This window comes from Bacillus sp. AY2-1 (assembly GCF_008368965.1).
Classification (GTDB): domain Bacteria; phylum Bacillota; class Bacilli; order Bacillales; family Bacillaceae_G; genus Bacillus_A; species Bacillus_A thuringiensis_S.
Window position 1 is genome coordinate 1 of the sequence record NZ_QPEL01000030.1, and the last position, 49,827, is coordinate 49,827.

A 49,827-nucleotide genomic window follows, 5' to 3' on the forward strand; every position below is an offset into this window, starting at 1 on the left:
TCCTAAATCAAAATTAAACAATTATATTTTCATTTTACACGTTGAGAAGAATACCTATTTCATTTTAATATTTGTCACTTACAAATATTCTTAGAATTTTAATTAACATCTATAACTTCCCATCCAGCTTCAATAGCCATTCCCCTTTTTTCATCTACTGAATCTCCTAAATTCATCTTATTTATAGCCACCACAGCTAAATGTGTCGGCCTACTTAACGCTACATAAGCTGTTTTTAGTGCATCCCTAATTACCTCAGGTAAATATCCAGATTCAGTTTCATAATTACGATAATTTCCAATTAAAAAGTCAAAAATCTCCGTAAAATCATAGAATATGTCTGGATTATTAAAATCCCCTTTCCTTATCTTTGATTCTAAAAGAAGTGTTGCTTTATGAGTCTCACCTTTAACGGAATGAACTGTTCCAAAGCAAATATCTTGTTCTACCAATTCTATATCTAACATCTGGTCATTTTGGATGAGCTGTTGTCCTCGCTTATAACTAATATAATTCCTCTCAATTCTATTACATACACGTTCTGTACAATGATTTAATAAATCTTCATTATTAAGTATCATCTCTTCTAATTCAATAATTCTTTTATATATTTTAACGATTTCTTCCTTAATATCCTCGTTTACAACTCCCTCAGCACCATAAATTTCTTTTATACACACCGCTATCTTAGACTTTATATCTATAAACTTTTCTTGTCTCAATAAATTATTAAAGTAATTAAGAGAATATGCTGATTTTCCCTTCGGTAACCGATCATTTGTATGCTTCACATACATTAGTAACCCTTTCATTACTATCTCATAAAAATTTTTAATTATCGTTTCTGTTTTTGGCTTTACATCACTGTTTCTTTTATACCTAGTATAATAATTTTTCACTTCATCATGCATTAAACCTACTGCTCCTATTTTTTTGGTACTCCACTTAAACTCTGTATTAGTATCTGATAAACTCTTTACTAAATTTAAGTACTCATTTATAACATTATTTTTAGAGTTATATAATAATAGGTACGGTTTAAATGATTTTTTATTAGGATTTCCTCTTAGTACTTCATATTTTTCAATACAAGTAGTCCTTAAAACTTTTGCGATGCTCTCACCAAAACGTGTACTATATGATAATTCAAGTTGCGGTATCGTTTCTCTAGATGGTACCCAAGCATCTTCCCCTTTTCCAAACATTGTATACAGCGCTTGATATGGATCTCCAAATTTTTGTAGTATTGTTAATCCATTATTAAATATTCTCATTAATAAATCATATTGTATCTCACTTGTATCTTGTGTTTCATCAATAAATGCCCACAAAAACCGTTTTCCAAATGCGTTCTTAATACGATGTTCGTACTTTTTTATATACCAATTTGAAAATGATATAGTATCATTATGCCTAAATATCCCCATTTCTAACAAATCCCTAAAGGTATTAACCACCTCTTCTCGACACCACTCATTGCACTCGCCTATTAACTCTAGGCTACCATCATTTAAAAATTCTAAATATGTTTCTTTTATTCGAGTCGTAGGGGCAAAAGAGGAACTATATTCACTGAAAATTTCAGCGAATTTTTCTTTATACATCTCCTCTTCATCTAATAACGCTTTTTTATTTGGATATAATTCTTGATACGCCTTAGAAGTAAAAAAGTGATTTAAAAAATCATGTATAGTTCCTATAAAGTTGGGATATCCAAAATTAACTATTTTCACATTTACTTATGAGAATTCAGCTTTTTTCGTTTCGAGGTATTTCCTTTTCTTTCCTTGACGACAATACCTACTTACATTAGAACCTAAAAAATTAATAAAAACGAAGCGACTTATTTCAATCGCTTCGTTTTCTCAGCTCATAACTTTTCCAAAATAATAACAAAAATAAATTATTTCTTTTTGATTTTTCTCTAGTCTAATTAATTTTTCCCTAGTCTAATTAATTTTTCCTTTTTGACATTCACTCTACATAACCCTCTTAAACATCTTCTCCAACTCATAAGTAGAATGATGCACAAGAATCGGTCTTCCGTGCGGGCATGTATACGGGTTTGTTGTTGTACGTAGTTCTTCCAGCAAAGCAAATATTTGATCGTTCGTTAAATATTGATTTGCTTTAATAGATGCTTTACAGCTCATCATGATGGCTGCTTCTTCACGTAATTTCTTAATATCAACTTTTTTTAGTTTAACAACTTGCTCCATCATTTCATCGATAATTTCTGTTTCTTGTCCTTTCGGGAACCACGTTGGGTGCGAGCGGACGATAAAGGATTGATGGCCAAATTGCTCCAAGAATAGACCGACTTTTTTCAGTTCTTCTAGTTGCTCTTCAACACGTAAAAATTCAGTAAGAGATAAATCGATACGGTACGGTACAAGCAGTTCTTGTACTTCTTGCGCTACCCTTCCTACTTTATCACGGAAATATTCATAGTTGATACGTTCCTGCGCAGCATGTTGATCAATCATATATAAGCCTTTATCATTTTGAGCGAAAATATATGTTCCATGCATTTGTCCAATTGGATAAAGTGGCGGTAAGTCATTACCGTTCATTTCAATCTCTTTGATTTCCTGAACTTCTTCTTCCAATTCCTCTAATTCAAAGTCCTCTTCATTACTGTCCCACGATTTTTCTTCTCGAATTGGTTCTTCCATTATCGGTCTAGTAGATGGCTGCCAACTTTGTTCTTCTCTTACGAGCGACTGTGGTGGTTGCCATTCTTGTTTCGGCGGTTGCCACAGTTGTGCTGGCTGTTTCACAGGCAGCGGTTCTTCTTGTTTTTCATCCATGCCAGTTGGTAAAACAATGTCCGGCATGGATGGTTCTTTCGGCTTCGCATGCTCAAACTGGAACTGTTCTTGCACACTCTCGTCTTTTTCTTTTTTCTTCGTTGTTACGCCTGCATCTGGAATGAGCTGTATTTTTTTAAATGCAGCTTGCAATGTTTCTTCGATAAGCTTTAGCAATTCTTGTTCTTTACTAAAACGAACTTCTAATTTTGCAGGATGTACGTTAACGTCAACAAGCACTGGATCCATTTCAATCGATAAAAATCCGATTGGATATCGTCCGACTGGCAGTAATGTATGATATCCTTGCTGAATTGCTTTCATTAATACAAAGTTTCGAACGTAACGGCCATTTACGATTGTTGACATATAATTTCGAGATGCTCTCGTTACTTCTGGTAATGTTACATAGCCTGTAATTGTGAAATCTAAAGATTCAGCTTCAATCGGAACAAGTTTCTTCGCAACTTGAATGCTGTAAATCGATGCAAGTACTTGTCTTACATCACCATTACCTGACGTATGAAGCAATTTCTTTTCATTATGAAACAGCTTTAACGATACTTCTGGATGTGACATTGCAATACGATACACAATATCTGTAATATTACCAAGCTCTGTATGAATGGTTTTCATATATTTAAGACGCGCTGGTGTATTAAAGAATAAGTTTTGTACTGTAATATCTGTTCCTTTTCGGCTCGCGGTTTTCTCTTGCTTTATAATGTCTCCACCTTTAATAATAAGGTGTGTACCAGGTGCATCACCTGTGCTAGTGATTAATTCTAATTCACTAACTGAGGCGATACTCGGCAATGCCTCACCACGGAAACCGAGTGTTCTGATGCGAAACAGATCGTTTTCATCTTTAATTTTACTTGTCGCATGTCGTTCAAAAGCTACGATGCAATCTTCTTCTGCAATGCCATCTCCATTATCAATGATGCGAATTTTCGATAAACCAGCTTCTTCTAAGTGGATTTCAATAGATGTACTATTCGCATCGATAGAATTTTCCACAAGTTCTTTTACGACTGAAGCAGGACGCTCTACTACTTCTCCTGCCGCAATTAAGTTAGAGAGTTGGTCATCGAGTTTGCGAATTTTCCCCATCTACTTACTCATCCTTTCTTTAACTTTTTCTGTAAGCGATACAGTTCGTTCATCGCTTCTAAAGGCGTCATATCAAGTAAATCAATTTTTTTAATTTGCGCCAGTACTGCTGTTTCTTTTTGATCTAACGCAAGCTTGTCTTGTTTCTTCGAAGACTGTTCTCCTCCAAAGAAAGATAGTTGTGATTCTTCCTCAGTCTCTACTTTCGCCTCTAGTACTTCTACTGGCTCTTCTTTTACAACTACAGGTTCTGGAATAACTTCTTGCTCCTGCACTTTCACTTCTACACGCTTTGGAATAATAATTTCTTCTTGTCCTTCTAGTTGTGCTAACACTTCTTTCGCGCGGGCAATTAAGCTATCTGGAAGCTCTGCAAGTTGCGCAACGTGGATTCCGTAACTTTTATCTGCTGCTCCATCTTGAATTTTATGAAGGAATACTACTTTACCATTCTCTTCAATTGCTGAAACGTGTACATTTTTCAGTTGATCTAAACTCTCTTCTAACACAGTCAATTCATGATAATGTGTAGAAAATAACGTTTTTGCCCCAATTTGGTCATGAATATGTTCAATGATTGCCTGTGCAAGTGCCATGCCATCATACGTAGATGTACCTCGTCCAATTTCATCAAATAAAATTAAACTTCTTTCTGATGCGTTTGCAATTGCATTTTTCGCTTCTAACATTTCGACCATAAATGTACTTTGACCTGAAATCAAATCATCTGCTGCACCAATTCTCGTAAAGATTTGGTCAAATACAGGTAATACTGCTTCTGTCGCTGGTACGAAACAACCAATTTGTGACATAACCGTTACAAGTGCTAACTGTCTCATATACGTACTTTTACCAGACATGTTCGGTCCTGTAATTAAAAAGACATCCATCTTCTCTGGCATAATACAATCATTCGGTACATACAATTTTCCGTTCAATACTTTTTCAACGACAGGATGACGACCATCTTTAATAAAGATTTCACGCTTCGTTGTTAGTACAGGTTTTACAAACTGTTCTTCTTCACTAACTGTCGCGAAACTTTGCAGTACGTCTAATTCACTAATTACTTTTGCTAAATGTTGTAATTTCGGAATAAATACTTTTACTTCTTCACGAAGTGCTGTAAATAAATCGTATTCTAGCTGTACAATTTTTTCTTCTGCTTCTAAAATTAACGTTTCTTTTTCTTTCAGTTCATCTGTAATGAAACGTTCAGCATTAGCAAGCGTTTGTTTTCGTTCGTAGCGGCCTTCTGGAAGTGCTGCAAGATTCGCCTTCGTCACTTCAATGTAGTAGCCGAAAATACGGTTGTACCCGATTTTTAACGATTTAACTCCTGTAATATCACGCTCTCGTTTTTCAAGCTCAGCGATCCACGTTTTTCCGTTTTTACTAACGTAACGATATTGATCAAGCTTGTCATTATAACCGTCTTTAATAATATCTCCATCTTTAATAGAAAGCGGTGGGTTTTCTTGAATACTTCTTCCTAGTAATTCAGTTAAGCTCTCACATGGATCCGCTCCTTGAATTAACCTTGCTGCATAAGCATTATCTAACAAACTAATCGCTTCTAAAATAGCTGGTACTTGAAGTAAAGATCGTCTTAACTGTAATAAGTCCCTTGCATTGACATTACCAAATGCAACTTTTCCTGCTAAACGTTCTAAATCATATACTTCTTTTAGTTTTTCTTTTAAATCTTCACGTAAGAAGTAATCATTTACAAATGTTTCAACCATTTCTAAACGCTCTTCAACTTTTTCTTTCTGAATAAGTGGACGTTCCATCCACTGTTTTAACATACGACCACCCATAGCTGTTTTTGTTTTATCCAATAGCCATAATAATGATCCTGTTTTTTCTTTCGTTCGAAGTGTTTCTGTCAGCTCTAAATTTCGCTTTGAATGCACATCAATTTTCATAAATTGATTCGTATAATAAATTTCTACAGGCTGTAAATGATCTAATGAACGTTTTTGCGTTCTTATCAAATAGTTAAATAAGCGTCCAATTGCTTTAATTAACTTTGCTTGCGAAACATTTTTCACAAGATGTTCTAATCCTTCAGGAATTGCCGTTGCATCTTCATATGAAATTGTCATTTTTAACGTTTCAGTTAATTTATTTAATTCATCTTTAGAAAATGAAGAATCTACAACAATTTCTTTTGAACCAGTTGCATACACTTCCAATAAAATATCTTCTACTGAACCAGTTAACAACGTTACTGTATTTTGTCCAGTCGTTAAATCATTACAAGCTAAAGCATATGATCCATCTTCAAAATGTGTTAATGCGGCTAAGAAGTTGTTTTCTTTCTCATCAATTGTACGCCCTTCCATCATCGTTCCTGGCGTAATTAGTTGTACTACTTCACGGCGCACTACACCTTTAGCTGTTTTTGGATCTTCCACTTGCTCACAAACAGCAACTTTATATCCTTTTTCAACAAGTTGTTCAATATAGTTTTTAGCTGCATGATGCGGTACACCGCACATCGGTATACGATCACTACTGCCACCATCTCGGCTCGTTAATGTAATCTCAAGTTCATGAGCTGCTTTAACGGCATCTTCAAAGAACATTTCATAAAAATCGCCTAATCGGAAAAATAAAAAGGCATCTTGATAGTCTGCCTTAACCTTTAAATATTGCTGTATCATAGGGGTATATTGCGTCATACTTTTCCTCCATAATTCTTACATAGTAATCAATTTTCATATATGTCACATTTCACGGACATCCATATCTCCTATTTCAGGAGTCTATCTTCATTATAACATATTTCATAAAGAATCATGTTCATTCAGCGCCACTTATGTAAAGTAAAAAGCTAGGAAGAACTTCTCCCTAGCTTTCTATTACTCTTCTTCTGCATCAACGATAAAGTTCGGATCTAATTCTTCAAATTCATCATCAGCAATTTGGAAATCATCATCTGATTCTACGCAGCCTTCAGGATTTACACTTACACAAATTTTCGTTTCTCCAACTACTTCTGTTACAAATTCACGTTCTACAGTTACAACAATTTTATTACCGTTTGGTGATACAAGCGCTTCTAAACAATTTGGTGGCTGAATAACACGAGCAATAATTTCTAAATCGTCACCAGAAAAGTTTTTATCACGATAACCAATGCTTACTTCGTCCGTGTAGTTCACGCGTTCTGTTACAACTTCAGTCTTTGTATTTCCATCAAATGAATACCAAGTGTTCACATCATAGAAACCTTCAATTTCCACATGCTTCCCATTCTTTCTTGCTTCGTACGAGTGGTTAATTACCCAGCACCCTAAAATACTTGTTGGTTCATTATTCGATTCACATGTATGCGTTGACTTTGTATACTTACGTCCTTTTCCAACCACTGCTTTTGTAATAATCTCTCTAAATTCGGACATTCGTAACCCTCCTCAATCACTATTCACTTAATCATATGCGTGACAATAGCGGAATGTGTCATTCTTTTTTTGAGAAGAACTTACGTTTAATCAACTAAAAAAAAGAGATGTCAATATGACATCTCTTTAACAACCACAATTTCCTTTTTTACTTTCTACCGCTGCGCCAGTTTCACCCTTAAGTACATCGCCACCAGTTGAAATTAATATTTCATCTGTTACGTTGTTAGAAATTGTACTAGCAACTAACTGTAATAAGTCATTTACATATGTTTGTGAAGATTTAAATTCTTGTACGACTGGAATACTGTCTAACTTATCTTGCAATGCATCAATTTCAGCTTCTACCTTTTTTAAAGCTTCCCACTTCCCGTAATGCTGCAAGTTTACTGCTTGTTTTTGCAGTGCTTTAATTTCATCGATTGCGCGCTTTACATTTTCATTTTTATGAATTTGCGCCTCTGCTTTCTTAAAAAAATCAACTTCTTCTGTTTCAGAAATCATTTTTGCTAATTCTTTTGCTTGTTCAACAATGTCATCTTTCGAATATACTTTCATCTATTATTTCACCTCAATCGGCTCTTCAACTAATTCCCCGTTAAGAGACCAAGTTTTTGCTTCCGTTACTTTTACTTTCACAAGCTGACCAATTAAAGATTTTGAAGCGACGAAGTTTACAAGTTTATTCGTGCGAGTATAACCTGCAAGTACTTCCGGATTATTTTTACTTTCCCCATCAACTAACACTTCTACAATTTGACCTTTGTAACGACTATTCTTTTCAATTGCCAACGTATTTACTAGTGTATTTAAGCGTTGAAGACGTTCTTTCTTCACTTCCATAGGTACATTATCTTTCATTTTTGCAGCTGGTGTACCTTCGCGAGGAGAATAAATAAATGTAAAGGCAGTATCAAATCCTACTTCACGATATAACGACATCGTTTCTTCAAATTGCTCATCTGTTTCATTTGGGAAACCAACGATAATATCTGTTGTTAATACTCCATCTGGAATTGCTTCTTTAATTTTTCTTACAAGTTCTAAATAATGCTCACGTGAATATTTACGCGCCATAATTTTCAGCATATCTGTACTTCCAGATTGAACTGGTAAATGGATATGTTCTACTAAGTTGCCACCTTTGCCAAGCACTTCAATTAAGTGATCATCGAAATCACGTGGATGGCTCGTTGTAAAACGAATACGGGCAATATCAACTTTACGAAGTTCGTCCATTAAATCACCAAGACCGTATTCTACATCTTCAAAGTCTTTACCATATGCATTTACGTTCTGTCCAAGTAATGTAATTTCTTTATAACCATTCGCAGCTAAATGACGAATCTCTTGGATAATATCTTCTGGACGTCTGCTCCGCTCTTTTCCGCGCGTATACGGTACAATACAATACGTACAGAACTTATCACAGCCATACATAATATTTACCCAAGCTTTAATATCACCACGACGTACTTTCGGAAGGTTTTCAATTACGTCGCCTTCCTTTGACCATACTTCAACTACCGTCTCTTTCGAGAACATCGCATCTTTTAGAATGTACGGTAATCTATGAATATTATGCGTTCCAAATACCATATCTACATGCTGATTTTTTTGCATAATTTTATTTACAACAGATTCTTCTTGAGACATACAACCACATACACCAATTAAAAGGTCCGGATTTCTTCGCTTTAGTGACTTTAAATGGCCTAGTTCACCAAACACTTTATTTTCAGCATTTTCACGAATTGCACAAGTATTTAATAAAACTACATCTGCATCCTCAGTCGAAAAAGTTGGTTCATATCCAAGCGTTGTGAAAATACCTGCCATTACTTCCGTATCATGCTCATTCATTTGACAACCATATGTACGAATATAGAACTTTCTTCCTGTACCAAAATTGCGAAACTCTTCAGGTAAGCCAAAATCCCGTTCAATTTTAACTTCTTCTTTCCCTCGCTTTTTCGCATCCTTTAAGGAAGGTGGTTGATATACACTTTCAAAGTATTTACTATAATCTTTCTCTTCTTTTTTCGTAGAGGAATTTGCTTGTTGACTTGCTAATCGTTGTTGCTCGTTCATCGGTAATCTCCTTTCACCCTTAACTATACACACTCTATAGTCCATTTTAATGCGCCTAGACTCACCTCAAAAATGGTTAGATAGCTTGAGAGATAACTTGTCCTTTGAAACTTGAGTAATCAATCTAATCATTCATAAGAATGAAGTCTTCCCCACGCAAATAGACATTCCCTTTTTATTATTTCTTGTTGTCCTACCCAAAAGCATATTGCTTTATCCCTATAAACATTACCATAGTATGACCTGTTTCGCCAATTTTAACAATACAGAGGCCCTTTATTATCTTACATTTCATAAGCAATGAACTTGCCATTTTCATACAACGATTTATATATTATTTTACCATTCTGAATTTTCTAAGTAAATAAGACTACCCTATATTTTTCTAATAAAAAAAGGTTGCCACATGGCAACCTCCTCTTCTTATATTACATAAATTCAGCAACAAGCTCATCAAACATTTTCTGATCCATATTTAAATCAGATTTCACTAAAGGCTCTTCACTATAGCCTTTAACAAGTTCTTGATATGATGGTTGCTTAGTATTTTGATAAATTAAACCTGTTACTAAACCGTTATTTTCCATTAAAGTTTGCATAGCCATCATGCGATTAGATGGATCATATCCCTCTACTGTGCTTAGTTTCGTTAAATTCTCTTTAAACCAATCGTAGGTATTTACTTTATTGTAAGTAACACATGGGCTAAATACGTTAATTAATGAAAATCCTTTATGGTTAATACCAGCTTCAATAATTTGTGTTAATTCTTTTAAATCACTCGAAAAGCTTTGCGCCACAAATGTCGCACCAGCTGTTAAAGCCATTTCCATTACATTTAGTGATGGTTCAATTGAACCTTGCGGTGTGCTTTTCGTTTTAAATCCAGCTTCACTACGTGGTGAAGTTTGCCCTTTTGTTAATCCGTAAATTTGGTTATCCATTACGATGTACGTAATATCGATATTACGACGAATAGAATGGATTGTATGTCCCATACCAATCGCAAATCCATCACCATCACCACCTGAAGCGATGACTGTTAAATCACGATTTGCCATTTTTACACCTTGTGCAATCGGAAGGGCACGACCATGAATACTATGCACACCATATGAATTAATATAACCTGAAATACGGCCTGAACAGCCAATACCAGAAATAACAGCAAGTTCATCTGGATTTAAACCAACGTTAGCTGCCGCACGTTGAATTGCAGCTTGCACTGAGAAGTCTCCGCAACCTGGGCACCAGTTTGGCTTTACACTGTTACGAAAGTCCTTAAATGTTGCCATTTAATACAACCCCTTTTTTGCATTCGTTGTAAATCTCTTTCGGCAAGAATGGGTTTCCATCATATTTTAAAAGACTAGAAATTTTCTCACCATTACCAAGATTCATTTTCATAATGTTAGCAAGCTGACCTGTTGCATTGTTTTCTACTACTACAACACGCTTCGCCTTTTTCACAAGTGGATCGATTTCAGCTGTTGGGAACGGGTGAATTAAACGTACATGAGCATGGTTTACTTTCATACCCTCTTGTTCTAAACGCGTCATTGCCTCTTCGATCGCACCACGAGTTGAGTTAAATCCAACAAGCAATACGTCTGCTTCTTCATGCTTAACATTTTTATAAACAGGGGTATTAAACTTCAAGTTCTCCATTTTACGGAAACGTTTGTCCATTTGATCTTTACGGTTTATTGCTGATTCCGATGGTTTTCCAGTTTCATCATGTTCTACACCTGTAACATGGTGAACACCATTTTTCATACCAGGTAAAACACGCGGTGAAACGCCGTCTTCAGTTACTTCATAACGCTTGAAGTATGCTTTATTTTCACGTTCTGGTAATTCCGCTTCTAAATCAAGCTTACCACGACGAATTTCCACTTTATCTAATTTAAGTGGTTCTACTGTTTGTTTTCCTAACGAAAGCTGTAAATCTGTTAAGAAAATAACAGGAACTTGATATTCTTCAGATAAGTTAAATGCTTCTACAATGTCATAGAAAGCTTCTTCAACTGTACTTGGCGCCATTACGATTTTTGGAATTTCACCATGCGTACCGTAAATCATCGCCATTAAGTCAGACTGTTCTTGTTTCGTTGGTAATCCCGTACTTGGACCACCACGTTGTGTATCAACAATTACTAATGGAGTTTCTGTAATACCTGCTAAACCGATTGCTTCCATCATTAATGAAAGACCAGGACCAGCAGATGCAGTTAATGTACGAACACCAGCATAGTTTGCACCGATTGCCATTGTACAAGCTGCGATTTCATCCTCAGTTTGGATTACTGTTCCGCCGACTTTCGGTAATTTTTTAATTAAGTATTCCATAATTTCTGATGCAGGTGTGATTGGGTATGCTGACATAAAACGAGCACCACCAGCTACCGCACCAAATGCGATTGCGTCGTTTCCAATCATAAACATGCGTTTTTTACCATCAGCTTTTTCAAGCTGCATCATGTTTACTTTCTCACCTAGTAATTCTTTCATATATTGAGAGCCGCGTTTAATTGCGTTCATATTCTTTTGAACGACTTGCTCTCCTTTACGACCAAAGATTTCTTCAACAACATCTAAATAAGCTGTTTCGTCTAATCCTAATACTGCACTTGATGCTCCAACAGCAACCATGTTTTTCATTAATGATGTGCCTAATTCTGAAGCAATATCTGTAAACGGTATCACATATAGATTTACATCTGTATTATCAGGTATTGTTGGATTAAATTTCGCATCCGCAACTACAATTCCACCTGGACGTAGTTCGTGGAAGTTAAAATCAATTGTTTCTTGGTCAAAAGCAATTAAAATATCTAAATCATCTGAGATCGCTCGTACTTCTGTTGTACTTACACGAATTTTATTATTTGTATGGCCGCCTTTTATACGTGATGAGAAGTGGCGGTAACCGTATAGGTAATATCCTAATCGGTTTAATGCAATACAGAAGATTTCTCCTGTACTTTCAATTCCTTCACCTTGTTGGCCTCCAACTTTCCATGAAAGTTGACTAATCATCTCCTACACCCCTTTTGGCTGCATTCATTGTAGTGTATTTTTTTACAGTAATAGTTTAGCATTTTTTATGCAAATAAACTACAACGGACGCAAATTATGCCTCTTCTGATTTCCCTGAATCTTTAGTATAAAGCTATTTTGTTTTTCATTCTAGTATTAGGTCTTAAAAAAAGCAATAAAATCAAATGAGTTAATTTTAATTATTCTGAATTTTAAACCAAAAACTTAAAAACTCATATGTTCAACAAAATTATCATATAAAAATCTTTCTACAGTAGATGCAGCATAGTATTTATAAAGCTCATTCATGACATTTTCATAATCTCCGTAGGCAGATACATTGACAACCGTATCTACAATCCCATCAAAATCTGAACCAAACCCTATATTGTTTTCTCCACCTAGCGAGCAAATATATTCGATATGTTTTACTATATCTGTTATATTTGCTTGTCTTTCACTTGTTAGAAACTGCGGTACAAAAGTAACACCGATTATGCTATTTCTCTGTATAAGCGCTTTAATTTGTTCGTCATTTAAATTGCGTGGATGCTCACACAGTTTATAACAATTTGAGTGGGATGCAATTGGGTTATTTGCAATTTCTATCACATCCCAAAAACTTCTCTCATTTAAATGTGATAGATCCGTCCATAATTGCAAAGTATTCAACTCTTGTACAACTTGTCTACCAACAGTAGTTAAACCTGCTCCACGCGTCTCTAGCGCCCCATCAGCTAACAAATTCGCATAGTTCCATGTTAATCCGAAAGAACGTACACCTAACCGATAAAACAAACGTAATTTCATCGCTTCTTTGCCAATTGCTTCGCACCCTTCTAACGTTAATAGCGCGCCAACCTCGTCTTGTTTTAATCTATTTATATCCTCTTTCGTTCGGATAAATCTCACACCTGGTAGCGATAGAATTTCATTATAAAAAATATCTATCATTTGTAATGCCGCTTCAAATCGTTTTTCATACGTCACTGTTTCTGGCACATATATTGCAAAACATTGTATACTTCCTTGTCTTTCCTTTAACTGTTGAAATGTAATATGTAATTGCGGATCGTTTTTAAAATTCTTTTTTCCCTTTGCACTCCATAACTGAAAGAGCACATCACAATGAGCATCAAAAATTTTCATTTTCATTCCTCCATTATAAAAACAACCTGTTTGCATACTGCAAACAGGTTGTTTAAACTTAACGAGGTTCTACAATTAATTTTATTGCTGTACGCTCTTCGCCATCAATCATAATATCTGTAAACGCTGGGATACAAATTAGGTCCAAACCACTAGGCGCTACAAACCCTCTTGCAATTGCTACTGCCTTTACCGCTTGGTTTAATGCACCTGCACCAATAGCTTGAATTTCTGCTGTTCCGCGTTCGCGAATAACACCTGCAAGTGCACCAGCTACAGAATTAGGGACCGACGTTGCTTTAACTTTTAATATTTCCATTCCGCGTTTCCTCCTCGTTTCTTTAAAAAGTATTAGCAATTATTTCACTTTAACTTATATTCACGAGGAATGGCGCGTATTCCTGCTAAATTTTCGTAATTTTTCTAAAAAATTAAAATATAATAACTTATCTAAAATTTAACGGAAATTTACTCAAAAAATGGTTGATCGTCATTAATTAAAATGCGCTCAATTTTCTTTGCTTTTCCTGTATTTGGATCCACATCAATTAACACTGCACTTAATTGCGTTCTACCACTTGTTACTTCAAATCGTACCGGTAAGTTCGTTAAAAACTTCTTCAATACTGCTTCTCGGTCCATACCTAAAATTCCATCATATGGCCCTGTCATCCCAACATCTGTAATATATGCCGTTCCGCTTGGTAAAATACGGTTATCCGCTGTAGGGACATGCGTATGCGTACCTACTACTGCTGTAGCACGTCCATCTACATACCAACCTAGCGCTTGTTTTTCACTTGTAGTCTCCGCATGGAAATCAATAAAGATAATATTCGTACGTTTTTTCGCAATATTAATTAATTCATCCACTTTACGGAATGGACAATCAATCGGAGGAAGGAAAGTACGCCCCTGTAAGTTAATAACTGCAACTTCTGTTCCATTACAGTTCACAAAGATAAGTCCTTTTCCTGGAGTTCCTTCTGGGAAGTTAGCTGGTCTTGCAAGATATTTTGCATCATCGATGAATTCAAATACTTCACGATTATCCCAAGCATGGTTTCCAAGTGTAACTGCTTGTGCCCCACACTCTAAAAAGTTTCGATATATTTTTTCTGTAATCCCACGGCCACCTGCTGCGTTTTCTCCATTAATGATTGTTACTGTAGGTGTATATTTTTTCTTTAATGCCGGTACGTACTGTTGAATCATACCTCTACCAGGAGATCCTACTACATCCCCAACAAATAATATTCTCATATGTCTTACCCTTTCTATGTACTGCATTTTTTATTGCTATAGCATCAAGTAAATTCCTTATAATATGTTTATTATAAGTTTGTTTCACTTTTATGCTAAATAACTGTCTTTATTTTATCCAATTCCAACACAAAAAAATAAAGTGGTGTTTCACCACTTTATTTTGCGTATTCCACTGCACGTGTTTCACGAATAACAGTTACTTTAATATGTCCTGGGTAATCCAGTTCATTTTCAATACGTTTTCGGATATCACGAGCTAAACGATGAGCTTCTAAGTCATCGATTGTATCTGGTTTTACCAAAATACGAACTTCACGTCCTGCTTGAATTGCAAATGATTTTTCAACGCCTTCATAAGACTCTGAAATCTCTTCTAACTTTTCAAGACGACGAATGTAGTTTTCAAGCGTTTCACTACGAGCTCCCGGTCTTGCAGCTGATAAAGCATCTGCTGCTGCAACTAAAACTGCAATGATAGAAGTTGGTTCTGTGTCACCATGGTGAGATGCGATACTGTTTATAACTACAGGATGCTCTTTATATTTCGTTGCGAGTTCAACACCAATTTCAACGTGGCTACCTTCTACTTCATGGTCAATCGCTTTTCCGATATCATGTAATAGACCAGCACGTCTTGCTAGTTTTTCATCCTCACCAAGCTCTGCTGCCATAAGTCCAGTTAAATATGCAACTTCCATAGAGTGTTTTAAGACGTTTTGTCCATAACTTGTACGGTATTTTAAACGACCTAAAATTTTAATTAAATCTGGGTGTAATCCGTGAACACCCACTTCAAACGTTGTTTGCTCTCCGACTTCGCGAATATACTCGTCCACTTCACGTCTTGATTTTTCGACCATCTCTTCAATACGCGCTGGGTGAATACGTCCGTCCTGTACTAGTTTATCAAGAGCGATACGAGCTGTTTCACGACGAATTGGATCGAATCCAGAAAGAATTACCGCCTCTGGTGTATCATCGATAATTAAGTCAATACCCGTTAACGTTTCTAACGTACGAATATTACGACCTTCACGCCCGATAATACGTCCCTTCATTTCGTCATTTGGAAGATTTACAACCGAAACGGTTGTTTCAGCAACATGATCAGCTGCACATCTTTGCATTGCAAGAGATAAAATCTCTTTTGCTTTCTTATCCGCTTCTTCTTTCGCGCGAACTTCACTTTCTTTTACCATAACAGCGATTTCATGAGAAACTTCATTTTCTACTTTACCAAGAATAATTGCTTTCGCTTGTTCGCGTGTCAGATTGGAAATGCGCTCTAATTCTGTTTGTTGCTTTTGAACTAACTCTCCCACTTTGCTTTCCAACTCTTCAATCTGTTGTTGTCTCGCTACAAGAGATTCCTCTTTCTTCTCTAACTGCTGCTCGCGTTTATCGAGCGTTTCGTCTTTACGATCAAGGTTCTCTTCTTTTTGCATTAAACGATTTTCTTGTTTTTGTAATTCGCTTCTACGGTCACGAATTTCTAATTCAGCTTCTGTACGAAGTGTATGAATTTCATCCTTTGCTTCTAAAAGCGCTTCTTTCTTAAGTGCTTCAGCCTCACGATTCGCTTCGTCTAAAATACGTTTCGCTTCATTAGCCGCACCATTAATCTTCGCTTCAGCAATAGACTTTCGAACAAAAAAGCCAACAACTGCACCGACTGTTGTTGCAAGCAAAATGGAGATGAGTATCCAAACTGTACTACTCATGATTTCACCTCCCCTTGCTATGAATGAAAAAAGACTGTCGGCATGTACATTAAATTACAATATACAGCAAAGACCGTCGTCCCGCTTTTTTAAGGGACTTTCTTCATTTCACAATTAAAATGTCATATTATTATTTCGGTAAGATTTAAACCTTACTCCGAATATTACTTCTCTTCTTGAGAAGAGTATATCGTATATAAGAAAAAATATACATTCTCATTGTATCTATCGTAATTTTCATTGTCAAGCGTTGTCTACTTTTACTTTCTTTACCTTCAGTCCTTAATGTTATCTGAATTTGAAAAATTGATAGCATACTATCCTGGAAAACCTTAGTAAATACCATTTTATTCCCTTAAAACGTATGAATATTCCTCTTTACACATCCCATTTGAGTCAAAAAAATATTTTAACCACTACGATAGATACCCCTTTAATAGAAGGTAAAAAAATAAAAGACACGGGACCCGTGTCTTTTATTTTTTAATCTTGAAGAGTTGCATCTTCCGTGTCTTCCACACCAGAATCTTCACCAATTCCGTGATGATCACGAACAAAGAAGGCAATTTCCTCTCTTAAGTCCGTATTCTCTTTTAAGAATTGCTTCGAATTTTCACGACCTTGTCCTAAACGTTCTTCATTATAAGAATACCAAGCACCGCTCTTTTGAACGATATCAAGCTCAGAAGCCATATCCAAGATTTCACCCTCTCTTGAAATACCTTCTCCGTACATAATATCAACTTCAGCAACACGGAATGGTGGCGCTACTTTATTTTTCACTACTTTTACTTTTGTTTTATTACCAACGATGTCGTTACCTTGCTTTAATTGCTCCGCACGACGCACTTCAAGACGGACAGTTGAATAGAATTTCAACGCACGACCACCTGGAGTTGTTTCTGGGTTTCCGAACATAACCCCAACTTTTTCACGAATTTGGTTAATAAAGATTGCAATTGTTTTTGATTTGTTGATTGCTCCTGAAAGCTTACGAAGTGCTTGTGACATTAAACGTGCTTGTAAACCTACGTGTGAGTCACCCATGTCGCCTTCAATCTCTGCTTTCGGTACAAGAGCTGCTACAGAGTCAATTACGATAATGTCAACCGCACCACTTCGTACAAGAGCTTCCGCGATTTCTAATCCTTGCTCCCCTGTATCAGGCTGTGATAATAGTAATTCATCTATGTTAACGCCTAATTTTTGTGCATATACAGGATCCATTGCGTGCTCCGCATCGATGAATGCTGCTTGTCCACCTTGACGTTGTACTTCTGCAATTGCATGTAATGAAACTGTCGTTTTACCTGAACTTTCAGGTCCGTAAATTTCGATAATACGGCCACGTGGGTATCCGCCTACCCCTAATGCCACATCAAGTGCTAAAGAACCACTTGAAATTGTAGAAATTCTACGTTCCGCTTGTTCTCCTAATTTCATAATTGAACCTTTACCAAATTGCTTCTCTATTTGTTTTAACGCCATATCTAATGCCGCTTGACGATCACTCATTCAAAATTCCTCCTTAACTGAATTGCTAATCTTATTATACCTATTTTCAATTCAATTTGCCAACAAAAATCGAACATTTATTCGTTTTTTTTATTTTCCATTACATAAATACGTAATTTAACTATAAAAAAAGCTAGAAGAAACTTATATCTCTTCTAGCTTTTTATATAAATGATAAAATCCATATTTTGTCGAGCGTTCTCTAATTTGTTGACGACTTCCACTTAAATTAAGAGGAAAAACTGCAGTTTGTTCACCTTTAATCGCCAATCCAACAAATACTGTTCCTGGCTCTTTCTGTTCTGAAGCATCTGGCCCTGCTACCCCAGTGAAACTAATTCCGATATCCGCTTTTAATAAATCCTTAACATTTTCAGCAAGATAACGAGCACATTCTTTACTAACTGCACCATCAGTATGCAACACTTCTTCAGGCACACGCAATACATGTTGCTTCACATCATTATGATAACAAATGACACCACCTTTAAATACAGAAGAAACACCAGCATTTTCAGTTACTTGATTTCCAAAAAGACCACCTGTTAAACTTTCTGCACATGCTAAAGTTAACCCTTTTCTCTTCAATAACTCGATTGCCTTATAATGCAAAAATTCTTGGTCATATCCGTAGAAAAATTCTCCTACCCTTTCTAAAATCAAATCTTCCACATGTTGAATTAGTTTCTCCGCTTCGCTAACATTTTGATGCTTAGCGGTTAAACGTAATGTCACTTCTCCATCATTTGCTAGCGGGGCGATTGTTGGGTTTGTTTGTCCATCAATTAAATCTTGAACTTTCACCTCTAATTGGGACTCCCCGATACCGAAGAAACGAAGCACACGGGAATAAATGTTTTCTCCTGTTGTAAAATTACGTAAAAAAGGCTCCACGTAACTTACATACATTGGTTTCATTTCTTTTGGCGGCCCTGGTAATAAAATATAAACTTTTCCGTTCTTATTTACCCCCATACCAGGCGCCATACCGTGGTCATTTGCAAATACTGTTGCTCCATTTAAGACTAGCGCTTGCTTTTTATTATTCTCCGTAAATTCACGGCCTGTACGCTTAAAGTAATTACTTATTAAGGCTAATGCCTTTTCATCATACACAAGCGCTTCATCTAAACTAGCCGCTATCGTTTCTTTCGTTAAATCATCTTTTGTCGGTCCTAATCCACCTGTAAAAATAAGTATATCAGCACGTTCTTCCGCAGCTTCAATCGCCTTTTGCAGTCGCTTATTATTATCACCAACAACAGTATGATAGTACACGTTAATTCCAATTGAAGCTAACTTTTCAGATAAAAACTGGGCATTTGTATTTGCAATTTGTCCAAGTAATAATTCAGTTCCAACCGCAATAATCTCAGCATTCATCCTAATTCCCCCATAAACTTCTATTTTGAGTTTACAAAAGCAGCTCTATTTTTCCAGAAATAATCCCATCCTGAAATAACAGTAAAGATTAATGCAATCCATATGAAGATATCAGCAACTGGAATATGGATTAAATTTAAAGGTACATCGTGTAATAAATATGCTGCAATCGCAATAATTTGTGTCCATGTCTTAATTTTCCCTAGCTGATTTGCCGCAACTACTTCCCCTGTTCCAGCAAGTACAAGACGTAAACCTGTTACAGCAAACTCACGACTGATAATTACAATAACAATCCAAGCCGGTACATATTGCATCTCTACCAATGTAATAAGTGCTGCTGAAACAAGTAATTTATCAGCTAATGGGTCAAGAAACTTTCCTAAATTCGTTACAAGATTATACTTTCTTGCGTAATGTCCATCAATCCAATCTGTAGCTGAAGCAATGATAAAGATAAGTGCCCCTACTAAATGTTGAATTGGCAAATCAACATCACCAATTTTGTATGAACCCCAATCAAAGGGCGCTAACATAATTACCATAAAAATTGGAATTAAGAAGATTCTAGATATTGTAATTTTATTTGGTAAATTCACAGCTATTCCTCCATCATATCAAAAACATTTGTTCATCGAAAAAAAAGTCATCGAAGCGATGACTGTTATTGTGCAGGTTGCTCTATCCCTTGGTTTTTAATCACCAATCTTTGGTGATATTCTTTTTGTGGATCTAACGGGAAAGCAAGCACTTGGCCATTCAGTTTAATTTCAACATTCGGTGCACTTCCAATATTAAGTCGTACTTCTTTTAATGTTGATACATCGCGTTTCTCTGTTTGACCGCTTTGTACTGTAGTGTTTAGAATTTCGTTACCCGCATCATCCTTAACATCTACATAACTTGCACCCTTCGCTGAAATTTCCAATTCTAACGTTTTATTATTATGAATTTCCAAAGTAGATACCTTACCAGTTGTTCCAACTACTTTCACTTCTTGCTGTCCAGTTGGTGGTGCTGGCTGCTCCTCTTTCTTTGGTTCTTCTTTCTTTGGCTCTTCTTTCTTTGGCTCTTCTTTCTTTGGCTCTTCTTTCTTTGGCTCTTCCGCTTTCTTCGTATCTAACGGAGAATCTTTCGCTTTTTGAACTTCAATTTTCTCACTTTGAGCACTCGGAACTTTTTCATCATCTTTTCCAGTTAACGCTTGAAACACAAACCAGATTACGACTCCAACCGCGATTACTAACAGCGCAACTAAGATTTTCGGCATGTGATCTGCAACTGGCCATGATGAAGATTTTTGCATTGTTTCTTGTGTTTTTTGTCCCGTTGATACTTGTGGAACTTCACGCCTTTCAGATTGTGGTATCGTACTCTGATGTTCTACAAGCAGTTCCTCTCCATTTAATCCAACAGCATCTGCGTATTGTTTAATGAATGCACGCGCATAAAAAGCTCCTGGCAATACATCATAATTGCCTTCTTCAATTGCCACTAGATGGCGTTTTTGAATTTTTGTAATTTCATGCAGCTGATCAATAGACAAGCCTTTCGCTTCTCTTGCTTCTTTCAGCTTTTGTCCCAATTCCGTCACTACTAACACCTCAATATTTCTTTAAAAGTCAAACATAGAGAAATTATTTTGCGTACCTTGCTCAATTTCATCTACTAAATTATATTGAATTTCTTCATCATAATCGTTACGCAACTCGATAATATAATCAAAATCATCCAATGTGTATTCTGACTGACTCACAAATACATCAGGATGTTCCACAACTTTCGTTGCAGGCAATCTCATAATTTCACGAACGAGCTGCCAATGTCTTTCGTTGGCACGCTTCGTTGACACAATTCCATCTAGGATGAAAATATTGTCATCGCTATACTCATCTTCAATTAATTGACTACGAACAGTTTGCTTAATAAGAGTAGATGATACAAATAACCACCTTTTATTTGCACAAACACTTGCAGCAACAATGGATTCTGTTTTTCCGACACGAGGCATTCCGCGTATCCCAATTAGTTTATGGCCTTCTTTTTTCATAATTTCTGCCATAAAGTCTACAAGTAAGCCTAATTCATCACGCACAAATCGAAATGTTTTCTTATCATCTGCATCTCGTTGTATGTACCTACCATGCCTAACCGCTAGCTTATCTCTTAGCTTGGGCGGACGATATTTCGTTACCGTTATGTTATCCATCGTATTTAAAATTGATTCAAGTCTAGAGATTTGCTCTTGATTATCACACATAAGAAGTAACCCACGTCGTGCATTATCTACACCATTAATTGTGACAATATTAATGCCGAGCATACCGATTAACGAAGAAACGTCACCAAGCAAGCCAGGTCGGTTTTTATGTATTTCATATTCAAAATACCATTCAATCATCCAAGATCACTCCCCTTGCTTACTTTACACCTACGTACTATATTATATGATTTCACCTTAATAGGGAAGCTAAATGTATAATCTATCCTGTGTAATTATTATACAAAAAAAGTAGAGAGGAGAATCTCCTCTCTACTTTTACTTATGTTGTACAAACTTAACCATTAAGTTTGCAATTGTATGTTGCTCCTGTTCATCAGCAACTTTCCAAAGCTCAGCTAATAATTTCTCTTGGTCATTGCGCCCTTCTACTTCATTAGCAAGGTAGTCGCCAACACGAAATGCCATATCTGATACCGCACCGCCGTCTAAACCTTTTCCTTGCGCTTGCTCTAAACGATCTCCTAAAAAGCTCTTCCACTGATCAAAATTATCTAATACTGACATAATTAAGCACCTCACTATTGAGTAATAAAATCATCCTTAATTTGTGCAACTGTTCATTTTTTATGTAAGAAATTTTTAGCAGTGCCAACCGCCATTCACTCCGATGATTTGTCCAGTTATGTATGATGCTCCTGGTGATACGAGGAATGAAACTGTTTTTGCTACTTCTTCTGGTAATCCTATTCTACCTAATGGTATATCTTCAGCAATTCCCATTTTATCTTCTTCAGAAAAAACACTTAACATTTCCGTTTCAATTGCTCCTGGTGCTACTGCATTCACACGTAATCCACTTAAAGAAACTTCTTTCGCTAAAGCTTTCACATATGAATTTTGCGCCCCTTTTACCATTGAATACAGCACTTCACAAGAAGCCCCTATTTGTCCCCATATAGATGAAATAATTACAATATTACCACTTCTCCTCCCGATCATAGGCGGAAGTGCCATTGAAAGTAATTTATATACGTTCTTCACTTGAAGTTCTACCATATAACCCAATTCTTCGTTTGTTACATCTGTTACTAGTCCAAAAATACTCTTCCCAGCTGCGTATACAATAACATCAATAGGGTGTTCAATTTGTCCCCACAATTGCTCTGCTCCATCACTAGAAGCCAAATTCGCTTGAACAGGGATAACTTCTCCCCATGCTTTCTGCAATTCCAATACCTTTCCTTCACTGTTATTGTAATGAACATAAACTGTATATCCATCTTGAATTAATTGTTTCGAAATAGCAGAGCCAATCCCTCCGCTCCCTCCAGTTACTAACGCATACTTTTTCATAAATTCCCTCTCTTATCTCTACAAGTTCAATTTTCACACAACTAAATAATACCCTCATCTTACAATTTTTCAATGATAAGATGAGGGTATCTTTAAAATGTTATTTTTTCGGTAACACCTGACAAACACTCATTTTTTCTTCTGATAACAATAATTTTGCTACTTCTTGTAAGTCTTGAACGGTTAGCCCTTCTAATACAGTCAATGCATCAAATAGACTAGATTCATTAAACGCATATCGTGTAAATTGATTTGCAATATATTCTGGTGAATTCAACGAGCGTAAAAAACCACCAATTTTCTTTTTCTTCACTCGTTCTAATGCCGCCGCATCTAATTGATCATAATCTGTTTTTAATAAAATATCTTTTAAACGATCTGCCAATTCATCAGGTTGTTTCGTATCACCACCAACCATTGCAAAACCGAAGTTATTTTCTTCTGTATAGTCATACGAGAATGAATCATCAATAAGTCCTTCATTATATAAAGCTTCGTAATGAACAGAACTTTTTCCAAATAAATAATCTAAGAGTAACGTAAGCGCAATTTCTTGTTTTAAAAGCGCTTGCCCCTTTTCTTTTAAATTAGTCGCTTTAATACCAACTAAACATTTCGGTGTTTGCACAGGCATTGAAATAATTTTTTTCTTTTCATTTACCTCATTTGGTTCCTCTTCAAATGAACGCACAATTTCTGGCTGGTTTTTATAATCTTTTTCCGCTTGATTTTCACGTACTAAATCCATTGTTTTCTCTGGATCAATTGCACCCACAACAAATAATAACATATTGCTCGGATGATAAAATGTTTCATAACATTCATATAATAAATCTTTCGTAATTTTACTAATAGATTCGATTGTCCCTGCAATATCAATTTTAATTGGGTGTTTTACAAACAAGCTATCAATTAACCCAAAGTACAAACGCCAATCTGGGTTATCTTGATACATTTGAATTTCTTGCCCAATAATCCCCTTCTCTTTTTCAACTGTTTTTTCAGAGAAATAAGGCTCTTGCACGAAGTTTAGCAATGTATTTAAATTTTGTTCTACGTTTGAAGTACATGAAAAAAGGTAAGCTGTTCGTGTGAAGGATGTAAAAGCATTTGCCGATGCTCCTTGTTTACTAAACAATTGGAAAGCATCGTGATCTTCTTTTTCAAATAATTTATGCTCAAGAAAATGTGCAATCCCATCAGGCACACGAATCATTTCTTCTTTCCCCAATGGTACAAATGTATTATCTACTGAACCATATTTCGTCGTAAACGTCGCAAATGTTTTATTAAATCCTTGTTTCGGTAAAACATATACATCTAATCCATTAGGAAGTTTTTCATAATAGAGTGTTTCTTTTAATTGCTCATAAACAATTTTTTCCATTTACTCTCCCTCCGTTCCTTGTAAAAAGTAAATTGTATCTAGTTCAATATTTTTAGCTACTTTTACAATTTCTTCTTTTGTTACACTTTCTATACCTGTAAGCCATTCTTCAACTGGACGTGTACGATCTGAAATAATACCATGATATAGCATTTCTACAAATCCACGCGGTGTATCAATCGCCTCTAATATTTGATTTTGGATGACACTTTTTGTTTGATGTATTTCTTCTTCAGAAAACTCTCCGTTTTGCATCGCAAGCATTTGTTCTTTAATAATCTCAACTGCTTTTTCATAATTTTCCGCTTCGATTCCTGACATAACAAATAATAAACCTTTATGACTTTCAAAGCGCGATGCTGCATAGTACGCTAAACTATTTTTTTCACGCACATTTACGAATAACTTCGAATGAGAAAAACCACCAAACAATCCATTGAACAATTGCAATGCAAAATAATCTTCATCTTTATATGTGACAAATGTACGATAACCGATGTGTAATTTACTTTGTTTTAATTCTTGTTTTTCAACAACTTCTTTTTCTTCATTATTTCGTCTATGAAGGAGTACATTTCTTTCTCTCACTGGACGAGCTGAAATAGAAAAATACTTACTTACAAGATCAACGGCGTTTGTTGAAATATCACCAATAATATATAGATCCATTTCATCTTCTGCTAACACCTTTTGATAATATTGATACAGACTTTCATTTGTAATAGACGTAACACTCTCTTTTTTTCCATTTGCACTTAAACGATACGGTTCTACTTTGCACATTTCTTCAATTAAACGCTCGTTTGCATAACGCATTTTATCATCATAAGTAGCTTCAATTCTCTGTAACAGTGCTCTTTTTTCACTTTCTACGATAGAAGATAGGAAACCGTTCCCCTCGGTTGCTGGATGTAACACAATATCAGACAACATAGAAAGCGCTTTTTCAAATAACGGTGGTGCATCATGTAAATAAACTTCATTTGCAATGTCTACATAAATGGAGATAATATGGTCTTCCCCTTTTTTACTTACATCTACCGCTAAAGAAGACCCGTATAATTCTTCTAAATATTGACGAAGACGAATTACAGAAGGTAATTTTTCTGTGGCACTTTGCAATACGTATGGCAATAGGGCACGCTCTGTCACCGTCTCCTCATTTAAAGGCGCTTTAAAACGAAATACAAAGGTATTCGTTTTATATTTATCAGTCGGAATAATATGTACGCGCAAACCACCTAACTCATGTAGTTGTTGTTCCATTAGTTTCATTTATAGCCCTCCTTTACGTATATAGGAATATTCCTCTTCAATATACAGTTTTTAGAAATAAAAAATCAACTTTTCTCCCTTATTATGCTTACATATGATTCTTTCTAAAAACTTTAATATGTAAGGAACATAGTAAAATTCCGTATTAAATATATTCTATGTAAAAAAGCCCACACTAATGTGCGAGCTTTTTTATACTTATAAAATACTTATCGTTTTCCTTTTTCATAAGGAGTTCCTAATGCTTTCGGAGCTTCAGAACGACCTACAAAACCAACAAGCGCTAATATTGTGAATACATATGGTAATATCGTTAATAAAACACTTGGAATTTGATCTAATACAGGAATTGTTCCGCCCGTTACACTAAGAGATTGCGCAAAACCAAAGAATAGAGCTGCACCTAGTGCGCCTAGTGGATTCCACTTTCCAAAAATCATAGCAGCTAAAGCTAAGAAACCTTGTCCTGTAATAGTTGCCCCTGAGAAGTTATTAGAAATTGACATTGCAAAAATCGCTCCACCAATTCCAGCAAACACTCCTGAAATACAGACTCCAATATAGCGCATTTTATATACGTTAATCCCCATCGTATCCGCTGCCATTGGGTGTTCACCAACAGCACGTAGACGAAGACCGAACGGTGTTTTATAAATAACATACCAAACAACGAATGCTAAAATAATGGCAATATACGACGTTATTGGTACATTCGAGAAAAATATTTTCCCTAAAACCGGAATATCCGAAAGGCCTGGAATATCAATCTTTTCAATACGATACTGAATAAAGTCAGTCTGCCCTTTATCAAAAATCTTCTTAATTGCAAATACCGTTAAACCAAGGGATAAGAAGTTAATTGCTACACCACTTACAACTTGATCTGCTCGGAATGTAATAGAAGCTACCGCATGAAGTAATGCAAATAATCCACTACCAATTGCCGCAAATAATAACGCAATCCACGGGGTCATCGTTCCCCAAGTATCACCCATTAATAAGTTTGTAACAACTCCAATAAATGCACCAAATAGCATTAGTCCTTCTAATCCGATATTTACAACACCCGATCGTTCACTAAATACTCCACCTAGTGCTGTGAAAATGATAGGTGCCGATGTATATAACGTACCCGTCACAAGAATGGCTAATATATCTAAAAAGCTCATTTATTTCCCCTCCTTGCTCATGCGTGTAAGCGCCCATCTTAACACATAACTACATGCAACAAAGAAGATGATACATGCAATAATTACATTAATAAGCTCTGATGGTACATCTGCCTCAAAGTTCATTTGAGGGGAAGCACTTTTCAAACCACCAAATAATAAAGCTGAAAGGATTATACCAAACGGATTATTCCCTCCAAGTAATGCTACGGCAATCCCATCAAATCCTACTCCTGTAAACGAAGACATCGCGGTCATACTCTGGAATGTTCCTAATCCTTCCATCGCTCCACCAATCCCCGCAAATGCACCAGCAATTGTCATGGAGAATACTACATTACGAGAAACTTTCATACCTGCATATTGAGAAGCATGCTGATTAAATCCTACCGACTTTAATTCGTAGCCTACAGTTGTTCGATCTAATAAGAACCACATTAAAATAGCGATTAATATTGCTACAATAATTCCCCAGTGAAGACGCGAACCATCAGTAATGCTAGCAAGCCAGTCTGAAGATAGTGATGCACTCTCTTTAATGTCATACGTTTTATCATTACCTTCATGTAAAAAGCGCTTAATGATGTCATATGTTACATATAATGCGATATAGTTCATCATAATTGTTACAATAACCTCATTAACTTGAAACTTTCCTTTTAAATATCCAGGAATGAAGCCCCAAATTCCTCCTACCAATGCTGCGAATAAAATAGATAATGGAATATGAAGGAAAGCTGGTAGTGAAACTGCATAACCGAACCAAACCGCTGCAAGCCAACCAACTAGCAATTGACCCTCTACCCCGATATTAAATAAACCTGTACGAAATGCAAACGCCACTGATAAACCAGCAAGAATAAGCGGTATCATTGTACGAAGCGTTTCACCAATCGCACTTGCGCTACCGAACATCCCTGTCCAAAGTGCACTATAACCTACAATTGGATCATAACCACTAACTAACATTACAATCGCTCCGACAAGTAAGCCAAAAATAACGGATAGTACTGGGACTAAAATATTTATCGTTCGTTCTGTTAAAAGTTTTTTAGCCATTTGTACCCACCTGCTCCTTCTTTGTTCCTCCAGCCATTAACAATCCAAGCTGTTGTTCATTCGTTTCTTTCGCATCAACTATTGCTACAATTTTCCCTTCATAAATAACAGCAATTCGATCGCTAACATTTAAGATTTCATCTAACTCTAGTGATAAAAGTAATACACCTTTCCCTTTATCCCTTTGCTCTATTAATCTCTTATGAATAAATTCAATTGCTCCTACATCTAAACCACGTGTTGGCTGTGCTGCGATTAATAAATCTGGATCACGGTCTACTTCACGTGCAATAATTGCTTTTTGTTGATTTCCCCCAGATAGAGCGCGTGCTAAAGTTTGCTCACTGGGTGTACGTACATCAAACTGTTCAATAAGAGCCTTTGCTTTTTCTGTAATTTTGCTGAAATTTAAAATCCCTTTCTTTGAAAACGGATTCTTATAGTACGTTTGCAGAACTATATTATCTCTAACAGAAAAATCAAGGACGAGTCCGTGTTTATGACGATCTTCTGGAATATGACCAATTCCTTCTTCTGTTATTCTTCTAACAGGCCAATTTGTTATTTCTTTCCCTTTAATTGCAATAGAACCTGACTCAACTTTTCGTAAACCAGTAATTGCTTCTATTAATTCACTTTGTCCATTTCCATCAATCCCTGCAATCCCAACAATTTCCCCCGCACGAACAGTTAAGTCAAGGCCTTTTACAGCAGGTAGTTGACGTGCATCGTGAACAACAAGATTTGCAATTGAAAGTACCTCTTCTTTTGGTTTCGCGTCTTTTTTTTCTGTTTTAAAATTCACTTGACGTCCGACCATTAATTCTGCAAGTTTATTTTCATCCGTATTTGCAACGTCAACCGTTCCAATTCCTTTTCCTTTACGAATAATCGTACAACGATCGCAAACTTCCATAATTTCTTTCAACTTATGTGTAATAAGAACAATAGATTTTCCTTCTTGCACAAGCTTTTTCATAATTTGAATTAGCTCATGAATTTCTTGTGGTGTTAACACAGCTGTCGGTTCATCAAATATTAAAATTTCTGCACCGCGGTAAAGAGTTTTCAAAATCTCAACACGCTGTTGCATACCCACTGAAATATCCTGTATTTTCGCATATGGATCTACAGCTAAACCGTATTGTTCAGACAGTTTTTGAATTTCTTTAGCAGCTTCCTCAACAGCAATTTTCCCTTTTTTCCTCGGTTCATTTCCGAGAATAATATTCTCTGTAACTGTAAAATTATGAACAAGCATAAAGTGCTGATGAACCATTCCAATACCAAGGTCATTTGCCACATTCGGATTGGTAATATTTACAGACTTTCCTTTAATTTTAATTTCACCTTGTTCTGGTTGGTACAAACCAAATAGTACATTCATCAATGTGGATTTCCCTGCACCATTTTCTCCAAGTAAAGCATGTATCTCACCCTGCTTTACTTGCAGCGTAATATCATCATTCGCTACAATGCCTGGGAATACTTTCGTAATGTTATTCATCTCAATTACGTATTCCATTGTGTTCCTCCTTTTAACAGGGAACATTCCCTATTACACTATTAACTTATTAAGCAATTCGGAAGTTTTATACATACAAAGGTTAGTTCTATGAACTAACCTTTGCTATTTCTCTATTTATTTTTTTAGAGAAGCTTCATATTCTTTATACTCTTTATCTGTAGCCGGTACTTTAATTTCACCGTCTGTAATTTTCTTTTCAAATTCTTCTACTTTTGTTAAAATTTCAGGGTTAACTTTTTTCACGTTATCAGTTGTTTTTGAAATACCAATACCGTCATCTTTTAAACCAAACGCTTCTACTTTACCGCCTTTTAACTTACCGTCTTTCGCTTCTTGCGCTACTTTTTCAACAGCGATATCTACACGTTTTACCATTGAAGTTAATGTTACGTTTTCAGGCATACCTTCTTGGTTTTGATCACGGTCAACACCGATTACCCAAACATTTTCACCTTTTTTCTTACGGTTTTTCGCTTCAGTGAATACACCGTTACCTGTACCACCAGCAGCATGATAAATTACGTCTACGCCTTGACCATACATTGCTGATGCAAGAACTGTACCTTTTTCAGGTTTATCGAATGCTTCTGCATATTCAGATACGATTTCAATGTTTGGATTTACTGCTTTTGCACCCGCTTTAAATCCATTTTCGAATTTACTAATTAAATCACTCTTCATCCCACCAACAAATCCTACTTTATTCGATTTTGTTGACATAGCTGCTACCGCACCTACAAGGAATGATCCTTCATGATCTTTAAATGTAATGCTCGTTACGTTTGGTGCATCTACTACAGTATCAACGATTGCAAATTGTTGTTTTGGAGATTCTTTTGCTACTTCTTTAATTGCACCTTCTAATTTATAACCAATTCCGAAAGATAAATCATACTTATCTTTTGAAAATTTCTTTAAGTTTGGAATATAATCCGCTTCTTTTTCAGACTGTAGGTAACGATAATTTGTCTTTTCCTTTAATCCGTTATCTTTACCAAACTTTTTTAGTCCTTCCCAAGACGATTGGTTGAACGATTTGTCATCAACGCCCCCAACATCCGTTACCATACCGACCTTGAAGTCTTTCGTGTCTTTCTTGTCACTGCTTGCCTTATCCGAGTTACCACATGCACCTAAAACTGTACTTGCTGCTAATGTTAATGATAATAAAAGACCTGCTTTTTTCTTCATACTAGAAACCCCTCCAAAAATGATATATATTTTTTTATTCTTTCGCTGCTGTTCCTTACTTCTTGCTGTCACCTCCCTAAAAAGGAACTTATCTACATACGCTTTCTTAATACGTGGAAGCTAAACTTATCAGCTCTAAAGTAATTGATAGAATATAAGATTGGCTCATCATTTTGATCATAGTGCATTTGTTTTAATACAAGCAGTGCTGTTTCAGGCTCACATTCTAAAATCGGTGAGATTTTAGGGTGATAGCCAATTGGCTCAATATGAGCAACCGCATATGTTATGCGCTTATGCGTGTTATTATGTATCACCGTTAATAATGACTCCTCATTGTAACCCGATAAATCTGGCAATATTTCTTTTGCAAGTTTATCGATACAATATACAACAGGTTCCCCATCTGCTGTACGCACGCGTTCAATCATCACTGCATTGAAACCATCTTCACTATTAAACTTCTCTTTTTCCTCTTCTGTTAAAGTTGTAGTAGATGATGATAAAAAGATCGTTCCTGGTGTTTTCCCCACACTAGAAATCATATCTGTAATACTAGAAAGTTGTTCTATTCCAGAAGAAAATAATGGCTTTGCATTTACAAATGTCCCTACACCATGTCTACGAATGACAACATTTTCTTCTTCTAAAATACGTAACGCTTCCCTTAAAGTCGCTCTACTTACGCCAAGTTCTTTCGCTAAATCAAACTCTGATGGTAACTTTTGTCGTTCTTTATAAGCCCCATCTTTAATTTTTTCTTTGATGTGATCAATCACCCGTAAATATAGGTGACGACTATCGGATTTTACTGACATAAGACTCCCCCGCATTTCAATTATTCGACCTCTGATGTAAGACTTCTTTTCTCTTTTTTCAACTTACAACATAGTACAAATGACTAACCACTAAAAATAAGCGCAATTGTCGAATAAATAATAATAATTTTTTAAAATGAAATTTTCACTCTTTACTGTATAAAAAAAACTTTGCACCATAAACATTCCTCATTTCGAGAAAAAGTTCGGCACAAAGATCCTTTACATCCTTTGTTACACACTTTTCCCCTCATAGTCTAGCAATTCATGGTTGCCAGGTAGAAACTTATGGACCTTATCTCCAAGATTATATGAGGCAGTGATTCTTTTCGAAGTAATCTTACCACTTGCTCTCATACGTGTCAACAAAATCCAACATTTTTCTACATTAAATATCGAACATTTACATAAAACATACTCAAAGTATTCGTATTCTAAAGATACCCTCTAAATGTAAGCCCTTTCTTTATTGCTGAGTATAGTATATAACAAAAACACTATATAAAAAAGCCTAATTGTAAAAACAATTAGGCTTTTTTTAAGAACTTTTTTCTTGTACATCATTAATGAGTACTTCTCTCGGTTTACTACCTTCATATGGACCTACTACACCATTCATTTCCATTGCATCAATTAGACGAGCAGCTCGCGTATAACCTACTCTAAACCTACGTTGTAGCATAGAAACAGATGCTGTTTGCATTTCCACTACAAGTTGAACCGCTTCATCATATAATTCATCTTCTACTTCCTGCTTCGTATCAGGAACATCTTGCGGAATCATATCTTCTTGATATTGTGCTTTTTGCTGTCCAATAACATATTCTACAACTCTCTCAACTTCATCATCTGATAAAAATGCACCTTGTACACGTACAGGTTTCGATGCACCAATTGGTATAAACAGCATGTCGCCACGACCTAGTAGCTTCTCTGCACCACCACCGTCAAGAATTGTACGAGAATCTGTTTGAGAAGATACAGCGAATGCAATACGTGATGGAATATTCGCTTTAATAACACCCGTAATAACGTCAACTGACGGACGTTGCGTTGCAATAATTAAATGAATACCAGCAGCACGAGCCATTTGCGCTAGACGCATAATCGCATCCTCTACATCAGACGAAGCAACCATCATTAAATCTGCTAACTCGTCCACAATTACTACAATATACGGTAATTCGGGTTGTTTCGCTTCTGATTGACTATTATGCTCTTTTATATAATCGTTGTATCCTTCAATGTTACGTGTACCACTATGAGCAAACAATTCATAACGACGTTCCATCTCACTCACAACTTTTTTCAATGCTTGCGATGCTTTTTTCGGATCAGTTACAACTGGTGTTAACAAATGAGGCACACCGTTATATACATTTAACTCTACCATTTTCGGGTCAATCATCATTAATTTTACTTCATGTGGTTTTGCACGCATTAAAATACTAACAATAATACCGTTAATACATACACTTTTCCCGCTCCCTGTCGCACCAGCTACGAGTAAATGGGGCATTTTATTTAAACGGGCTAATACAGCTTCACCTGTAATATCTCGGCCAAGACCAATTAACAACTTCTCTTCCGGATGATTGTTAGCCTTAGAATCAAGAACTTCCCTCAGCGTTACCATCGAAACTTCTGAGTTCGGAACTTCGATCCCTACAGCTGATTTCCCGGGAATTGGCGCCTCAATACGAATGTCCTTTGCAGCTAATGCAAGGGCTAAATCATCACTTAAACTGACAATTTTGCTTACCTTTACCCCCATATCAGGATACACTTCATATTTTGTAACTGCAGGACCTCTATGCACTTTTGTTACTTTCGCTTTCACTCCGAAACTTTGGAATGTACGTTCTAATTTACGAGCATTCTCATAAATTTCCGCATTTTCATTTGTAACTTGCTTATTCTTTGGAAATTTTAATATATCAAGTGAAGGAAGCTTGTAATCTTTATTTTCTACATTTGAAAATTGCATAGGAGGTGCTTGCGCTTCACTCTCTAACGATTCAACGATTTTTTCTCCACGCTTTTTCTTTGATTCTTCAATTGGTGGAGTCTCTTCAATAAACGGTGAAGTGATCAAATCTTCTTGCTCTACTTCGATTCGTTTATCCTCTTCTTCGTTTGCAGGATAATTCTCAGTGAAATTTGAAATAATTGGCGGATCAATTTGGATTTCTTCCATCGGCTCAATCACTTCTTCTTGTTCTGCAGCACGTTTGCTTCTTGTACTTCTTGTTGTTTTTTTCTTTTCTGTTTGTTCAGCCGTTCTTTTGGATCTCCAATCTTTATAATCCCCTTGCATCACTTGAAATTGACTTCTAAGAATTCTACCAACTGGAGCTAACACTTCTCCAATATGTTTATTTGTTATACAGAGTACCCCGAGAATAACTAAAATAATCCCAATGATATAGGCTCCTACTTCGTCGAATAGGAAGTAACATGTCGCGAACATAAGCGCACCAAACATACCACCGCCTAAATGAACGCTATCTGGCCCTTTTTTCATTTCAAGAAAGAAGTTATCTTTCGTACTCACAATAACAGAAGTATTTTGCACTGCTCCATCTTTTGTAAGAAGGTTAAATAATGTAATATGACTAAACATTAATATTGCCAATACAATTAAATAAAATCCAATTAACCGTTTATTTAAAAGGTTCGGCCATCCGCGTTTTATAACAAAGGAAACCGATAAAGCTATTACACCTAACACACCAATTATGTACCACTCACCAAAGAAGAAGCGAAAAAATAACACAAACGATTTCCCTACAACGCCTAGCTGTAAAATCGTAATGATTGAAAGTGCAAAAAGAGTTAAACCGACGATTTCATAATACAAAGTTGGCTTTATCGTACGTCTTGCCTTTGCCTTCGTCCCTCTTTGCTTTTGTTTTGCCATTTCTTCACCTCGTGTTCTACATATAAGTAAAGCTCCCCTAAAAATGCTCTATTTATATGTCTGTTTTCTCTATTTTTCAGGTCTTTATATCTTCTATTTTTACACTTCTTGTAAAATGCTAAATAAACAGAAGAAAGCAGCCTACTCATGGCTGCTCAACCGTCTTGTTTTTTATATTATACCATAGCTTCTAAACAAAATCCTTCTTTTTGCTAAAAGGTTATTTTCTGACCGGGCTCAAACTCTAAATAGTGAAGTGGGTCCGTACTTAGCACACGTACAATAGAATAACACCCATGTTCCTCTTCAGAAACCATTAATTCCACACCATTTATATTTACAACTTTTTGACTTTCACATTGTGAATAATCGGCCGGATACACAAGTTGCTCTGGCATAATTGTATATAAAATCATTGTAACATTGTCCCTTCTGCACTACCTTCCGCGCGAACATCTATTAATTCGTTTAATTTTCGAATCGCATTTCCAATACCACCAACATCATCTATAAGACCGTACTTTACTGCATCTCCACCAATTACATTCGTCCCAATATCTCGCGTTAAATTTCCTTTCGCAAACATAAGCTCTTTAAAACGATCCTCTGTTACTTTCGAGTGCTTCGTCACAAAACGAATAACTCTTTCTTGCATCTTATCCAAATACTCAAATGTTTGCGGCACACCTATGACAAGACCTGTTAAACGAATTGGATGAATTGTCATCGTCGCAGTTTCCGCAATAAACGAATAGTCAGTAGAAACAGCAATCGGTACACCGATGGAATGTCCCCCACCTAAAACTAGAGATACTGTTGGTTTTGAAAGTGAAGCTACCATTTCTGAAATTGCTAGTCCAGCTTCAACGTCACCTCCAACCGTATTTAATATTAAAAGCAAACCTTCAATTTTCGGATTTTGTTCAATCGCAACAATTTGCGGAATGATATGCTCGTATTTTGTTGTTTTATTTTGCGGCGGTAATTGAACATGACCTTCCACTTGTCCGATAATCGTTAAACAATGAATACGTGATTCATTCATCTGTGGTACATTTGTCTGTCCAAGCTGTTGAATTTTTTCTACTATTGAAGCCTCTTTTCCAGCTTCTTTTGGCTCAGTTTCTTTTTCTTCATTTGTATATCGATCACGTTCTGTCATTTCGCATCCCCTTTCACTCGTATATAACTATTATTTCTTAAGTTATAAATTTCATTCGATAGGGTTAAAAAGAAAAAAAAGATCACCCATAAGGGTGATCTTTTTTATACTTCCATAATAATCGGTAAAATCATAGGTTTTCTCTTTGTCTCTTCGTACAAGAACTGTCCTAATAATTCACGAATATTTTGTTTTAACATTGACCATTCAATCGAATATTCTTTAATTGACTGCTCAACAATCATACGTACAATCTCTGTAGATCGTTCAATTAACGCTTCTGACTCACGAACATATACGAAACCACGTGAAATGATTTCTGGACCAGAGATAATTTTCTTTTCATCTTTACCAAGCGTTACAACTACTACTAATATTCCATCTTGAGATAACATCTTTCTATCTCGAAGAACGATATTACCAACGTCACCTACACCTAATCCATCAATTAAAACATTACCAGCTTGTACTTTACCGACTAAGTTCGCTTCATCGTCACCAAAAGCAATTACGTCGCCTTTTTCTACGATAAAGATATTTTCTCTTGTAATACCTACATCTTCAGCTAAATACGCATGTGCTTTTTGCATACGGAACTCACCATGTACGGGTACAAAGTACTTCGGTTTCATTAAATTTAACATTAATTTTAATTCTTCTTGGCTACCGTGACCTGAAACATGAACTTTTCTTTCGCCGTAATAAACAACTTCAGCTCCAGCTCTAAATAACAAATCAATAATTTTTGATACAGATATTTCATTACCCGGAATTGGCGAAGCAGCAATGATAACAGTATCACCTTTACGAATTGAAATTTGTTTATGTGCTTGTTTTGCCATTCTAGATAGAGCAGCCATCGGTTCACCTTGACTACCTGTCGTTAAAATAGCTACCTTTTTCTCTGGGAAGTTGTCTACTTCTTGTAATGAAATAACCATACCTTCTGGAACATCTAAATAACCAAGACGTCTTGCAATGTCTACTACTTTCACCATACTACGTCCTACTACCGCTACTTTTCGCCCTGTTTCGGCAGCTGCATCAAATACTTGTTGAATACGATGTACATTCGATGCAAATGAAGCAACGATAATACGACCTTCTGCGCCGTAGAACACTTTAGAAATTTCTACACCAACTTCTTTTTCAGAACCTGTATAACCTGGGCGCTCTGCGTTTGTACTATCAGATAATAAGCAAAGTACGCCTTCATTTCCGATTTGAGCCATTTTCCCAAGGTCTGCTCCACTATTTCCAATTGGAGTTTGATCGAATTTAAAGTCTCCTGTATATACAATTGCACCTTTTGATGTATGGAAACAAACACCAACAGAATCTGGAATACTATGTGTCGTTCCAAAGAATGACACCGTTGTAGTATTAAACTCTACTGTTGAATTTGAATCGATTGTTTTTAAGTCTACACGACCTAACATACCCGCTTCGCCAAGTTTTTCTTGTATAAGTCCTACTGTTAATTTCGTTGCATACACTGGAATAGATAATTTACGAAGTACGTAAACAATACCACCAATATGATCTTCATGACCGTGAGTAATAAATAAACCCTTTACTCGCTCTTGGTTTTCCACTAAATATGTAATATCAGGAATAACGATATCAATTCCAAACATTTCATCTCCCGGGAACATTAACCCTGCATCCACAATAAAGATTTCAGAATCAATTTCAACACAGTACATGTTTTTCCCGATTTCACCTACTCCACCAAGAGCAAATACTTTAACAGACTCATTCTCTTTTCTCTTCATGTTGTTGCCTGGTTTAAAAATCTTGCAAACACTGATTTCACTAAAATTGCAGAGACACCAGGGGAAACTCTACAACCACCATATATTCACCGTCCAAGACGAATGTCCTTACCGTTATGCGATATCATGTCCTTGTTTATTTTTTAAACCAGGTTTCACCTCTCTTTCATTATATAAATCAAATATCTTATTCGATATGATATGAAAATTTAATTAAATTATAATTTTTCCCAATTTTGCTAAGCATACCCGTACTAAGCTACTTAGCCATATTATACCTGATAGAAGAAATAGAACACAAGTTAAATCGTGCGAAAGAAAAAGTAAAAGAAAGGAACAGTACTAAAAGTATATGGCTTATTTCCGCTGCTTTTATACTCCATGTTATTTGAAAAAAAACCCTAAACACTTTAAATTACTTTCATTTGATGGATTTCCTAGATTTTTTTCTTGAATTGCAAAAAAACACTTATAAAATGAAACTTTTTTATAGATTACGTCATATTTGAGGCAATTCCTCTAAAAACATAACCGAAAGTATTTCCTGTACTAGCAACTACTTTTCAACAAAATTAAAAGTGTAAGATCCTTTTCTTATAAACATTGTATTACATGACAAAAAGCTATGAATTACAAAATCTAATAGAAATTTAATAAGATTAAATTTTTAGGGGGATTTGACAGTCACTATCGAGGACAAGAGGTTGGAACCAAATTAATGAAAGAACAATATCATACTTTATCAAGTAGAGCACGCGTAGCGTAATGTACTCGTTTTCAATATTATAGGTTCGTATACAGATGAGAAAGGCAAGCTTAAAATCATTTTATAAAAGATTTACTTTAAAACAGATTCAAACATTTTCATATCAATAAAAAAATGACCTAGTGTGAAACTAGGTCATTTTTATTAACGAGGAATAGATTGCATTACAGATTGTAACGTTACTCTTTCTTCTTCTGTTAATGGAAGAAGTGGTAAACGTACAGAACCTACATCTAATCCAACCATTTGTAACGCTGTTTTTACTGGAGTTGGACTTGGCGCCATAAATAATGAATCAGTTACTCTTACAAGTAATTGATGTAATTTTTGTGCCTTCTTAAACTCTCCTGCAAGAAATGCTGTAATCATTTCTTGCATTTCGTTTCCGATAACATGAGATGCTACCGAAACGATACCTTTCGCTCCAACTGCCATAGCCGGTAACGTTAAACCGTCATCACCGCTGTATACCGCAAAGTCGTCCGCTGTTTTTTCAATGATTTCTGTCATTGTTAACACATCGCCGCCTGCATCTTTAATAGCAACAATGTTTTCTATTTCTGATAAACGAACAACTGTATCAACGGAGATTTGTACAATAGATCGTCCTGGAACGTTATATAGCATAACCGGAAGTGGCGTACTTTCAGCAATTGCTTTAAAATGCTGATACATTCCTTCTTGACTCGGTTTGTTATAATACGGTGCTACTAGCATTACTGCATCCACACCAAATTCTGTTGCCTTTTTAGTTAAATCAATAGAAGCATGCGTATTATTGCTACCTGTTCCAGCGATTACGGGCACTCTTTTATCGACAACAGATACGACATGGCGATATAACGCTACCTTCTCTTCTGAAGTTAATGTAGGAGATTCTCCTGTCGTTCCTCCTACCACGATTGCTGTTGTACCGTTATCAATTAAATAATTTACCAATTTCGTTGTCTTTGCAAAATCGATATTCCCGTTTATATCAAACGGTGTTACCATCGCGGTTGCAATTGTCCCAAAATCTATCATGGTCTCACTCCTTATTGTTCCAGTTGCTTTTCTTTTGAAAGCTCAAACGCACTATGTAATGCATTTACAGCCTCCACTAAATCAGTTTCTTTTACAAGAACCCAAATTGTTGTATGACTATCTGCCGATTGCAGAATTTGAATACCTTTTTCCGCTAAAGCTGTAACGATTTTCGCAGTAACCCCTGGGTATCCTGCCATTCCAGCTCCAACGATAGATACTTTCGCACAATGTTCTGTCACAATTGGCTCATATCCAAGGTTCTTTAATAATTTAACTGCATGACTTGATACATTATCACTCACCGTATATGCTACGCCAGTAGGTGAAATATTAATTAAATCAACACTTATTCCTTCGTTCGCCATCTCTTTAAACACATGTTGTTGCAAATCATATGCCGTTTCTTTTGCAAGCACTTTAATTTGCGTTACGTTTGATACGTGGGCGATACCTGTAACAGGACGTTCTTCTACATCACGACCTCTTGTAGCACCGTCATATGCTGAAATAAGCGTACCTTCACTATCAGAATACGTAGAACGTACACGAAGTGGCACTTTTGCATGCATCGCAATTTCAACTGCACGTGGATGAACGACTTTCGCACCTTGATAAGCCATGTTACAAATTTCGTTATACGTTACAGTTTGAAGATGACGTGCATCTTTTACAATACGAGGATCCGCAGTCATAACACCTTCTACATCAGTGAATATATCGATGTATTCAGCATGAAGTGCAACACCTAATGCTGAAGCTGAAGTATCACTACCTCCGCGTCCAAGTGTTGTCGTATCACCTTTTTTCGTTTGCCCTTGGAATCCTGTAACGACGATTACATCTACATTTTCTAACTCTTCATGTATACGATCGCAATTCATTTCAATAATCTTTGCATTCGTAAAGTCATCATTCGTTACAAAACCAGCTTGTGCACCATTTAATGCTGCTGCTTTTATACTATTCTCATTCAACATATTAGAGAAAACAATTGCAGAGATTAACTCTCCGCACGATAATAATAAATCTTGCTCACGTTTAGAAATAGTAGATTCCTCTTGATTTACAAGACTTAATAACGTATCCGTTGCATATGGTTCACCTTTACGGCCCATAGCAGATACGACAGTAACTACTTTATAACCAGCAGCTAATGATTTTTTTATATGATGAAGCGCATGCTTACGTCCATTGTCATCACGTACTGATGTGCCACCAAATTTTTGAACAATTATTTTCATATTTTGCACCTTCTCTTAGCCGTTTACACTAATTGTAATTTTACTAAGCGCTCTGCAATTTGAACAGAATTCCATGCAGCGCCTTTTAATAAGTTATCAGATACGACCCAAAGATGGAATCCTTTATCGTTATTTAAATCTTTACGGATTCTTCCAACGAATACTTCGTTTTTACCTACTGCAGTAGCTGGCATTGGATATAACTGCTCTTCTGGATTATCTTGCAGAACAATACCTTCCGCATTTGCAAGTAAGCTCTTTAATTCTTCTACTGTTACGCCTTCTTTTTCTACTTCGATGTAAACAGACTCAGAGTGTCCTGATACAACTGGTAAACGTACACACGTTGCCGCTACTTCTAATTCAGGCATATGCATAATTTTTTTCGTTTCGTTAATCATTTTCATTTCTTCAAATGTAAATCCATTATCTTGGAACTTATCAATCTGTGGAATCGCATTAAAAGCAATTGGGAAATGCTTCTTATCACCTGATACAGGAAGAACATTTGCCTTAACTTCTTCGCCATTTAAGATTGCTTGTGATTGTTCATGAAGTTCTTCAATAGCTGCCGCACCAGCACCTGATACAGCTTGATATGTGGAAACGATTACTCGTTTTAAACCATATTGCTGACGAACTGGCTCAAGAGCTACTACCATTTGAATTGTAGAACAGTTTGGATTTGCAATAATGCCATTATGTTCTTTTAAGTCATTTTCATTTACTTCAGGTACAACAAGTGGCACGTTTTCTGTCATACGGAATGCACTTGTATTATCAACAACAATCGCACCGCGTTTTGCTGCTTCTGGCGCTAATTGTTTCGATACAGATCCACCAGCACTAAATAGTGCGATATCTACTCCTTCAAAGCTTTCAGGAGTTGCCTCTTGAACTGTAAATTCTTCGCCTTTAAATACAAGTTTCTTACCTGCAGATCGTTTAGATGAAAGTAACGTTAACTTCCCAATCGGAAATTCTCGTTTCTCTAAAGTATTTAACATTTGTTCACCAACTGCGCCGGTTGCTCCAACTACAGCGACATGAAAAGTTTTTTGCTTTTCCATCACTATGCCCCTTTCTAGATACCAATCCTTCTATAACTTAGAATCAGAAGGAGTATACAATACCCCTTCTAATCTTAATAACGTTAATTTTATCATATTCTACAGTAAGAATGATGGTTTCATCAAAAATTGTCCGTTTTTTTTCGTTTTTTAATTCATATATCTGAATTTTTCTACGACCACCGGTTGCAATTGCTTTCCTTGCAGTGCTTCTAATACTGTGTCTTCCAGCAGCTCCATGCGAGCTACCATTGAGTTCGGTTTTTTCTCTGGTGCATCTTGACCGAATGGAACGAAGTAGATGTTTTTTGTTGCCATTAGGCGCATGAGGTTGACGCCAACAGGGTGATAACAATATAAATATTTCTTTTTTCTTCTATTATATATTCATTTCAAATCCTGTAAATTTATTTTGTATACCATATTCTTCATAGGTACCCATAAACGAATTCGATGGTACTTTAGTAATTAAATGGAAAAGTTCTACTTTGATATTGAGTTTACTACAGTAGCATATTTACATATATATCCTTTAATTGGTATGATTTACTTGTTCACATAAAAGGGGGGAGATTTTTGAGTTTAAACATGTATTTAGGGGAAGTACATGCCCAAACACAAAGTATGAATGCTGTATGTACGGCTACCATTCAAGCTATGGAACAAGCGATTCAGTCAATTGACGCTTTTGCAATTGATACTGTGTTACAAGGACAAACATATAGCAGTGCAAAAGCCTATCTTGTCCAAACATTTCGGCCTTTGGCGCAAGGCATTATATACTTATGTGAAGAATTAATTCGTCAAAACGATGCGTTTCCAAATGAATTTCAAGCAAAAGTTGCTTCGACAGATGTTATCGAACAAGAAATAAAAGAACAAATCCAAGAAATCAATCAAACAATTGCAAGTATTGAAGCAATAGAGGTACTTACACCAATGCCTGGAGTAGAAGCAATTGTGGTTGTTTTAGTTGCGATGAGAAAAAAACTTGAAGAAAAACTAGAGCATTTATATGAATTTAATTATACATCCAGTAATAACTACAGCACGGCCCTTCAACTAGCAGCTAGTATTGCTACTGGTCTTGCCGAAGTCCAAAGCGGAAAAGGATTTAGTCCTGCAAGCGGCACGTTTAGTACACAAGGGTTGAATATGGAGTGGACGACTTCCATTCAGGCGATTGAAGAAGATAGGAAGCGTCAGGCCGACAATCTTTTAAATGGTAGTTCAATTGAAGAAGGAGCAATGTGCGGTCCATTAAATAGTGAAAAAAAAGATGAATCTTTACTAGATAAGTTTAAACATGGTGTCGAAGATATTTATGAAGGTGCTTGGGACTTTATACAAGGCGCTGGCAGTGCAGTAGCTGAAGACTATATTGGACTAACACCACCTGATAATGATAAATTAGAAAGCAAAGCAACTTATCAAGCTGGAAGATTCACTGGACATATTATATCAACGGCAGGATCTATTGTAGAAATTTTTGAAGGTATTTCAGTCATAGGTGGGGCTAATTTCTTAACATTCGTCGCAGAAGTAGGAAGTGGTGGGTTAGCATCATCAATTGTTCTTCCATTAGATGCAGTTGCTACAGCGGCTGGTGTTGGTGCTGTTGTACACGGTGGATTGGTTTGGGATAAATCGATTCAAAATGCCAAGGATACTCTTCAAAAATTCGAGTCTTCTCCATCTTCTGGTGAGCGTGTTAATAAAGTTAAAGAGAATGGTAAACTTGATAAAGAGGGAAATGCAACTAAAAAAACAGATAATTCTGGTAATGAAACCAGCGGAGCTAATTCCACAATCACACCCGAAATGGAAGAAAAAATTCTGTGGGGACAAAGAAAAAACCCTAATAAGAATGAGATTATTGGGGGACATTCTTCTGGAATAAATAATAATCATCATAACTATGTTGTAGAGGAAATTAAAATTAATCCAGATGGAACAAAGAACATTAAGTATACTACTCAGTTTCCAGATGGTAAATTATCTAAAATAAAAAGTAGTACAGTATTTCCAGATGGGTGGAGTGACACAAAAATACTAAAATGCGTTGAGAATATCGGGAATTCTAAATTAATAAGTACTAGAGCTAGGGACGGAGCAACTTGGCATCGAGGTACTATTGATGGTGTAGAAATAGATGTGATAAAGAAAGGAGATAGTGTTATTAGTGCCTATCCGACAGGTAAAGCTAATGCATTACCACCATCTGGATTTTAGAAATAAAGGAGGAATAAGAAATGTATGAAGAATTAAATGAAATATTATCCGAAAATAGTTCAGAAGATTCTTGGTATGATGATGGATTTATGTATGCTCAAGAACTGCTGAATGATTTTACTGACAAAGATTGGGGAAAATTATTTCAAAGTATTAATGATAAAAATGATAAGTGGAAAATTAGGCTGGCTTATTGCATTGATGATGATTTAGGAATAAATGGATTGGAATTACTATTGAATATGCTTGATGAAAGTGATGAAGTTGTTGAGACTACGATAGATTCTTTAAGGTCTTTCAATTCTGAAGAACATAAAAAGATGATAGTATCCAATAGTCGAGTAATTGATACAGCACAAAAATTATTGGAAAAGGCTAGCTTCCCCGTCAAAAGAGTTCTAGAAGATTTTTTGAAAGATATTAAAAATTAATTTTTTCGGAATATGAAGAAGAAGAAGAAGTAGCATGGGTGAAAGTAATTGAATTTGACTAGCTATTTTGCTAGATTCTTAGCATAAGTAAAGGAGAGAACTTTTCGAAGAAACAGTTTTCTTTAAGATTGGATATTTCAATGAAGCATGTTATCTAGCTTGGAATAAGTGAAGAGAAGTTACATATGGAGAATAATCAACAAAAGAGACCTCACATTTGAGGTCTCTTTTGTAACTCTTACTTTACATACACATAGGCTTCAATTGCTGATACATAGTATGTTTTGCCCTTGCTATTGTGTACTTTGTATTGTGGCGAATCATTCACACTTACCTTTGCACCAATAGTAAAGTCTAATCCCATATCTACAGAACCAGCAACATCTTTACCCTGCCAAAAAGGAGATTCATAGAAAGGAGAATTTTATATGTCTTTAGATAAGTATAAAAATATGTCTGATGAAGAGTTTAAACAATTGTCTACTGAAGAATTTCAAAACTATATAAGATTAAAGCAAGAAGATTTTTCAAGACATTATAGGAAAATAAATGAAATTACTATAGATGTGATGTTAAAACCTCAGGAAGCAATAGAAATTGCTAAACATTATCATAAGAAAAATAAATTAGGTGGAGTAGTTAATGAAGATATCAACCATCTTTTCTTTGATGAGGCTTATACATTTAAAATTGAGAAAGAAAATAGAAACAACGATGATATAAGACCAGCTTGGAGAATATTAGTGGATTTACCAAAAAACCCTTTTCTTATGGAGGACTATACACTAATTGTGTCTGATAGGGATAAAAAAGTAATGGGTATGCTCGATCCAAATGGGCATCCAGTATTTAAAGGCAATGAATTTACAGATGAGGATTCTGAAGATTAATTAAGGTAATTATTCGTTTGTTTTTAAATGGTAATGGTAAAATTATTTCTGCATTTCCAAGACAAGTTCGATGATGAAGATGAAATCTCTCTTAAAATAGAAACTATTACATTACGAAATCTAATACACATTTGGATAAATGATCACACAAAACCATCTGAACTTACTCCCGCAGAAAAAGCCAAGGAAATACGAGAACATTGGAAAAAACGTGGTAGTGAGTATGTTTTACTAGGAGAAGGTATTTAAAATTAAACATAGAGGTGAAAACAAATGAATTATAATGAAGTAGAGTCTATATTATCAAATATTCTAGAAAGAGAAACCGAGGTATTAGACAAGCCAACAGATAAAGAATGGAAAGAATTAAGTAATAAATTTAATTGCTCGTTTAGTAATGAATTTAAATATTTTATTGAGTTGATGACATTCTGGTCATTTCCAGGTGATATTTATAATATTTCAAAGGGTAAAACAAATGGAAATGATACACTAGAAGAGGTATATAATTATGAAATGAGTAATGGTAATTGGGATTCAAATATGCTCCCCTTCTATGGTATTGGAAATGGAGATTATTTTTGCTTACATAGATTAGAATCGAAGGTGTATTATTACTATGATGATAAAGGGAAATTCGAAGAATATTGCGATAGCTTCAAAGCATGGATAGAGGATTTACCAAATTTTTTAGCTTAAAATCTGTTTGAAATGGACTTATTTAAAGTTACGACTCAAATACCTCACGAATTAGATGTGTACCCCAATTACATCTAACATTTGGGGTGCATTTCATAATAGATGGCCTTTTTCGTTAAATTAAAGCACATTCACATACATATCACTAGCGTAAAATAGAACACTTATATAGAAATCATGTTTTGTTAAATTGCTGTGATTTTATATGGAAGAAAAATTTTTATATAATGATACATTTATTAATATCAACTAGGAGGAACATTCCTTGAAAGTTGTACGCTCTATATTTAAGGGCTTTCGTTTAATAGGTTTAATTATAAAGCCTGTACTTAAAGCATTATCTAAAAGTAAATTTTAAATCTCATAAATATTAAAATCCCCTTCTGCATATAGGTGCAAAAGGGGATTTTTTTCAAATTATTCTATTCGTTCTACAGACAGTACTCATAGATAAATAAGAAACGGTGTATATTTACCCTAACATTTATAAAGATGAAAATCAATATATAATTATCTACATATAGAACCAGATAATAATTTTTTTCATAAAACTATTCTTTTGTTTTATTTTTTAATGTACTCGTACCACCAGTTTCTTTCATCCATCCAAGCTGTAATCTTATCAAGTTCGCCATTAGGCAGTACTTCAGTTTGTAAGTACGCTAAACCAGTTAATGGATCAGAGACAACCTTCCCTTTTGTTCCACGCTCATTCATAGCGTTTACGACTTCCTGAACCAATGAAATACCAAAACCACCAGATTTAACATATTGATAGCCGCCATTGGCAATAGCTTGTTCTGGTCGTTTTTCTCCTGTAAACCAAGATAATGATTTACTGCCAATCAATTGGTTCAAATCACACTTACCAATACCAGGTACATTACCTGTCTCTGTGTATTTCCAGATATCACATGGATAAGCTGGTCTATTCCCACCATATCGAGGAATCCATACGAAATCAGCGTTTACTTGACCCGCTTGGAACTCTTTATATGTATGATGACCAACATATAGCCCAACTTTTTTAGCACCTAATTGGCGCAATTCATCAATAAAAGCTAACGTTCCAGCTAACATATTCCCCATTGTTTTCACTTCCACATCAGCTACCCAAAACAATGCATCTTTATCTCCACGATTCCAAAAGTCACGAGCTTCTACACGTGCATCATTGTCAGAAACGAATCGACAAAACGCATAGTTACCAAAAAGAACACTACGTTTTTTCATTTCACCAACATAACTTGGATACATATGATCAACTACATTAGAACCATCTTGTACCCTAGCAATTACTAAGTCTAATTGTGGTGCTGCTACATCCCAGTTAATATTACCATTCCATTTTAAAATATCTACGATATACCCCATTATTGAACATCTCCTTCAAATAGTTTTTGTTTGATTTCTGTTACATCTTTAGAGATAGATCCAAAAGCCTTTGCTTGCTCTTCTATTACTTGTTGGTTTCTATCAATTACTTGTTGATACTTTTCTTCACGTTGCTCATTCTTTTTTTGTGTAGTAAATAGCATCCACACAAATAACGCTGCAAATGCACCTTGTTGAATGACTGAGTTGAAAATCGCATCTTCCACTGTTCTCATCTCCTTTTTAGGCAATAAAAAAAGACCAACTAATGCTGCTCCTGCTCTGTTTGCGTATTATTTTCATTAGTCGGCTTTAGTGGTTCTTGTAGTGGATAAGAACTGGTGAGCGATGTATAACACTCCATACAAATGTACTTTTTCGCAAATCCCATATCTAGTTCATATAGACGTGCTCCACGTTTGCAGATTTCGCATCCGGTTGCATTTCTAAAACTTATGGTTCCATCAAGTTCTCTCCACACATCGACTTTATTCATGCCATTTGAAAGCCCTGCGTTATTTAATACATTGATGGGGATGTTTACAAAAATTCCAGTTTCAGATCTTTCCAGCTCTACTAAATATCCCATAAACGGTGTTACATCCCCAGGTTGTGGAGGTGCAACAGCTGAATTTTGATTCTGATTCATATACTATTACTCCTTTCTCCTTTCTCCCAAGCTATTAAAGTGCCATCCATTTGAGTTACAGACATAGAATCCAAACCCTCGGTTTCCTTCTACAAAACGAATATGTCCCCATTGTTGGAATCCACCGCCACGGCCAAGCATCCACAAGAATTTCCTATAAAACACACGGCCATTTTTATTATAAAATAAAAAGACGAATGCTATTAAGAATTTTTGAAATGATTGTAATGGAAAGTACCACTTTTCACCAAAGCGGATACACTTCTCGATCATTTCATCATCAAAATACAAGTCGTCTCTGTTTAAAACGTATTTTTCCAGGTATTCAATTAACAATTCTCTTTCATTGTTGAACTTTACTTCACCACTTCTATAAAGTTCAATGTATTCATCTACATATTTTTGCCTAATCATACTAAATCACTTGGACTGTAACCTGAATTAGAAGCACCAACTTTAGGAGAAAGTTTTATATCTCTTCCCAAAGCAATTAATGAACTGTTAATTTTATTCCTCTCACTTATAAGAGGGTGGGCTTTAACAAAAACTTGAGAACCGTTTTTTATCGTTACGGACTCGCCTTCTTTATTAATAGTTTTATTTATTTTTCTAAATGCTTTTACAAGATCAATATATCTTTCTACCTTTTCGACTTCGACTAAATCTGTAATATCAATACTATTCATAAGCTGTTCTTTTAACCTCACAATACTAACAGCCATCTCCCCCCCCCTTACGTGCGTAAAATCGAAAAAAACCTGACAGTTACCCCCCTCCTCCGGTGCCCCTTAGAGCATTTTTTGATGAAATATTTTAAGGGGGGTACTGTTTCTGAATTATTTTTACCACTTTTCATCGTTTTCCCATTTATTCGGTTCCTTTTTGAATGTTCTACCGTGTTCTTTGTTATGGCAATCCACACAGACTGTCTCTAGATTGTCCATTTCTAATGCAAGTTCTGGATGATGCTCGAGCTCTTTGATATGATGGACAACGAGCTGTATCTTCTTACGCTTGGCACTCTCACTGTATTCATTCGTGTCTGTTTGTACTCGACCATTACGTTTACATTCCTGACATTCATAGTTGTCACGCTTCTTTACTTGTTCACGAATACTCTTCCAATCACCACTGTCATAAAACTTACGCTTCTGTTGTTTGGTTTTATACCCTTTCATTTGTCTTTACCAAACAATTCTTATTACCTTTATCTCTTTCCAATAAATCTTTTATTGGTGTTTGTTTAATCATAGATTGCGATATTAATTTACCTTGACAATAAAGCTCTACTGTATCGCTTTGGTTTGCAAATCTACCCATAACCTTCTCCAATTTCTCTAATGCATCTACACATTCATTAACAGCTTCAGTTACTTCTTTCATTTGTTTTAATGCTTCAGGAGTATCCGCATCGATATTAATCTTTAATTTGTTATTAGCCATTTCATTCATCCTCCATTAATTCACATTCTCTTATTCTTGTAAGTGCATCCTCAGGAGTACCTAAGATATTATCCGCGCTATAACTTGCACTTACCTGATCACTTAATAGATTTACCTTATCTTTTAAGCCCTCCAGAGTTTGAAACAATGCATTTACTGATTTCCTTAATTCTTGATTTTCTTTAGCTATATTAGATAAAAATTCAAGTTTCTTTTTCAACTTGATGTTTTCTAACATGGCATCCATTATTTTCACCACCTTTTAATTCCAAAATAAAAGGTCGCCATCCATATCGATAGCGACCTTGCAGTTATTAACTATTCCTATCCTCTTTTAATACCTGTAATAAATGGTTTAAGTACAGACTTTGCAGCAACTCCTAAACTCTCATCAATTTGCACTTCTAGGGTCTCAATTGAAGAAATATGTAGAGGATTTATTGAAAGGTTTAAAAAGTGAACAAACCCTTTATACAATTCACCTTCTTTATTTGAGATACGACTCATAAAGTCTTCTGGGTGAACATCAAGATCATACTCTTTACCGCTATCCATAATAACTCTTGTATGCAATGTTCTAGCCATCCTTGCACACCTCATTCCATCTACCTAGGATGTTGTTAGCTCAAAGAAGAGCAAAAGCTCTCC

The 49,827-nt window shown here is 35.7% G+C and carries 45 protein-coding genes, 4 pseudogenes and 1 riboswitch; of the genes and pseudogenes, 5 read left to right on the forward strand and 44 right to left on the reverse strand.

Going from position 1 to position 49,827, the window contains the following annotated elements:
* Positions 1 to 98: 98 nt before the first annotated feature.
* From DN403_RS08170 to spoVFB, 34 genes and pseudogenes are all read right to left on the reverse strand, one after another.
* The gene (locus DN403_RS08170; RefSeq protein ID WP_016077345.1) at positions 99 to 1,733 is read right to left on the reverse strand and encodes a UvrD-helicase domain-containing protein; all 1,635 of its coding nucleotides are present in this window, start codon (positions 1,731 to 1,733) and stop codon (positions 99 to 101) included.
* A gap of 246 nt (positions 1,734 to 1,979) precedes the next feature.
* Positions 1,980 to 3,923 carry a DNA mismatch repair endonuclease MutL gene (gene mutL, locus DN403_RS08175; protein WP_149185388.1) on the reverse strand — a complete coding sequence of 648 codons (1,944 nt, stop codon included), beginning with the start codon at positions 3,921 to 3,923 and terminating at the stop codon, positions 1,980 to 1,982.
* A gap of 8 nt (positions 3,924 to 3,931) precedes the next feature.
* Positions 3,932 to 6,610, reverse strand: coding sequence for a DNA mismatch repair protein MutS (gene mutS / locus DN403_RS08180; RefSeq protein ID WP_000195989.1), 2,679 nt, complete (start codon positions 6,608 to 6,610; stop codon positions 3,932 to 3,934).
* 180 nt (positions 6,611 to 6,790) lie between these two features.
* Entirely contained in the window at positions 6,791 to 7,333 is a 543-nt protein-coding gene (gene cotE, locus DN403_RS08185; protein ID WP_001288799.1) for an outer spore coat protein CotE, read from the reverse strand.
* A gap of 126 nt (positions 7,334 to 7,459) precedes the next feature.
* Entirely contained in the window at positions 7,460 to 7,891 is a 432-nt protein-coding gene (locus DN403_RS08190; protein ID WP_000870460.1) for a YlbF/YmcA family competence regulator, read from the reverse strand.
* Between the two features lie 3 nt (positions 7,892 to 7,894).
* On the reverse strand, positions 7,895 to 9,424 hold the full coding sequence (miaB, locus tag DN403_RS08195; protein WP_149185389.1) for a tRNA (N6-isopentenyl adenosine(37)-C2)-methylthiotransferase MiaB: 1,530 nt from the start codon (positions 9,422 to 9,424) through the stop codon (positions 7,895 to 7,897).
* A 428-nt stretch (positions 9,425 to 9,852) separates the two neighbouring features.
* Positions 9,853 to 10,719: a 2-oxoacid:ferredoxin oxidoreductase subunit beta gene (locus tag DN403_RS08200; RefSeq protein ID WP_000190155.1), complete on the reverse strand. Its 867-nt coding sequence runs from the start codon at positions 10,717 to 10,719 to the stop codon at positions 9,853 to 9,855.
* Complete coding sequence (locus tag DN403_RS08205) at positions 10,706 to 12,463, reverse strand: 2-oxoacid:acceptor oxidoreductase subunit alpha (RefSeq protein WP_000625429.1); 1,758 nt, start codon at positions 12,461 to 12,463, stop codon at positions 10,706 to 10,708. Before DN403_RS08205 ends, DN403_RS08200 begins: the two co-directional genes overlap by 14 nt.
* Before the next feature lie 225 nt (positions 12,464 to 12,688).
* Positions 12,689 to 13,648, reverse strand: coding sequence for a dipeptidase (locus DN403_RS08210; protein WP_003279695.1), 960 nt, complete (start codon positions 13,646 to 13,648; stop codon positions 12,689 to 12,691).
* A 22-nt stretch (positions 13,649 to 13,670) separates the two neighbouring features.
* Positions 13,671 to 13,931, reverse strand: coding sequence for a stage V sporulation protein SpoVS (spoVS, locus tag DN403_RS08215; RefSeq protein WP_000404341.1), 261 nt, complete (start codon positions 13,929 to 13,931; stop codon positions 13,671 to 13,673).
* A 149-nt stretch (positions 13,932 to 14,080) separates the two neighbouring features.
* On the reverse strand, positions 14,081 to 14,875 hold the full coding sequence (locus tag DN403_RS08220; RefSeq protein ID WP_001221092.1) for a TIGR00282 family metallophosphoesterase: 795 nt from the start codon (positions 14,873 to 14,875) through the stop codon (positions 14,081 to 14,083).
* A gap of 158 nt (positions 14,876 to 15,033) precedes the next feature.
* The gene (gene rny / locus DN403_RS08225) at positions 15,034 to 16,599 is read right to left on the reverse strand and encodes a ribonuclease Y (RefSeq protein ID WP_000099770.1); all 1,566 of its coding nucleotides are present in this window, start codon (positions 16,597 to 16,599) and stop codon (positions 15,034 to 15,036) included.
* Positions 16,600 to 17,082: 483 nt separating this feature from the next.
* On the reverse strand, positions 17,083 to 18,114 hold the full coding sequence (gene recA, locus DN403_RS08230; RefSeq protein ID WP_001283853.1) for a recombinase RecA: 1,032 nt from the start codon (positions 18,112 to 18,114) through the stop codon (positions 17,083 to 17,085).
* A 144-nt stretch (positions 18,115 to 18,258) separates the two neighbouring features.
* Complete coding sequence (locus tag DN403_RS08235) at positions 18,259 to 19,497, reverse strand: competence/damage-inducible protein A (RefSeq protein WP_000990684.1); 1,239 nt, start codon at positions 19,495 to 19,497, stop codon at positions 18,259 to 18,261.
* A gap of 20 nt (positions 19,498 to 19,517) precedes the next feature.
* A complete protein-coding gene (gene pgsA / locus DN403_RS08240; RefSeq protein WP_001052967.1) occupies positions 19,518 to 20,096 on the reverse strand; it encodes a CDP-diacylglycerol--glycerol-3-phosphate 3-phosphatidyltransferase in 579 nt (192 codons plus the stop codon).
* A 65-nt stretch (positions 20,097 to 20,161) separates the two neighbouring features.
* Positions 20,162 to 21,091 carry a helix-turn-helix domain-containing protein gene (locus DN403_RS08245; RefSeq protein WP_063675622.1) on the reverse strand — a complete coding sequence of 310 codons (930 nt, stop codon included), beginning with the start codon at positions 21,089 to 21,091 and terminating at the stop codon, positions 20,162 to 20,164.
* A 21-nt stretch (positions 21,092 to 21,112) separates the two neighbouring features.
* Positions 21,113 to 21,898, reverse strand: coding sequence for a DUF3388 domain-containing protein (locus DN403_RS08250; RefSeq protein WP_000574107.1), 786 nt, complete (start codon positions 21,896 to 21,898; stop codon positions 21,113 to 21,115).
* Between the two features lie 138 nt (positions 21,899 to 22,036).
* The gene (locus tag DN403_RS08255) at positions 22,037 to 22,285 is read right to left on the reverse strand and encodes a DUF3243 domain-containing protein (RefSeq protein ID WP_000114444.1); all 249 of its coding nucleotides are present in this window, start codon (positions 22,283 to 22,285) and stop codon (positions 22,037 to 22,039) included.
* Positions 22,286 to 22,360: 75 nt separating this feature from the next.
* Positions 22,361 to 23,074, reverse strand: coding sequence for an elongation factor P 5-aminopentanone reductase (gene ymfI, locus DN403_RS08260; protein WP_000759625.1), 714 nt, complete (start codon positions 23,072 to 23,074; stop codon positions 22,361 to 22,363).
* Between the two features lie 100 nt (positions 23,075 to 23,174).
* Positions 23,175 to 24,461 (reverse strand): EF-P 5-aminopentanol modification-associated protein YfmH, encoded by a 1,287-nt coding sequence (gene yfmH, locus DN403_RS08265; RefSeq protein ID WP_000411972.1) that lies wholly within the window; start codon positions 24,459 to 24,461, stop codon positions 23,175 to 23,177.
* Positions 24,462 to 25,736, reverse strand: a complete 1,275-nt coding sequence (yfmF, locus tag DN403_RS08270) for an EF-P 5-aminopentanol modification-associated protein YfmF (protein WP_016077343.1) — start codon at positions 25,734 to 25,736, stop codon at positions 24,462 to 24,464.
* A gap of 209 nt (positions 25,737 to 25,945) precedes the next feature.
* Positions 25,946 to 26,905 (reverse strand): ABC transporter permease, encoded by a 960-nt coding sequence (locus DN403_RS08275; protein WP_000008857.1) that lies wholly within the window; start codon positions 26,903 to 26,905, stop codon positions 25,946 to 25,948.
* A complete protein-coding gene (locus tag DN403_RS08280; protein WP_149185390.1) occupies positions 26,906 to 27,964 on the reverse strand; it encodes an ABC transporter permease in 1,059 nt (352 codons plus the stop codon).
* Entirely contained in the window at positions 27,957 to 29,489 is a 1,533-nt protein-coding gene (locus tag DN403_RS08285; protein ID WP_000456930.1) for an ABC transporter ATP-binding protein, read from the reverse strand. Before DN403_RS08285 ends, DN403_RS08280 begins: the two co-directional genes overlap by 8 nt.
* Before the next feature lie 117 nt (positions 29,490 to 29,606).
* Positions 29,607 to 30,683 (reverse strand): BMP family lipoprotein, encoded by a 1,077-nt coding sequence (locus DN403_RS08290; protein WP_000725767.1) that lies wholly within the window; start codon positions 30,681 to 30,683, stop codon positions 29,607 to 29,609.
* Between the two features lie 92 nt (positions 30,684 to 30,775).
* Positions 30,776 to 31,501, reverse strand: coding sequence for a GntR family transcriptional regulator (locus DN403_RS08295; RefSeq protein WP_000114182.1), 726 nt, complete (start codon positions 31,499 to 31,501; stop codon positions 30,776 to 30,778).
* Positions 31,502 to 31,734: 233 nt separating this feature from the next.
* A riboswitch (purine riboswitch) is annotated at positions 31,735 to 31,836 on the reverse strand.
* Positions 31,837 to 32,039: 203 nt separating this feature from the next.
* A complete protein-coding gene (locus DN403_RS08305) occupies positions 32,040 to 34,421 on the reverse strand; it encodes a DNA translocase FtsK (protein ID WP_001118793.1) in 2,382 nt (793 codons plus the stop codon).
* Positions 34,422 to 34,633: 212 nt separating this feature from the next.
* Positions 34,634 to 34,837, reverse strand: coding sequence for a YlzJ-like family protein (locus DN403_RS08310; protein WP_000605020.1), 204 nt, complete (start codon positions 34,835 to 34,837; stop codon positions 34,634 to 34,636).
* Positions 34,834 to 35,583: a translocation-enhancing protein TepA gene (gene tepA, locus DN403_RS08315; protein ID WP_000139825.1), complete on the reverse strand. Its 750-nt coding sequence runs from the start codon at positions 35,581 to 35,583 to the stop codon at positions 34,834 to 34,836. Before tepA ends, DN403_RS08310 begins: the two co-directional genes overlap by 4 nt.
* A 104-nt stretch (positions 35,584 to 35,687) precedes the next feature.
* On the reverse strand, positions 35,688 to 37,358 hold the full coding sequence (locus tag DN403_RS08320) for a ribonuclease J (protein WP_000823089.1): 1,671 nt from the start codon (positions 37,356 to 37,358) through the stop codon (positions 35,688 to 35,690).
* A 910-nt stretch (positions 37,359 to 38,268) separates the two neighbouring features.
* Complete coding sequence (gene dapA, locus DN403_RS08325; protein WP_149185391.1) at positions 38,269 to 39,147, reverse strand: 4-hydroxy-tetrahydrodipicolinate synthase; 879 nt, start codon at positions 39,145 to 39,147, stop codon at positions 38,269 to 38,271.
* 11 nt (positions 39,148 to 39,158) lie between these two features.
* On the reverse strand, positions 39,159 to 40,391 hold the full coding sequence (gene dapG, locus DN403_RS08330; RefSeq protein ID WP_000692458.1) for an aspartate kinase: 1,233 nt from the start codon (positions 40,389 to 40,391) through the stop codon (positions 39,159 to 39,161).
* A 23-nt stretch (positions 40,392 to 40,414) separates the two neighbouring features.
* The gene (asd, locus tag DN403_RS08335; protein ID WP_000414849.1) at positions 40,415 to 41,461 is read right to left on the reverse strand and encodes an aspartate-semialdehyde dehydrogenase; all 1,047 of its coding nucleotides are present in this window, start codon (positions 41,459 to 41,461) and stop codon (positions 40,415 to 40,417) included.
* 150 nt (positions 41,462 to 41,611) lie between these two features.
* Positions 41,612 to 41,800: pseudogene (spoVFB, locus tag DN403_RS08340) on the reverse strand (dipicolinate synthase subunit B); the annotation flags it as partial.
* Between the two features lie 237 nt (positions 41,801 to 42,037).
* Between spoVFB and DN403_RS08345 the strand changes: the two are divergent.
* The gene (locus tag DN403_RS08345; protein ID WP_149185392.1) at positions 42,038 to 43,693 is read left to right on the forward strand and encodes an EndoU domain-containing protein; all 1,656 of its coding nucleotides are present in this window, start codon (positions 42,038 to 42,040) and stop codon (positions 43,691 to 43,693) included.
* Positions 43,694 to 43,713: 20 nt separating this feature from the next.
* Complete coding sequence (locus DN403_RS08350; RefSeq protein ID WP_086397943.1) at positions 43,714 to 44,124, forward strand: hypothetical protein; 411 nt, start codon at positions 43,714 to 43,716, stop codon at positions 44,122 to 44,124.
* A gap of 238 nt (positions 44,125 to 44,362) precedes the next feature.
* Here the strand turns inward: DN403_RS08350 and DN403_RS31685 are convergent.
* Positions 44,363 to 44,548 (reverse strand): annotated as a pseudogene (locus DN403_RS31685) (N-acetylmuramoyl-L-alanine amidase); the annotation flags it as partial.
* Between the two features lie 4 nt (positions 44,549 to 44,552).
* Between DN403_RS31685 and DN403_RS08360 the strand changes: the two are divergent.
* From DN403_RS08360 to DN403_RS08370, 3 genes and pseudogenes are all read left to right on the forward strand, one after another.
* Entirely contained in the window at positions 44,553 to 45,014 is a 462-nt protein-coding gene (locus DN403_RS08360; RefSeq protein WP_098280136.1) for a hypothetical protein, read from the forward strand.
* Positions 45,015 to 45,074: 60 nt separating this feature from the next.
* Positions 45,075 to 45,263, forward strand: a pseudogene (locus DN403_RS31690) (hypothetical protein); the annotation flags it as partial.
* Positions 45,264 to 45,287: 24 nt separating this feature from the next.
* A complete protein-coding gene (locus tag DN403_RS08370) occupies positions 45,288 to 45,713 on the forward strand; it encodes an SMI1/KNR4 family protein (protein WP_086397946.1) in 426 nt (141 codons plus the stop codon).
* 564 nt (positions 45,714 to 46,277) lie between these two features.
* On the opposite strand, the gene DN403_RS08375 is transcribed toward DN403_RS08370, so the two are convergent.
* The 9 genes and pseudogenes from DN403_RS08375 to DN403_RS08415 all read right to left on the reverse strand — a co-directional run bounded on the left by DN403_RS08375 (position 46,278) and on the right by DN403_RS08415 (position 49,764).
* A complete protein-coding gene (locus tag DN403_RS08375) occupies positions 46,278 to 47,087 on the reverse strand; it encodes a GH25 family lysozyme (protein WP_086397947.1) in 810 nt (269 codons plus the stop codon).
* Positions 47,087 to 47,323 (reverse strand): BhlA/UviB family holin-like peptide, encoded by a 237-nt coding sequence (locus DN403_RS08380; RefSeq protein ID WP_001261076.1) that lies wholly within the window; start codon positions 47,321 to 47,323, stop codon positions 47,087 to 47,089. Before DN403_RS08380 ends, DN403_RS08375 begins: the two co-directional genes overlap by 1 nt.
* A 29-nt stretch (positions 47,324 to 47,352) precedes the next feature.
* Entirely contained in the window at positions 47,353 to 47,736 is a 384-nt protein-coding gene (locus DN403_RS08385) for a hypothetical protein (protein ID WP_086397948.1), read from the reverse strand.
* 120 nt (positions 47,737 to 47,856) lie between these two features.
* A pseudogene (locus DN403_RS08390) lies at positions 47,857 to 48,150 on the reverse strand (terminase large subunit); the annotation flags it as partial.
* Complete coding sequence (locus tag DN403_RS08395) at positions 48,147 to 48,458, reverse strand: P27 family phage terminase small subunit (protein ID WP_000301142.1); 312 nt, start codon at positions 48,456 to 48,458, stop codon at positions 48,147 to 48,149. The pseudogene DN403_RS08390 and the gene DN403_RS08395, both read right to left, overlap by 4 nt.
* A gap of 120 nt (positions 48,459 to 48,578) precedes the next feature.
* Entirely contained in the window at positions 48,579 to 48,914 is a 336-nt protein-coding gene (locus tag DN403_RS08400) for an HNH endonuclease (protein ID WP_086397949.1), read from the reverse strand.
* Positions 48,901 to 49,179, reverse strand: a complete 279-nt coding sequence (locus DN403_RS08405; RefSeq protein ID WP_086397950.1) for a hypothetical protein — start codon at positions 49,177 to 49,179, stop codon at positions 48,901 to 48,903. Before DN403_RS08405 ends, DN403_RS08400 begins: the two co-directional genes overlap by 14 nt.
* A 1-nt stretch (position 49,180) precedes the next feature.
* On the reverse strand, positions 49,181 to 49,426 hold the full coding sequence (locus DN403_RS08410; protein ID WP_086397951.1) for a hypothetical protein: 246 nt from the start codon (positions 49,424 to 49,426) through the stop codon (positions 49,181 to 49,183).
* A 77-nt stretch (positions 49,427 to 49,503) separates the two neighbouring features.
* Complete coding sequence (locus tag DN403_RS08415; RefSeq protein ID WP_065703326.1) at positions 49,504 to 49,764, reverse strand: hypothetical protein; 261 nt, start codon at positions 49,762 to 49,764, stop codon at positions 49,504 to 49,506.
* Positions 49,765 to 49,827 lie beyond the last annotated feature (63 nt).

Coding starts and splice junctions, on each gene's coding strand:
- mutL (WP_149185388.1), bottom strand. CDS start 3,923: ATGGGGAAAATTCGCAAACTCGATGACCAACTCTCTAACTTAATTGCG.
- mutS (WP_000195989.1), bottom strand. CDS start 6,610: ATGACGCAATATACCCCTATGATACAGCAATATTTAAAGGTTAAGGCA.
- cotE (WP_001288799.1), bottom strand. CDS start 7,333: ATGTCCGAATTTAGAGAGATTATTACAAAAGCAGTGGTTGGAAAAGGA.
- DN403_RS08190 (WP_000870460.1), bottom strand. CDS start 7,891: ATGAAAGTATATTCGAAAGATGACATTGTTGAACAAGCAAAAGAATTA.
- miaB (WP_149185389.1), bottom strand. CDS start 9,424: ATGAACGAGCAACAACGATTAGCAAGTCAACAAGCAAATTCCTCTACG.
- DN403_RS08200 (WP_000190155.1), bottom strand. CDS start 10,719: ATGGCAACATTTAAGGACTTTCGTAACAGTGTAAAGCCAAACTGGTGC.
- DN403_RS08205 (WP_000625429.1), bottom strand. CDS start 12,463: ATGATTAGTCAACTTTCATGGAAAGTTGGAGGCCAACAAGGTGAAGGA.
- DN403_RS08210 (WP_003279695.1), bottom strand. CDS start 13,648: ATGCAAACAGGTTGTTTTTATAATGGAGGAATGAAAATGAAAATTTTT.
- spoVS (WP_000404341.1), bottom strand. CDS start 13,931: ATGGAAATATTAAAAGTTAAAGCAACGTCGGTCCCTAATTCTGTAGCT.
- DN403_RS08220 (WP_001221092.1), bottom strand. CDS start 14,875: ATGAGAATATTATTTGTTGGGGATGTAGTAGGATCTCCTGGTAGAGGT.
- rny (WP_000099770.1), bottom strand. CDS start 16,599: ATGAGTAGTACAGTTTGGATACTCATCTCCATTTTGCTTGCAACAACA.
- recA (WP_001283853.1), bottom strand. CDS start 18,114: ATGAGTGATCGTCAAGCGGCATTAGATATGGCGTTAAAACAAATAGAG.
- DN403_RS08235 (WP_000990684.1), bottom strand. CDS start 19,497: ATGAATGCTGAGATTATTGCGGTTGGAACTGAATTATTACTTGGACAA.
- DN403_RS08250 (WP_000574107.1), bottom strand. CDS start 21,898: ATGATTGAATGGTATTTTGAATATGAAATACATAAAAACCGACCTGGC.
- DN403_RS08255 (WP_000114444.1), bottom strand. CDS start 22,285: ATGTCAGTATTAGATAATTTTGATCAGTGGAAGAGCTTTTTAGGAGAT.
- ymfI (WP_000759625.1), bottom strand. CDS start 23,074: ATGAAAAAGTATGCGTTAGTAACTGGAGGGAGCGGAGGGATTGGCTCT.
- yfmH (WP_000411972.1), bottom strand. CDS start 24,461: ATGGAAAAAATTGTTTATGAGCAATTAAAAGAAACACTCTATTATGAA.
- yfmF (WP_016077343.1), bottom strand. CDS start 25,736: ATGAAACTAATGGAACAACAACTACATGAGTTAGGTGGTTTGCGCGTA.
- DN403_RS08275 (WP_000008857.1), bottom strand. CDS start 26,905: ATGAGCTTTTTAGATATATTAGCCATTCTTGTGACGGGTACGTTATAT.
- DN403_RS08280 (WP_149185390.1), bottom strand. CDS start 27,964: ATGGCTAAAAAACTTTTAACAGAACGAACGATAAATATTTTAGTCCCA.
- DN403_RS08285 (WP_000456930.1), bottom strand. CDS start 29,489: ATGGAATACGTAATTGAGATGAATAACATTACGAAAGTATTCCCAGGC.
- DN403_RS08290 (WP_000725767.1), bottom strand. CDS start 30,683: ATGAAGAAAAAAGCAGGTCTTTTATTATCATTAACATTAGCAGCAAGT.
- DN403_RS08295 (WP_000114182.1), bottom strand. CDS start 31,501: ATGTCAGTAAAATCCGATAGTCGTCACCTATATTTACGGGTGATTGAT.
- DN403_RS08305 (WP_001118793.1), bottom strand. CDS start 34,421: ATGGCAAAACAAAAGCAAAGAGGGACGAAGGCAAAGGCAAGACGTACG.
- DN403_RS08310 (WP_000605020.1), bottom strand. CDS start 34,837: ATGATTTTATATACAATTATGCCAGAGCAACTTGTGTATCCGGCCGAT.
- tepA (WP_000139825.1), bottom strand. CDS start 35,583: ATGACAGAACGTGATCGATATACAAATGAAGAAAAAGAAACTGAGCCA.
- DN403_RS08320 (WP_000823089.1), bottom strand. CDS start 37,358: ATGAAGAGAAAAGAGAATGAGTCTGTTAAAGTATTTGCTCTTGGTGGA.
- dapA (WP_149185391.1), bottom strand. CDS start 39,147: ATGATAGATTTTGGGACAATTGCAACCGCGATGGTAACACCGTTTGAT.
- dapG (WP_000692458.1), bottom strand. CDS start 40,391: ATGAAAATAATTGTTCAAAAATTTGGTGGCACATCAGTACGTGATGAC.
- asd (WP_000414849.1), bottom strand. CDS start 41,461: ATGGAAAAGCAAAAAACTTTTCATGTCGCTGTAGTTGGAGCAACCGGC.
- DN403_RS08350 (WP_086397943.1), top strand. CDS start 43,714: ATGTATGAAGAATTAAATGAAATATTATCCGAAAATAGTTCAGAAGAT.
- DN403_RS08360 (WP_098280136.1), top strand. CDS start 44,553: ATGTCTTTAGATAAGTATAAAAATATGTCTGATGAAGAGTTTAAACAA.
- DN403_RS08370 (WP_086397946.1), top strand. CDS start 45,288: ATGAATTATAATGAAGTAGAGTCTATATTATCAAATATTCTAGAAAGA.
- DN403_RS08375 (WP_086397947.1), bottom strand. CDS start 47,087: ATGGGGTATATCGTAGATATTTTAAAATGGAATGGTAATATTAACTGG.
- DN403_RS08380 (WP_001261076.1), bottom strand. CDS start 47,323: ATGAGAACAGTGGAAGATGCGATTTTCAACTCAGTCATTCAACAAGGT.
- DN403_RS08385 (WP_086397948.1), bottom strand. CDS start 47,736: ATGAATCAGAATCAAAATTCAGCTGTTGCACCTCCACAACCTGGGGAT.
- DN403_RS08395 (WP_000301142.1), bottom strand. CDS start 48,458: ATGGCTGTTAGTATTGTGAGGTTAAAAGAACAGCTTATGAATAGTATT.
- DN403_RS08400 (WP_086397949.1), bottom strand. CDS start 48,914: ATGAAAGGGTATAAAACCAAACAACAGAAGCGTAAGTTTTATGACAGT.
- DN403_RS08405 (WP_086397950.1), bottom strand. CDS start 49,179: ATGGCTAATAACAAATTAAAGATTAATATCGATGCGGATACTCCTGAA.
- DN403_RS08410 (WP_086397951.1), bottom strand. CDS start 49,426: ATGGATGCCATGTTAGAAAACATCAAGTTGAAAAAGAAACTTGAATTT.
- DN403_RS08415 (WP_065703326.1), bottom strand. CDS start 49,764: ATGGCTAGAACATTGCATACAAGAGTTATTATGGATAGCGGTAAAGAG.